General features: G+C 72.1%; 57 protein-coding genes (1 of these 57 only partly in view). 24 read left to right on the top strand and 33 right to left on the bottom strand.

What is annotated here, in order from left to right; genetic code table 11:
- Nucleotides 1-1,011, top strand: the 3' portion of a protein-coding gene (locus tag CHF16_RS33720) for an oxygenase MpaB family protein (RefSeq protein WP_218826970.1). Its footprint begins 348 nt before the window's first position; the window shows 1,011 of its 1,359 coding nt (coding positions 349-1,359); its start codon lies off the left edge, out of view; its stop codon occupies nt 1,009-1,011.
- A 70-nt stretch (nt 1,012-1,081) separates the two neighbouring features.
- Here CHF16_RS33720 and CHF16_RS33715 read toward each other — a convergent pair whose 3' ends face one another.
- Nucleotides 1,082-1,675 carry a TetR/AcrR family transcriptional regulator gene (locus CHF16_RS33715; protein ID WP_089330233.1) on the bottom strand — a complete coding sequence of 198 codons (594 nt, stop codon included), beginning with the start codon at nt 1,673-1,675 and terminating at the stop codon, nt 1,082-1,084.
- Nucleotides 1,676-1,798: 123 nt separating this feature from the next.
- Between CHF16_RS33715 and CHF16_RS33710 the strand changes: the two genes are divergently transcribed.
- The gene (locus CHF16_RS33710; protein ID WP_089330232.1) at nt 1,799-3,409 is read left to right on the top strand and encodes a TlrC/CarA/OleB/SrmB family ABC-F type ribosomal protection protein; all 1,611 of its coding nucleotides are present in this window, start codon (nt 1,799-1,801) and stop codon (nt 3,407-3,409) included.
- Between the two features lie 11 nt (nt 3,410-3,420).
- Here the strand turns inward: CHF16_RS33710 and CHF16_RS33705 are convergent, their stop codons facing one another.
- Together CHF16_RS33705 and CHF16_RS33700 are read right to left on the bottom strand one after the other, a co-directional pair.
- The gene (locus CHF16_RS33705) at nt 3,421-3,849 is read right to left on the bottom strand and encodes a DUF6223 family protein (protein WP_089330223.1); all 429 of its coding nucleotides are present in this window, start codon (nt 3,847-3,849) and stop codon (nt 3,421-3,423) included.
- Nucleotides 3,850-4,028: 179 nt separating this feature from the next.
- Entirely contained in the window at nt 4,029-5,108 is a 1,080-nt protein-coding gene (locus CHF16_RS33700) for an alpha/beta hydrolase (protein WP_089330222.1), read from the bottom strand.
- A gap of 178 nt (nt 5,109-5,286) precedes the next feature.
- On the opposite strand from CHF16_RS33700, the gene CHF16_RS33695 reads away from it, so the two are divergent.
- Nucleotides 5,287-5,721, top strand: coding sequence for a YybH family protein (locus CHF16_RS33695; RefSeq protein WP_089330221.1), 435 nt, complete (start codon nt 5,287-5,289; stop codon nt 5,719-5,721).
- Between the two features lie 38 nt (nt 5,722-5,759).
- On the opposite strand, the gene CHF16_RS33690 is transcribed toward CHF16_RS33695, so the two are convergent.
- Nucleotides 5,760-6,656: a LysR substrate-binding domain-containing protein gene (locus CHF16_RS33690; protein ID WP_089330220.1), complete on the bottom strand. Its 897-nt coding sequence runs from the start codon at nt 6,654-6,656 to the stop codon at nt 5,760-5,762.
- A gap of 71 nt (nt 6,657-6,727) precedes the next feature.
- Between CHF16_RS33690 and CHF16_RS33685 the strand changes: the two genes are divergently transcribed.
- From CHF16_RS33685 to CHF16_RS33655, 6 genes are all read left to right on the top strand, one after another.
- The gene (locus tag CHF16_RS33685; RefSeq protein WP_089330219.1) at nt 6,728-7,909 is read left to right on the top strand and encodes a thiolase family protein; all 1,182 of its coding nucleotides are present in this window, start codon (nt 6,728-6,730) and stop codon (nt 7,907-7,909) included.
- Entirely contained in the window at nt 7,906-8,601 is a 696-nt protein-coding gene (locus CHF16_RS33680; protein ID WP_089330218.1) for a 3-oxoacid CoA-transferase subunit A, read from the top strand. The genes CHF16_RS33685 and CHF16_RS33680 overlap by 4 nt, the downstream gene beginning before the upstream one ends.
- Nucleotide 8,602: 1 nt before the next feature.
- On the top strand, nt 8,603-9,244 hold the full coding sequence (locus tag CHF16_RS33675; protein WP_089330217.1) for a 3-oxoacid CoA-transferase subunit B: 642 nt from the start codon (nt 8,603-8,605) through the stop codon (nt 9,242-9,244).
- A 421-nt stretch (nt 9,245-9,665) separates the two neighbouring features.
- Nucleotides 9,666-10,514, top strand: coding sequence for a peptidoglycan-binding domain-containing protein (locus CHF16_RS33665; protein ID WP_089330215.1), 849 nt, complete (start codon nt 9,666-9,668; stop codon nt 10,512-10,514).
- A 156-nt stretch (nt 10,515-10,670) separates the two neighbouring features.
- Entirely contained in the window at nt 10,671-11,558 is an 888-nt protein-coding gene (locus CHF16_RS33660; RefSeq protein WP_089330214.1) for a peptidase inhibitor family I36 protein, read from the top strand.
- A 63-nt stretch (nt 11,559-11,621) separates the two neighbouring features.
- Nucleotides 11,622-12,572, top strand: a complete 951-nt coding sequence (locus tag CHF16_RS33655; RefSeq protein ID WP_143228219.1) for a SpoIID/LytB domain-containing protein — start codon at nt 11,622-11,624, stop codon at nt 12,570-12,572.
- Between the two features lie 58 nt (nt 12,573-12,630).
- On the opposite strand, the gene CHF16_RS33650 is transcribed toward CHF16_RS33655, so the two are convergent.
- The 3 genes from CHF16_RS33650 to CHF16_RS33640 form a co-directional block, all read right to left on the bottom strand.
- On the bottom strand, nt 12,631-13,704 hold the full coding sequence (locus tag CHF16_RS33650) for an NBR1-Ig-like domain-containing protein (protein ID WP_245869693.1): 1,074 nt from the start codon (nt 13,702-13,704) through the stop codon (nt 12,631-12,633).
- A 101-nt stretch (nt 13,705-13,805) separates the two neighbouring features.
- Nucleotides 13,806-14,693 (bottom strand): TIGR03619 family F420-dependent LLM class oxidoreductase, encoded by an 888-nt coding sequence (locus CHF16_RS33645; RefSeq protein ID WP_245869689.1) that lies wholly within the window; start codon nt 14,691-14,693, stop codon nt 13,806-13,808.
- Entirely contained in the window at nt 14,690-15,220 is a 531-nt protein-coding gene (locus tag CHF16_RS33640) for a nuclear transport factor 2 family protein (RefSeq protein WP_089330210.1), read from the bottom strand. Before CHF16_RS33640 ends, CHF16_RS33645 begins: the two co-directional genes overlap by 4 nt.
- Nucleotides 15,221-15,423: 203 nt before the next feature.
- Here CHF16_RS33640 and CHF16_RS33635 point away from each other — a divergent pair, with 203 nt between their 5' ends.
- Entirely contained in the window at nt 15,424-15,843 is a 420-nt protein-coding gene (locus CHF16_RS33635) for a YciI family protein (protein ID WP_089330209.1), read from the top strand.
- 16 nt (nt 15,844-15,859) lie between these two features.
- Nucleotides 15,860-17,185 carry an RNA polymerase sigma factor gene (locus CHF16_RS33630; RefSeq protein WP_089330208.1) on the top strand — a complete coding sequence of 442 codons (1,326 nt, stop codon included), beginning with the start codon at nt 15,860-15,862 and terminating at the stop codon, nt 17,183-17,185.
- Between the two features lie 62 nt (nt 17,186-17,247).
- Here the strand turns inward: CHF16_RS33630 and CHF16_RS33625 are convergent, their stop codons facing one another.
- Complete coding sequence (locus tag CHF16_RS33625; RefSeq protein ID WP_089330207.1) at nt 17,248-18,006, bottom strand: DUF6928 family protein; 759 nt, start codon at nt 18,004-18,006, stop codon at nt 17,248-17,250.
- A gap of 181 nt (nt 18,007-18,187) precedes the next feature.
- On the opposite strand from CHF16_RS33625, the gene CHF16_RS41665 reads away from it, so the two are divergent.
- Complete coding sequence (locus CHF16_RS41665; protein WP_245869688.1) at nt 18,188-19,012, top strand: B12-binding domain-containing radical SAM protein; 825 nt, start codon at nt 18,188-18,190, stop codon at nt 19,010-19,012.
- The gene (locus tag CHF16_RS41660; protein ID WP_245869687.1) at nt 18,922-19,572 is read left to right on the top strand and encodes a radical SAM protein; all 651 of its coding nucleotides are present in this window, start codon (nt 18,922-18,924) and stop codon (nt 19,570-19,572) included. Before CHF16_RS41665 ends, CHF16_RS41660 begins: the two co-directional genes overlap by 91 nt.
- Nucleotides 19,573-19,643: 71 nt before the next feature.
- Here the strand turns inward: CHF16_RS41660 and CHF16_RS33615 are convergent, their stop codons facing one another.
- A complete protein-coding gene (locus tag CHF16_RS33615) occupies nt 19,644-20,309 on the bottom strand; it encodes a TetR/AcrR family transcriptional regulator (RefSeq protein ID WP_089330206.1) in 666 nt (221 codons plus the stop codon).
- A gap of 198 nt (nt 20,310-20,507) precedes the next feature.
- On the opposite strand from CHF16_RS33615, the gene CHF16_RS33610 reads away from it, so the two are divergent.
- Nucleotides 20,508-21,749 (top strand): oxygenase MpaB family protein, encoded by a 1,242-nt coding sequence (locus CHF16_RS33610; RefSeq protein ID WP_089330205.1) that lies wholly within the window; start codon nt 20,508-20,510, stop codon nt 21,747-21,749.
- Between the two features lie 215 nt (nt 21,750-21,964).
- Nucleotides 21,965-24,109 carry an N-acetylmuramoyl-L-alanine amidase gene (locus CHF16_RS33605; protein ID WP_089330204.1) on the top strand — a complete coding sequence of 715 codons (2,145 nt, stop codon included), beginning with the start codon at nt 21,965-21,967 and terminating at the stop codon, nt 24,107-24,109.
- A 29-nt stretch (nt 24,110-24,138) separates the two neighbouring features.
- On the opposite strand, the gene CHF16_RS33600 is transcribed toward CHF16_RS33605, so the two are convergent.
- Nucleotides 24,139-24,885, bottom strand: coding sequence for a nucleotidyltransferase domain-containing protein (locus tag CHF16_RS33600; protein WP_089330203.1), 747 nt, complete (start codon nt 24,883-24,885; stop codon nt 24,139-24,141).
- A 102-nt stretch (nt 24,886-24,987) separates the two neighbouring features.
- The gene (locus CHF16_RS33595) at nt 24,988-25,410 is read right to left on the bottom strand and encodes an ATP-binding protein (protein ID WP_143228218.1); all 423 of its coding nucleotides are present in this window, start codon (nt 25,408-25,410) and stop codon (nt 24,988-24,990) included.
- A 98-nt stretch (nt 25,411-25,508) separates the two neighbouring features.
- Between CHF16_RS33595 and CHF16_RS33590 the strand changes: the two genes are divergently transcribed.
- From CHF16_RS33590 to CHF16_RS33580, 3 genes are all read left to right on the top strand, one after another.
- Nucleotides 25,509-26,324 (top strand): helix-turn-helix domain-containing protein, encoded by an 816-nt coding sequence (locus CHF16_RS33590; RefSeq protein WP_089330201.1) that lies wholly within the window; start codon nt 25,509-25,511, stop codon nt 26,322-26,324.
- A complete protein-coding gene (locus CHF16_RS33585; RefSeq protein ID WP_089330200.1) occupies nt 26,321-26,509 on the top strand; it encodes a DUF397 domain-containing protein in 189 nt (62 codons plus the stop codon). The genes CHF16_RS33590 and CHF16_RS33585 overlap by 4 nt, the downstream gene beginning before the upstream one ends.
- A gap of 205 nt (nt 26,510-26,714) precedes the next feature.
- Nucleotides 26,715-27,326, top strand: a complete 612-nt coding sequence (locus CHF16_RS33580; protein WP_089330231.1) for a hypothetical protein — start codon at nt 26,715-26,717, stop codon at nt 27,324-27,326.
- Between the two features lie 152 nt (nt 27,327-27,478).
- Here the strand turns inward: CHF16_RS33580 and CHF16_RS33575 are convergent, their stop codons facing one another.
- From CHF16_RS33575 to CHF16_RS33565, 3 genes are all read right to left on the bottom strand, one after another.
- Nucleotides 27,479-27,817, bottom strand: coding sequence for a HEAT repeat domain-containing protein (locus tag CHF16_RS33575; RefSeq protein ID WP_218826969.1), 339 nt, complete (start codon nt 27,815-27,817; stop codon nt 27,479-27,481).
- A gap of 78 nt (nt 27,818-27,895) precedes the next feature.
- Complete coding sequence (locus tag CHF16_RS33570; protein WP_089330199.1) at nt 27,896-28,546, bottom strand: lytic polysaccharide monooxygenase auxiliary activity family 9 protein; 651 nt, start codon at nt 28,544-28,546, stop codon at nt 27,896-27,898.
- Nucleotides 28,547-28,650: 104 nt separating this feature from the next.
- A complete protein-coding gene (locus CHF16_RS33565) occupies nt 28,651-29,103 on the bottom strand; it encodes a MarR family winged helix-turn-helix transcriptional regulator (protein ID WP_245869683.1) in 453 nt (150 codons plus the stop codon).
- 51 nt (nt 29,104-29,154) lie between these two features.
- On the opposite strand from CHF16_RS33565, the gene CHF16_RS33560 reads away from it, so the two are divergent.
- The 3 genes from CHF16_RS33560 to CHF16_RS33550 all read left to right on the top strand — a co-directional run bounded on the left by CHF16_RS33560 (nt 29,155) and on the right by CHF16_RS33550 (nt 32,767).
- Nucleotides 29,155-30,273, top strand: coding sequence for an ABC transporter substrate-binding protein (locus CHF16_RS33560; RefSeq protein ID WP_089330197.1), 1,119 nt, complete (start codon nt 29,155-29,157; stop codon nt 30,271-30,273).
- An 89-nt stretch (nt 30,274-30,362) separates the two neighbouring features.
- A complete protein-coding gene (locus CHF16_RS33555) occupies nt 30,363-31,760 on the top strand; it encodes an APC family permease (RefSeq protein WP_089330196.1) in 1,398 nt (465 codons plus the stop codon).
- Nucleotides 31,757-32,767 (top strand): acetamidase/formamidase family protein, encoded by a 1,011-nt coding sequence (locus CHF16_RS33550; RefSeq protein ID WP_089330195.1) that lies wholly within the window; start codon nt 31,757-31,759, stop codon nt 32,765-32,767. Before CHF16_RS33555 ends, CHF16_RS33550 begins: the two co-directional genes overlap by 4 nt.
- 71 nt (nt 32,768-32,838) lie before the next feature.
- Here CHF16_RS33550 and CHF16_RS33545 read toward each other — a convergent pair whose 3' ends face one another.
- The 12 genes from CHF16_RS33545 to CHF16_RS33490 form a co-directional block, all read right to left on the bottom strand.
- Nucleotides 32,839-33,507 (bottom strand): response regulator, encoded by a 669-nt coding sequence (locus tag CHF16_RS33545; protein ID WP_089330194.1) that lies wholly within the window; start codon nt 33,505-33,507, stop codon nt 32,839-32,841.
- Between the two features lie 22 nt (nt 33,508-33,529).
- Entirely contained in the window at nt 33,530-34,693 is a 1,164-nt protein-coding gene (locus tag CHF16_RS33540; RefSeq protein WP_089330193.1) for a sensor histidine kinase, read from the bottom strand.
- 14 nt (nt 34,694-34,707) lie between these two features.
- Nucleotides 34,708-35,448 (bottom strand): ABC transporter permease, encoded by a 741-nt coding sequence (locus tag CHF16_RS33535; protein ID WP_089330192.1) that lies wholly within the window; start codon nt 35,446-35,448, stop codon nt 34,708-34,710.
- Nucleotide 35,449: 1 nt separating this feature from the next.
- Entirely contained in the window at nt 35,450-36,355 is a 906-nt protein-coding gene (locus CHF16_RS33530; protein WP_179271828.1) for an ABC transporter ATP-binding protein, read from the bottom strand.
- 137 nt (nt 36,356-36,492) lie between these two features.
- Entirely contained in the window at nt 36,493-37,515 is a 1,023-nt protein-coding gene (locus CHF16_RS33525) for a tellurite resistance/C4-dicarboxylate transporter family protein (RefSeq protein ID WP_089330190.1), read from the bottom strand.
- A gap of 37 nt (nt 37,516-37,552) precedes the next feature.
- Nucleotides 37,553-38,308 carry a respiratory nitrate reductase subunit gamma gene (narI, locus tag CHF16_RS33520; protein ID WP_245869681.1) on the bottom strand — a complete coding sequence of 252 codons (756 nt, stop codon included), beginning with the start codon at nt 38,306-38,308 and terminating at the stop codon, nt 37,553-37,555.
- Nucleotides 38,305-38,937 (bottom strand): nitrate reductase molybdenum cofactor assembly chaperone, encoded by a 633-nt coding sequence (gene narJ, locus CHF16_RS33515; RefSeq protein ID WP_245869679.1) that lies wholly within the window; start codon nt 38,935-38,937, stop codon nt 38,305-38,307. The genes narI and narJ overlap by 4 nt, the downstream gene beginning before the upstream one ends.
- Nucleotides 38,934-40,622 carry a nitrate reductase subunit beta gene (narH, locus tag CHF16_RS33510; protein ID WP_089330188.1) on the bottom strand — a complete coding sequence of 563 codons (1,689 nt, stop codon included), beginning with the start codon at nt 40,620-40,622 and terminating at the stop codon, nt 38,934-38,936. The genes narJ and narH overlap by 4 nt, the downstream gene beginning before the upstream one ends.
- Nucleotides 40,622-44,326: a nitrate reductase subunit alpha gene (locus tag CHF16_RS33505; RefSeq protein ID WP_425427532.1), complete on the bottom strand. Its 3,705-nt coding sequence runs from the start codon at nt 44,324-44,326 to the stop codon at nt 40,622-40,624. Before CHF16_RS33505 ends, narH begins: the two co-directional genes overlap by 1 nt.
- Before the next feature lie 170 nt (nt 44,327-44,496).
- Complete coding sequence (locus CHF16_RS33500) at nt 44,497-46,566, bottom strand: MMPL family transporter (RefSeq protein WP_218826968.1); 2,070 nt, start codon at nt 46,564-46,566, stop codon at nt 44,497-44,499.
- Nucleotides 46,567-46,632: 66 nt separating this feature from the next.
- Nucleotides 46,633-47,064, bottom strand: a complete 432-nt coding sequence (locus CHF16_RS33495) for a hypothetical protein (RefSeq protein WP_089330186.1) — start codon at nt 47,062-47,064, stop codon at nt 46,633-46,635.
- Nucleotides 47,065-47,282: 218 nt separating this feature from the next.
- The gene (locus CHF16_RS33490; RefSeq protein WP_089330185.1) at nt 47,283-48,494 is read right to left on the bottom strand and encodes a hypothetical protein; all 1,212 of its coding nucleotides are present in this window, start codon (nt 48,492-48,494) and stop codon (nt 47,283-47,285) included.
- Between the two features lie 206 nt (nt 48,495-48,700).
- Here CHF16_RS33490 and CHF16_RS33485 point away from each other — a divergent pair, with 206 nt between their 5' ends.
- Nucleotides 48,701-49,270, top strand: coding sequence for a hemerythrin domain-containing protein (locus tag CHF16_RS33485; RefSeq protein ID WP_089330184.1), 570 nt, complete (start codon nt 48,701-48,703; stop codon nt 49,268-49,270).
- Nucleotides 49,271-49,279: 9 nt separating this feature from the next.
- Here CHF16_RS33485 and dacB read toward each other — a convergent pair whose 3' ends face one another.
- Together dacB and CHF16_RS40615 are read right to left on the bottom strand one after the other, a co-directional pair.
- Entirely contained in the window at nt 49,280-50,833 is a 1,554-nt protein-coding gene (dacB, locus tag CHF16_RS33480) for a D-alanyl-D-alanine carboxypeptidase/D-alanyl-D-alanine endopeptidase (protein ID WP_089330183.1), read from the bottom strand.
- 40 nt (nt 50,834-50,873) lie between these two features.
- On the bottom strand, nt 50,874-51,353 hold the full coding sequence (locus CHF16_RS40615; protein WP_179271827.1) for a MarR family winged helix-turn-helix transcriptional regulator: 480 nt from the start codon (nt 51,351-51,353) through the stop codon (nt 50,874-50,876).
- Nucleotides 51,354-51,441: 88 nt separating this feature from the next.
- Here CHF16_RS40615 and CHF16_RS33470 point away from each other — a divergent pair, with 88 nt between their 5' ends.
- Nucleotides 51,442-52,494 (top strand): amidohydrolase family protein, encoded by a 1,053-nt coding sequence (locus CHF16_RS33470; RefSeq protein WP_089330181.1) that lies wholly within the window; start codon nt 51,442-51,444, stop codon nt 52,492-52,494.
- On the opposite strand, the gene CHF16_RS33465 is transcribed toward CHF16_RS33470, so the two are convergent.
- Nucleotides 52,465-52,932, bottom strand: a complete 468-nt coding sequence (locus CHF16_RS33465) for a nitroreductase/quinone reductase family protein (protein ID WP_089330180.1) — start codon at nt 52,930-52,932, stop codon at nt 52,465-52,467. The genes CHF16_RS33470 and CHF16_RS33465 overlap by 30 nt on opposite strands.
- Nucleotides 52,929-53,375, bottom strand: a complete 447-nt coding sequence (locus CHF16_RS33460; RefSeq protein ID WP_089330179.1) for a DUF6069 family protein — start codon at nt 53,373-53,375, stop codon at nt 52,929-52,931. The genes CHF16_RS33465 and CHF16_RS33460 overlap by 4 nt, the downstream gene beginning before the upstream one ends.
- A gap of 121 nt (nt 53,376-53,496) precedes the next feature.
- Between CHF16_RS33460 and CHF16_RS33455 the strand changes: the two genes are divergently transcribed.
- Nucleotides 53,497-53,973, top strand: coding sequence for a MarR family winged helix-turn-helix transcriptional regulator (locus CHF16_RS33455; RefSeq protein ID WP_089330178.1), 477 nt, complete (start codon nt 53,497-53,499; stop codon nt 53,971-53,973).
- Between the two features lie 101 nt (nt 53,974-54,074).
- Here CHF16_RS33455 and CHF16_RS42235 read toward each other — a convergent pair whose 3' ends face one another.
- The 3 genes from CHF16_RS42235 to CHF16_RS33445 form a co-directional block, all read right to left on the bottom strand.
- Complete coding sequence (locus CHF16_RS42235) at nt 54,075-54,188, bottom strand: zinc-binding dehydrogenase (RefSeq protein WP_425427533.1); 114 nt, start codon at nt 54,186-54,188, stop codon at nt 54,075-54,077.
- Nucleotides 54,185-54,484: an MDR/zinc-dependent alcohol dehydrogenase-like family protein gene (locus tag CHF16_RS33450; protein ID WP_218826967.1), complete on the bottom strand. Its 300-nt coding sequence runs from the start codon at nt 54,482-54,484 to the stop codon at nt 54,185-54,187. The genes CHF16_RS42235 and CHF16_RS33450 overlap by 4 nt, the downstream gene beginning before the upstream one ends.
- A gap of 154 nt (nt 54,485-54,638) precedes the next feature.
- Nucleotides 54,639-55,154 (bottom strand): phospholipase D-like domain-containing protein, encoded by a 516-nt coding sequence (locus tag CHF16_RS33445; RefSeq protein ID WP_218826966.1) that lies wholly within the window; start codon nt 55,152-55,154, stop codon nt 54,639-54,641.
- Nucleotides 55,155-55,245: the final 91 nt, after the last annotated feature.

Raw genomic sequence — 55,245 nt, 5'->3', positions numbered from 1 at the left:
GTTGAGCTGTTCCGCCACCTGGACGAGCCGCCGGAATGGTTCGACGCCGCCACCTGGGAGCGAGGGCGGCGCCTGTGGATCAACGCGTCCCTCGCCGGGAAGTTCACCATGATGCTCAGCGACGCCATGGGGACCTTCGTCGGCGCCGAGGTCTCCGCGGCGACCGGGCAGACCCGCCGGTTCCTCGCCGACTTCCGGCGGCGGGAGCTGGAGACGGTCGCCTGGTTCTACGGCGTCACCCGTCCGGGCGGCGCCGACCGCCACTCGCCGGTGTTCAAGAGCATCGTCCGGGTGAGGCTGATGCACGCGCAGGCCCGGCTGGCGCTGCGCCGGATCTGGGGCGACGAGCACTTCGCCCGGCACGGGAACCCCATCTCGAACGCGATGACGATGGGCGCGGCGGTGACGTTCGGGCTGCTGCCGCCCCTGTTCGACCACGCCCACGGACGCCGCATCAGCGCGTCCGACCTGGACAGCGTCATGTTGTACTGGGCCTACATCGCCCACGTGATGGGCGTCGCCGACGAGCTGATCCCGCGCAACGCCGTCGACGGGCTGCAGATGGCGCACCACATGATCCTCACGGCGGGCGGTCCCACCGAATGGACCGACCTCACGATCAAGACGGCCTGTGACCACGCGCTCAGCCGCAACCCGATGATCCGGCGGCTGCAGATCCACGCGGCCACCCCGATGCTCGGCTTCGTCTCCGCCCTGACCGGAGAGTCGCTCGTCCGCGCGCTGCTGCGGGCGTCGCCGCTGGCGGACGTGAGGCTCCAGCCCTGGCAGACCATCGGCGAACGCCTCGCCCACCTGAACGTCGCCCTGCGCAGGGTCGGCGACCGCATCCCCGGCGCCGAGCAACGGATGAACCGGCGAGCACGCCAAGGGGACGCCTGGCAGCGGAGCGGCCTGGCACTGGTGACCAGGCTCGCGGCCCGCTCAGGGGTATCCGACACCCCTTACGACCATCACGACACCAGCGTGGAGCGCGGCCTGCGCAGGGCTTAGGCGGTCTGCGGTGGCGGGCGGTCTGCGGTGGAGGGCGGCCAGCAGTTCACCCAGGCCATCTGACGGGCGCTCAGGGAGCGAACGCGCGGAGGGCGGTCTCCACGAGCGCGTCGGCGTACTCGGGGGTGAGCGGGCCCGACCGGTGCAGCCAGCGCTTGAACAGCGGGGCGTACAGCACTTCGAGCATCAGGTCGAGGTCGGCGTCCGGACGCAACTGGCCCGCCCGCTGGGCGCTGCGCAGGCGCTCCTTCTTGGCCTCGTCGATGGGCCCGGCGAGCTTCTCGCGGTACAGGGCGGCGAGGGCGGGGTCGTCGGCGATCTGCGCGTTGAGCGCCCTGAGCGGCGCCTCGAACGCCGGGTCGGCGAACTCGGCCGCGGTCGCCCGCATGACGGTCTTGAGGTCGGCTTCGAGGTCGCCGGTGTCGGGCAGCCGCACGCCGTCCGCGCCCTCGCTGAGCGCGAGGAACGCGTCGAAGATCACCGCGCCCTTCGACGGCCACCAGCGGTAGATGGTCTGCTTGCCGACCCCGGCGCGCGCGGCGATGGCCTCGATCGACGTCCGGGCGTAGCCGACCTCGGTGACCAGCTCGCGGGCGGCGTCGAGGACGGCCCTGCGGGAGCGCTCGCTGCGCCGGGCGGGGTTGGGTCTCGCGGTGGCGGGCACGGCGGGGAGCCTACCAGCAGACGAGACGAGACGGTCCGTCTTGACAAGAGCCACCCCGCCCCTTATCGTCGAGCAAACGAGACGAACCGTCTCGTCTCGAAGACGAACGGAAGGTGGCGCCCTCTGCGCACCCAAGCCCAACTGACCCTCGACCAGGTCACCAAGCGCTACGGCACGCGCGTCGTCCTCGACCGGGTGTCGCTCAGCGTCAAGCCCGGCGAGCGGCTCGGCGTCATCGGCGACAACGGGTCGGGCAAGTCGACGCTGCTCAAGCTGATGGCGGGCGTGGAGCGTCCCGACAACGGCGAGCTGGTCATCGCCGCACCCGGCGGTACCGGGTACCTGCCGCAGTCGCTCGCGCTGCCGTCCGAAGCCACGGTCGCCGACGCCGTCGACCTCGCACTGGCCGACCTGCGCGAGCTGGAGGCGCGGATGCGGACGGCCGAACGCGGCCTCGCCGACGACACCACCGGGCTGGACGCCTACGCGGACGCGATGGCGGAGTTCGAGGCGCGCGGCGGCTACGAGGCCGACACCCGCGTGGAGGTGGCGCTGCACGGGCTCGGCCTGCCGGGGCTCGACCGGGACCGGAGGCTCGGCACGCTCTCCGGCGGCGAGCGGTCCAGGCTCGCCCTGGCCGGCGCGCTCGCGTCCGCCCCGGAACTGCTGCTGCTCGACGAGCCGACCAACGACCTGGACGACCGGGCCACGGCCTGGCTGGAGCAGCGGCTCCGCGCCCACCGGGGCACGGTCGTGGTGATCACGCACGACCGGATGTTCCTGGACCGGGTGACCACCGCCATCGTCGAGGTGGCGGACGGGCGGGTGCGCCGCTACGGCGACGGATACACCGGTTACCTCACCGCCAAGGCCGCCGAGCGCGCCGCGCAGGCGCGGGCCCACGAGGAATGGCGGACGGAACTGGACCGTCACGCCACCCTGGTCACCGCCAACGCCGGCCGCCTGGCCGCGATCCCCCGGAAGATGGCCAAGGCGGGCATGGGCACCGGGGCCTGGCGGGCGCGCTCGCGCACGCACGGGGCGGCGGGCCGCATCCGGCAGTCGCAGGAGCGGCTGCGCAGGCTCATCGACCATCCGGCCCCGCCGCCGCCCGAGCCGCTGCGCTTCACCGCCGTCCCCGCCACGGCGGGCGTCGCCCCGGGGGACGAGGTGGCGGCACTCAACGGCGTCGAAGTGACGGGACGGCTCCGCCTGGAGTCACTGACCGTCCGCGCCGGTGAACGGCTGCTCGTCACCGGCCCCAACGGGGCGGGCAAGACGACGCTGATGCGGGTGCTCGCCGGGGAACTGCGGCCGGACGCGGGCGAGGTGCGGCGGACCGGCCGGGTCGGGTTCTTCCGCCAGGACACCCCCCACCTCGACGGGCGGTCGGCCCACCTGACCGTCCTGCGGGCCTATGCGCTCGGGCGTCCCGGAAGCCCGGGCGAGCACGCCGACGCCCTGCTCGCCCTGGGCCTGTTCCAGCCGTCCGACCTGGGGCTGCGCCTGCGCGAGCTGTCCTACGGCCAGCGGCGCCGGATCGAGCTGGCGCGGCTGGTGAGCGAGCCCGTCGACCTGCTCCTGCTCGACGAGCCGACCAACCATCTGTCACCGATGCTGGCCGAGCAGTTGGAGGAGGCACTGGCCTTCTACGAGGGGGCACTGGTCGTGGTCACGCACGACCGGAGGCTGCGGGCATCGTTCAACGGGTCCCGCCTCGAACTGCCCGAGTAGCGGACGGCCGGCTACGACCGCGCGGCGGCACGGCGCGAGCGGGCCAGCCCGGCACCGCCGAGGCAGGCGGCGACCGCGCCGACGCCGAGCGCCACAACGCCTCCGCCCAGCCCGTTGCCGGTGCCGAGCCCCCCGTCCGCCGCCGCCACGACCACCCCGCCGAGGACCATCCCGACCACTCCGGCGGCCAGGGCGGCCGCGGCACCGCGCCGCATGCGCGGCCGGGCCAGCGCCAGCCCGCCGACGACCGCACCGGCCAGCCCCAGCAGGGCCGCCACCATGGCTCCGACGCGTCCGGCGCTCAACTCGTAAGCGTCGGCGGCGACCGGGACCTCGCCGCCCGCCGCCGCCGGCGCGGCGAGCACCACCATTCCCAGCAGGGCGGTACCGGTCACCGCGAGCGAACGCCGGGCCGCTGCCTGGGCTCCTGAAGCACGCATGTCCGTCTCCTCTTTCGTGCGCGTTGCGACGGTTCCAACACCCCCGATCATGTCGCCGGAAAAGGCGCCGATCGTCCGCCGGAAGCAGTCACTTCGCACTGCCGCCGATGCGGCACCCGACTGCTGCGAACGCGGCAGAAGCCCCGGAAGTACCACGTCCGCAGCAGTCGAGCACCGGGTCACTTCGTCGCGCGGACCGTCACGACACGCTCGGCAAAGGCGTCGATGGCATTGATGACCGCATGGAAGCGCAGCGAGTCGAAGAGGTCGAAGGCGTGCTGCCCGCCGGGGAGTTCGGCGTAGACGACCGGCTGCCCGGAGACGGCGCGCAGCCGTTCGGCGAAGAGCCGGGCGTCCTCCACCGAGGTGACGGTGTCGTGGTCGCCGTGGACGATGAGGAACGGCGGCGCGTCCGACCGGACGCGGTCGATCGGCGAAGCCTGGGGGTCGGTGTAGTAGGGGCCGTAGTACCCGCCCAGGCCGATGACCGCCGCCACGGACGTGTCGGGGCCGTCGGCGGTGAACGCGGCCATCGCGGACAGGTGGGCACCGGCCGAACTGCCCGCGAGGAAGATCCGGTCGGGGTCGGCGCCGTAGGAGCGCCCGTACTCGCGGACCCACGCGATCACCCTCTTGGCGTCCGCCAGGTGGTCATCGAAGTTCGCCTCGGGAAGGAGCCGGTAGTTGGCGCTGATGCACACCCAGCCTTGCCCGGCCAGGTGACGCAGCAGGGGAAGCGCCTGGCTGTTCTTACGTCCACCCTTGTAGCCGCCCCCGTGCAGGTGAATCAGGACAGGCGCCCCAGTGGGCAGTGAACGGTGACGGTAAAGGTCGAGCAGGTTGCGCTTGCCCTCCGGGCCATACGAGATGTTGGCGACGCGTTCCACGGCGCGGTGACGGCGCAGCAACGGACTGAGCAGGACACGTCCGTACGACGGAAGGCGACCCGAGACGGGCACGGCGCCCATGGCCTCCTGGACGGCCGGCAGCGCCCGGCGTCCACACCAGGCCACCACCCCGAGGCCAGCCACGGTCACGACCAGCGCACCCACGACAACGGGCGAGGTCAGGTCTCCTTGGACGAAGCAGATGACCGTGGCGACCAGCACCCAGGCCAACGCCGCGATGGGCAGTTCGTTAGCGGCCACCCCGAGAAAGAAGGCGACCGTGGCCAGCGGCCGGGGCCGGCGCGGCGCGGCCAGCGCGAACCAGGTGGGCACGGCGACGAGGGCCAGACTGGTCAGGTATCCGTAAGGCATGCCGCACAGCCTGGCTTCCCCGGCCCGGTCGACGCATCGGGCGCACGGCCCCACCCGCCCCCACGCCGGTCGAGGCCACCCCCGACTTTGGTAGGGGCGCCAAGGGGATGTCACATCCCGCGCGGGCACCTCGTCAAGAGATCAGACCCGCGACAAGCGCACGAAGGGACGGGCGACAATGGCTGCGCGATCGGACGAAGCCGCCCTCAGGCAGCACATCGACAAGATCATCGAAGGTCTCCGGGCCAAGGACCCCGACGCCCTGGAGAAGCTCTACGCCCCCGGCGTCGTCTCCTTCGACATCGAACCGCCGCTCCAGCACGTGGGCGCGGCGGCGAAGATGAAGAACTGGCTGAACGCGTTCGCCGTCTTCAAGGACCTCGACTACGAGGTCCGCGACCTGGCCCTCACCGTCGGCGACACCGTCGCCTTCGGCCACGGCTTCGGCCGCCTCAGCGGCACCCTGCGAGACGGCACCGCGACGCCCGGCATGTGGGTCCGCGTCACCTACTGCTTCCAGAAGATCAACGGCACCTGGCTGATAGCCCACGACCAGGTCTCCGTCCCCCTCGACATACCGACCGGCAAGGGCATCACCACCCTCGCCCCCTGACACCCACCGATCAATCTGCTCTCGACGAAGCAGCAGTGTCAGTGGGCTGGGGTGTGGACTATTTGTTGGATCACGCTTACGGCGCGGGCCAGGTGGGGTTCTGTGCGGTCGGTGCGGTGTGCGATCGCCAGGTCCACGTGGACGGTGGGGCGCACCAGTGGGCGGAAGGTGACGCCGTCCAGGGCGAGGACGTTCACCGGCTCCGGGACGACGGCCGCGCCCAGGCCGCCCGCGACGAGGGTGACCAGGGTGGACGTCTCGCCCACCTCGTGGCGGATCCGGGGTTCCACGCCCGCGTCGCGGAGGAGGCCGAGCACGACGTCGTACATCACCGAGCGGCGGTCGGCGGAGTGCACGATGAGGTCGGTGTCCGCGAGGTCGGACACCGCGACACGCCGCAGCGTGGACAGCGGGTGGTCGTCGGGGACGGCGACGACGAGCCGGTCCCGGCGCAGCGGGAGGACGGTCAGCGTCAGGTCCGCGATCGGGGGCCGGAGCAGCGCCACGTCGATCTCGCCGGACCGCAGCGCCGCGGCCTGGTCGGGGACGAGCATCTCGCCGCGGAAGGAGAAGTCGACGCCGGGCAGTTCCCGGCGGAGGCCGCGGGACAGCGCGGGCAGCAGGCTGTACGTCGCCGAGCCCACGCAGCCGAGCGCCAGGTGGCCGACCGCACCCGCGGCGACCCTGCGGGCCTCGTGCGCGGCTTCGTCCACCTCGCCGAGGATCCGCTTCGCCCGCGCGAGGTAGGCGCGGCCCGCGTCGGTGAGGTCGACCCTGCGCGTGGTGCGGTGCAGCAGGTCCACGCCGAGTTCGCTCTCCAGCCTGCGGATCGCCTGCGACAGCGGCGGCTGGGCCATGGTGAGCCGTTCGGCGGCGCGGCCGAAGTGGAGTTCCTCGGCGACGGCGACGAAGTACCGCAGGTGGCGAAGATCCATATAGTCTGCGTCTTAATGGGTGCGGATATTGATACTTCACTGTATCAAGGGTGGTCATTAGCCTCGATGGCATGAGCTCCTATCTCTACTCGGCCGTCCGGACGCCGTTCGGGCGGTTCAACGGCGCGCTCGCGGGCGTCCGGCCGGACGACCTCGCGGCCGGTGTGCTCACCGCGCTGCTGGACCGCGCTCCCCGGCTGGACCCGGCCGCGGTCGGCGAGGTCGTCTGGGGCAACGCCAACGGCGCGGGCGAGGAGAACCGCAACGTCGGCCGGATGGCCGCGCTGCTCACCGGGCTGCCGACCAGCGTGCCGGGCACGACCGTGAACCGGCTGTGCGGCTCCAGCCTCGACGCCGCGATGATCGCGTCCCGGACGATCGAGTCCGGTGACGCGGACGTGGTCGTCGCGGGCGGCGTCGAGTCGATGACCCGGGCGCCGTGGGTGCTGCCGAAGCCCGCGAAGGGCTTCCCGCCCGGCGACCTCACCGCGGTCTCGACCACGCTCGGCTGGCGGCTGGTGAACCCGCGCATGCCGCGCGAGTGGACGGTCTCGCTCGGCGAGGCCAACGAGGGGCTCCGCGAGCGGTACGGCGTCGGCCGGGAGCGGCAGGACGCGTTCGCGCTGCGCTCGCACCGGCTCGCGGCGGCGGCCTGGGACGAGGGCTTCTACGACGACCTCGTCGTCCCGGCGGGCGATCTGAAGCGGGACGAGGGCATCCGCGCCGACTCCTCCCTGGAGAAGCTCGCCGGGCTCAAGCCGAGCTTCCGCGCCGACGGCACCATCACCGCGGGCAACGCCTCGCCGCTGAGCGACGGCGCGGCGGCGCTGCTGCTCGGCTCCGCGGGCGCGGCCGACCGGATCGGCCTCGACCCGATCGCGCGGGTCGCGGGGCGCGGCGCGTTCGCGCTCGACCCGCAGGACTTCGGCTACGCCCCGGTCGAGGCGGCGAACCGGGCGCTCGCCCGCGCCGGGATCGGCTGGGAGCGGGTCGGCGCGGTGGAGCTGAACGAGGCGTTCGCCGTCCAGTCGCTGATCTGCGTCGACGCGTGGGGCGTCGACCCGGAGATCGTCAACACGCGGGGCGGCGCCATCGCGATCGGCCACCCGCTCGGGGCCAGCGGCGCCCGCGTCCTCGGCACGCTCGCGAAGGTGCTGCGGGAGCGCCGCGAGCGGTGGGGCGTCGCCGCCATCTGCATCGGCGTCGGGCAGGGCCTGGCCGTCGTCCTGGAGAACACGGAGGTCGCGGCGTGAGCCGGACGGAGCTCCTGGAGAGCGTCGACGAGGCGGTGCGCGGCGTCGCGGACGGCAGCACGGTGCTCGTCGGCGGGTTCGGCTTCGCCGGCATGCCGTTCGACCTCATCGACGGGCTGATCCGGCAGGGCGCGACGGACCTCACCATCGTGTCCAACAACGCCGGGAACGGGGACGTCGGGCTCGCCGCGCTGCTCAAGGCGGGCCGCGTCCGGAAGGTGATCTGCTCGTTCCCCCGGCAGAGCGACTCGTACGTCTTCGACGAGCTGTACCGGGCCGGGAGGATCGACCTGGAGATCGTGCCGCAGGGCAACCTCGCCGAGCGGATGCGCGCGGCGGGCGCGGGCATCGGCGCCTTCTACTGCCCGACCGGCGTCGGCACCCCGCTCGCCGAGGGCAGGGAGACCCGGACGATCGACGGCCGCGAGTACGTCCTGGAGTACCCGATCAAGGGCGATGTGGCGCTGATCAGCGCGCACCGCGCCGACGGGATGGGCAACCTCGTCTACCGCAAGACCGCCCGCAACTTCGGCCCCGTCATGGCGACGGCCGCCACCACCACGATCGCGCAGGTCGGCGGGATCGTCGCCACGGGCGAGCTCGACCCCGAGGCGGTCGTCACGCCCGGCATCTACGTCGACCGCGTCGTGCGGGTCGACGACCGGCACTACACCGTCCAGGGAGCGCGCTGACATGTCCTCCACCACGGGGGCGCTGTCCCCCGACGAACTGGCCGCGGTCGTCGCGCGCGACATCCCGGCGGGGTCCTACGTCAACCTCGGCATCGGACGCCCGACCAAGGTCGCCGACCATCTGCCCCCCGGCTCCGGCATCGTCCTGCACACCGAGAACGGCATGCTCAACATGGGCCCCGCCGCGACCGGCGAGCAGATCGACCCGGACCTCACGAACGCCGGGAAGGTCCCGGTGACCGAGCTGCCCGGGGCGTCCTACTTCCACCACGCCGACTCGTTCGCCATGATGCGCGGCGGCCACCTCGACGTGTGCGTGCTCGGCGCGTTCCAGGTGTCGGCGACCGGCGACCTCGCGAACTGGCACACCGGCGCCCCGGACGCCATCCCCGCGGTCGGCGGCGCGATGGACCTCGCGATCGGCGCCAAGCAGGTGTTCGTGATGATGACGCTCTTCGACAAGCAGGGCCGGTCGAAGCTGGTGCCCGCCTGCACCTACCCGCTGACCGGCGTCGGCTGCGTCAGCCGGGTCTACACGGACGTCGCCGTCATCGACGTGGGGCCGGACGGGGCGGCGGTCCGCGAGACCTTCGGCATCGCGCTCGACGAGCTGCGCGACCGCCTGCCCGTCCCCCTCCGGTAGGTCGGCCGGTCGTGAGCGCGTCCGCCGAGGACGGCGGGAGCGGCCTGAACATCGGTTCGTCGGACGGGACGAGGGCGGCCGGCCCGTAGAGCCAGTCCACGAACGAGTAGTCGCGGGTGTCGCGGTCTCGCAGCAGGACGTTGCGCTGCCGCCGCGGCACCCGTCGAGGTGCCGGGCGGCGTGCTGGTCGTACCAGCAATGGTGCGACCCGCCCGCCGCAACGAAGCGAGTTTCTGACTGGCAGAAACCGAACGGGCGGCCCGTCCGAGAACCATCGAACGCCCCCGCGGGGCTGTCAGATCGCGCGTACGCCCTGTACGGAGTGCCCGCCGAACAACCTGACAACAACGATCTTCTTGTGAACGAGCCCGGTGATCGGTGACGGTGGTTCCGCTCCCAGCCTCCGCTACCAGGAGACCAGATGAAGCTGCCTTCGTACACCGCCGCCTTCCTGGCGGCCGCCGCGCTCCTCACCACCATGACCGTCTCGGAGACGTCGGCGGCGGAACCGGCCCGGGCCGCCCCCGAGCTGCCGAGCGTGAACATGGAGGCCACGGTCAAGGCCGCGCAGATCGACCCGCGGCGGGCCGACGACACGCTGACGCCCGGCGCGAAGGCGAGCGTCCTCCTCGTCGAGCGGGCCCTGCAAGACCGGAACCTCCTCGACGAGCAGTGGGTGGACGGCTACTTCGGCACCACCACGGTCGCCGCCTACGCCAAGTTCCAGAAGTCGCTCGGCTACACCGGCCTGGACGCGAACGGCCTCCCCGGCAAGACGTCCCTCGCCAAGCTCGGCGACGGCCGCTTCACGGTCACCAAGACCCTCGCGCCGGGCGCCCGGGTGTCCTTCCGCGGCGGGGTCGTCAACGCCCGGACGCGGGACATGCTGCTCGAGGCGGAGGGGCTGCTCGGCCGCAAGCTCGCCCTGGACCAGGGCTCCTACAACCCCGGCGGCGACCCGACCTCCGCCGGCACCCATGACGGCGGCGGCGTCGTGGACATCTCGGTGAAGGGGATGAGCGCCGCCACCCGCACCTCGGTCGCCCGCGCGCTGCGCCGCGTCGGGTTCGCGGCCTGGGTGCGCAACCCCCAGCAGGGCGACTGGCCGTGGCACATCCACGCCGCCGCCATCAGCGACACCGACCTGTCCTCCCAGGCCCAGCACCAGACCGGTGACTACTACCTCGGCCTCAACGGGCTCGCCAACCGCGGCCCGGACGACGGCCCGAAGGTCACCATCCGCACCTGGGAGGAGTACCAGCGCGGCTGACCTCTCACGAGGCGACGCGAACCGGAACGGCCACGGGAACCCAACAGCCGACGCGAACCCGACGGCCACCGCGAACCGAACAACCACGCGAACCGAACAGGCAACGCGAACCGAACAGGCAACGCGAAACAGCAGGTGAAAGGAAAGGGAAAGGCCATGAGCACACGGAACAAGGTCCTCGCGCTCACGACCGCCGCGCTGGCGGTCGGCGGTGCGGCGGCGGCCCTGGCGGCGCCCGCCTCGGCCGCGGCGCGCAACGGCGTCTGCGAGAGCGGCGAGTTCTGCTACTACTACAACAGCAACAACGCCGGGTCGGTCTCCGACTTCACCGGCTCCGTCGCCGACTACGGCACCACCCAGCCGTCCTGCTACGACTTCAAGGGAGCGGGCAACGGCAAGGGCCTCTGCATCAAGAACGAGGCCGCCTCGGTCTGGAACCGCAGCACCAAGACCGTCCGCGTCTACTACAACAGCAACTACGGCGGCGCCTACCAGGACTTCAAGGCCGGAGCCAAGGGCAACCTCAACTCCACCCTGAAGAACAACAACGCCTCCCACCAGTTCTCGCCGTCGTCGCGCACGAACATGTCGTACGCGCTCTACAAGGCCAGCGGCGGCCGCATCACCTGCGGCTTCGACGGCTACACCACCACGCCCGGACGGCACGAGGGCATCGACATCGCCCGCGGCATCGGCTCGGACGTCCGCGCCCTGGTCGCCGGCCAGGTCATCTACATCGCGCGCGGCGCCAACGGCAGCGGCGGGCTCTCCACGATCTCCATCTACAACGCGTCGCTGAACAAGACGGTGATCTACCTGCACTCCGCGCCGCGGTCGTCGCTGGCCGTGGGCCAGTCGATCAGCAAGGGCCAGGTCATCGCCGACGAGGCGTGGCGCGGGGTGTCGTCCAGCTCGGGCGCGCACACCCACGTCGAGATGCGGCTCGGCCGCCAGACGCACGCCGCCAAGAGCGTCAACGACCCCACCCTCGACAACCCGAACCCGACCTCCTTCTGGCAGGCCCGGGGCTACAACGTCCGCTAGCCGGAGCGCGGCCCGCACCGGCCGCACCTCTCACCAGGTCCTTCACCAGAAGGGGAAGCGAACGTGTTAAGACGAAGGGCGCGGGCGATGGTCCCGCGGGTCGTCGCGGCGGCGGCCGTGGCGGCGGTCGGCGGGGCCGTGCTGCTCCCGGCGGCGCCCGCCTCGGCGGCGAGCCGGAACGGCGTCTGCGAGAGCGGCGAGTTCTGCTACTACTACAACAGCAACAGCGCCGGGTCGGTCTCCGACTTCACCGGCTCCGTCGCCGACTACGGCACCACCCAGCCGTCCTGCTACGACTTCAAGGGAGCGGGCAACGGCAAGGGCCTCTGCATCAAGAACGAGGCCGCCTCGGTCTGGAACCGCAGCACCAAGACCGTCCGCGTCTACTACAACAGCAACTACGGCGGCGCCTACCAGGACTTCAAGGCCGGAGCCAAGGGCAACCTCAACTCCACCCTGAAGAACCAGAACGCGTCCCACAAGTTCCTGAGCTCCACGACGCCGCCGACCGGATGCAAGACGGACGGCACGGACAGCAAGCTGCCCACGACGATCCTGGTGTACCGGGTGTCGCTCAACCGGGTGGACCGGGTCTCGTTCAAGACGTACGTCAAGAACGTCCTGCCCAACGAGTGGGTGCCGAGCTGGCCGCAGGAGTCCCTGAAGGCGGGGGCGATGGCCGTCAAGAGCTACGGCTGGTACTGGGCGCTGCACTCGACGCGCAAGACGTCGGGCGGCCAGTGCTTCGACGTCTACGACACCACGTCGAGCCAGGTCTACAAGCCCGGCTCCGCCACGGCCGCGACCAGCGCCGCGGTGGACGCGACGTGGGGCACCAGGATGACCCGTAGCGGGAAGATCCTGCAGGCCCACTACTGCTCCACGACGACGGCGTGCGGCGCCTGGGTCACCGGAGACTGGATGTCGCAGTACGGCTCGCGTGACAAGGCCAACGCGGGCTGGGGCTACGCCCGGATCCTGAAGGCCTACTACAGCGGGATCACCCTGTCCTGATCCCGTGAACGCTCCCGTACCGGTTCCCCGCCGCGCCCGCCGCGGCGGGGAACCACCGTCATTCGACGATGATCTGGAAGTTGACGGGCCGGCTCCCGGGGAAGGCGACCTTCCCCGACGCGTCCACCATCTTGAACCGCACGTAGCACAGGCCGGGCTTGCGCGGCGTGGTGATGTCGGCCCGGATGTCGACCATCGTGCCCGGCCGGGTGTCCTTGATCGGCACGTCGGAGATGGTCTGGCACTGGTCGGCCCGCTGCGGGACGTCGAGGCGCCGCAGCGAGTACCCCTGCCACGGCACCTTCCCGGCGTTCTTGAGCCGCCACACCTTCGCGACGGTCCGCCCGGTGCCGACGCGCGTGCAGTCGGGCAGCGTGATGTCCGCGATGAACACGGCCACGTCGCCCTTGTGGACGGGCGGGGCCGGCGGCGGGTTGGTCGCGTGCACCGGGCAGTCGGCCGGGGACAGCGCGGCCTCGGACGCCCCGGCGCCCGGTTTCAGCCCGTCCCCGCCCGGCCTGGAGCCGTCCCGGTCGGCCGCGAGCACGACGACGACCACGGTCCCGACGCCGGCGGCCACCGCCGCCAGCGTGACCGCGACCGGGCGGGCCAGCCGGAACCGGCCCTTGGGAGCTGCCGGCGGGACGCCGTCCGCGGCCCCGCCGGACGGCGGCTCGGGCGCCGGCGCCGTGACCGCACCGGACGGGCCGGACGACTCAGACGAATCGGACGGCTCAGGCGGGACCTCGGCCGGCGGTAGGGGCGGGTCGACCGCGATGTGCACGGCATGCCGCTCCGGGCCGCTCGCGGGAGCCGCGGCTCCCCCGGACGGACGTGCCGCGGACGTGCCCGCGACGGCCTCGGGCCGCCCGGCCCGCGCCGAGCCGACGATCCGGTTCGCCCGCTCCCAGCGGTCGCGGAAGTCGGCCGGGTCCGCGCCGCACGCCTTGACGAACTCGGCGGTGGTGCCCCAGCTCGGGAGCCTGTTGCCCTTCGCGGCCTCGTACAGCGTGGTGTGCGAGATCGCCCCGGAGCGGCCCGACATCTCACGGAAAGGCGGGTTACCGGCCGATTTCCGCAGTTCTCGCAGGGCCGCCGCAAATTCCTCGACCGCCGCCGCCTGTGCACGCATGTCGTCCACGCGGTGAAGCTAACAGCGTCCGCCGGTCGGCTCAATGTTCCTGCGCGCCCCCTACGCCGCTCCCCATGTCGTAGCCGCGCCGCCTCCGCGCCTCATTCCCCGGCGTCGAGGCCGGCGGCCTCCGCGAACGCCTCCAGCTGCTCCAGGTAGTGGGCGAGGGACTCGTGCCGGACCGTCAGGTTGATGTGGGTCGCGCCCGCCTTCTCCGCCGTGGCGATGATCTCGTCCACCCGCCCCGGTTCGGTGAGCGGGTCGAGGCGCTCGCCCGGGGTGAGCAGGACGTCGAAACCGTCCGGCAGGTCGTGCCGGTCGAGCATCTGCCGCATCAGCTCGGGGGTGGGCCCGCGGAACGACTGCGGCGCCGGCGCCCAGCCGTCGCCGAGCGTGACCGCGCGGCGCAGGGCGCGGTCGCTGTGCCCGCCGATCCACATCGGCACCCGCTCCTGCACGGCGTGCGGATCGACCACCATGTCCTGGAACGAGTAGTACGGGCCCTCGTAGGACACCACCCGGCCGGCCAGCGCCGCGCGCAGCGCGCGGAGGGCGTCGTCGGCCCGCGGCCCCCGGTCCTCGAAGGGGACGCCGAGCAGGTCGAACTCCTCCTTCAGGTTCCCGACCCCGAACCCGAGGACGAGCCGCCCGCCGCTGAGGTGGTCGAGCGTCCCGTACCGCTTGGCGATCTCCAGCGGGTGGTAGAAGGGCAGCACCAGCACGTACGGCAGGAACCGGAGCCGGCGCGTCCGGCCGGCCAGGAACGCGAACGTCGCCAGCGGGTCGTAGAAGCGCTCCCCGCGGTGCAGGCCGGGCGGCACGGCCACATGGTCCCCGCAGGTCATGAACGCGTAGCCGAGCCGGTCGGCGGCCTCCGCCACCCGCACGAGCTCGGCGGTGCCCGCCGCCGCCTCCCACGCCGGGCGGTTGCCCGCCAGCGCCACGATCGGGGAGCTGATCCCCACCTTCACGCGTCCGCCTGCCTTCACGCGCCTGCCTCCCTGCCGCGCAGCCTCCGCTGCAACCGGATCAACGGATCGTCCCCGTCCCTGCTGCCGGACGGCCCCGCGCCCTCCTTGGGCATCAGCCGCCCGGCGTCCGACCTGGTCCACTCCCGGACGGCCCACCGCTCCGCGATCGCCCACCGGCCGTCCCGCCACGCCATGTGGTCGACGAACCGGACGCCGCTGGTGAAATTGGCCCGCGGATCATCGGCGGGCTCGCCCCAGTGGACCGACGTCCCGTAGGTCTCGCTGATGGCGGTGTCGCCGAGCAGCTCGACGAGGTGGTTGGCGACGATGTGCATCGTCCCGCCGCGCCGGGCGCGCAGCTTCGGCTCGACCCAGGCGAGGTACTCGTCCAGGGTGCCGTCGAAGCCGGTGTGGTGGTCGACGGCGTCCGGATGGTACGCCGACCGGACGAGCGCGAAGTCCAGCCGGTCGATGCCGCGGCAGTACCGCAGGACGACGTCGTGGATCTCCTGGCGGTCGGACCATTCGCTGCGCTGGGCGTCCATATCCTGCGAGTGTGCGGTACGCGGACCTGGGCGATCCCACCTCGTCCCGCTGGGCAGGACGCCCCGGAGCCCCGCCCCGGAGACTCCGGAAAAAAACTTTGGGGCGTGTGTTGATCCGCGCTGTCTCCACTCGACCTATGGGTGAAAGGGTCCCCCGGAGGGGCCCTGGACGAGACATCCGGACGAGACGGAGAGGCAGAACGATGAAGTACATGCTGATCATGCGCGCGACCGACGAGGGCTTCGCGCAGATGGGCGACGTCGACTTCGACGAGATGCTCGCGACCATCGGCCGCTTCAACCAGGAGATGATCGAGGCCGGGGTGCTGCTCGCGGCCGAGGGCCTCGACGACGCCGCGGAGGGCGTCGTGGTCGACTACTCGGCCGAGCCGCCCGTCGTCACCGACGGCCCGTACGGCGAGACCAAGGAGCTGTTCGGCGGCTTCTACATCCTCAACGTGGCCTCCAAGGAGGAGGCGATCGAGTGGGCGAAGCGGTCCCCGATGGCCGGCCCGGGGTTCAAGACCGAGATCCGCCGGGTCACCACGATCGACGAGTTCCCGCAGGACAACGAGTGGATCAAGAAGGAGCGGACGTGGCGCGAGGCCACCGGCCAGCTCTGACCGGGGACGACGGACGATGACCGAGCCCACAGGGCCGACGGAGCCCACCGGACCACGCGAGCCGGGCGGGGCGGCCGGCCGGGAGGCCGTCGCCGCCGTGTGGCGGGCCGAGTCCGCGCGGATCGTCGGCGCGCTGGCCCGCTACACCGGCGACTTCGCCCTCGCCGAGGACCTCGCCCAGGAGGCCCTCGCCGAGGCGCTGGTGAACTGGCCGCGCGACGGCGTGCCCCGCCGGCCCGCGGGCTGGCTGCTCACCGTGGCCAGGCGCCGCGCGATCGACGCGTTCCGCCGCCGGTCCGCCCTCGACGAGCGGTACGCCGCCCTCGCCCGCGACCTGGGCGAGGGCGGCGCCGCCACCGGGGGCGCGCCCGCGGACCACGACGACGGGGACGTCCTGTGGGACCCGGACCGCATCGACGACGACGTCCTGGCGCTGATGTTCGTCTCCTGCCATCCGGTGCTGTCCCGGGAGGCGCGGGTGGCGCTCACGCTCCGCGTGATCGGCGGTCTGACCAGCGACGAGATCGCCACGGCGTTCCTCGTCCCGACCGCCACCGTGCAGGCCCGGATCACCCGGGCGAAGAAGACGCTCGGGGCGGCCCGGGTGCCGTTCGAGGTGCCGCCCGCCCGGCAGCGGCGCGACCGGCTCGGCTCGGTGCTGAACGTCATCTACCTGATCTTCACCGAGGGGTCCACGGCCAGCTCCGGCGGCGCCGTGGTCCGCACCGACCTCGCGGACGAGGCGCGCCGCCTCGCCCGGGTGCTCGGGCGGCTGATGCCGGACGAGCCGGAGGTCCACGGGCTGCTGGCGCTGCTGGAGCTGACGGCGGCGCGCTTCCCCGCCCGGATCGGCCCGGACGGCGAGGCCGTCCTCCTCGAAGACCAGGACCGCACCCTCTGGGACCGCGACGCCATCGCCCGGGGCCGGGCGGCCCTGGCCCGCGCCGGGCGGATCGGCCGCGGCCTCGGCGCCTACGGGCTGCAGGCGGCGATCGCCGAATGCCACGCCGCGGCCCCGTCGGTCGCGGAGACGGACTGGGAGCGGATCGTCCTGCTCTACGAGGCGCTCGGGCGGCTCGCCCCGTCCCCGGTGGTCGAGCTGAACCGGGCCGTGGCGGTGTCCATGGCGCAGGGGCCGCGGGCCGCGGTGCCGATCGTGGACGACCTGGTGGCCGCGGGTAAGCTCGCCGACTCGCACCTGCTGCCGACCGTCCGCGGCGAACTGCTCGTCCGCATGGGACGCGGCGCCGAGGCCCGCGCCGAGCTGGAACGGGCGATCGAGCTGTGCGCCAGCGAGCGGCAGCGGGCCCACCTGGAGCGCAAGCTCACCGCCCTCGGCTGACTCCACCCGGCTGACCGCCGTCCCGTCGCCGGGGGCAGGTGACGGGACGGACGGGCGGCGGGTCAGAGGTCGTCGAAGCTGATCTCCCGCATCGTCCCGTCCGGGCCGGGCGTGAAGATCCGGGGCTCGCCCATGTTCGCGATCGCCTCGGCGTAGGCGGCCTCGCGCTCAGCCTGCTCGCGCCCGGTCGGGTCGGTCACCCGGAACCCGTGCATGTGGACGTCTCCCGGCTCCAGGTCGGTGGCCTCCGGGTAGCCCTCGACGATGAAGCCGAACAGGGCGCGCAGGGCGTCCTCACCCATCTCCAGGGGGTGGAAGGGCAGCGGGTACGGCTCGCCGTCCGACATGACCGGGTCCGGGTCGACGGGCCGCTCGCCCGCCCAGTACGGCCGCTCGAACTCCAGCGGTTCGCCGATGTTCTCCAGGATGCCGCTGTCCGGGGAGAGGCTGAGGGAGCGCACCAGCGTCCCGTCCTCCCAGATGGCGAACGCCAGCCAGTCGACGACCGAGTGCATCGCGTGCAGGACGATCCGGCGCCCCGCGCCGAGCTTGAGCAGGTGCTCGGGCAGCGCCGACGGGTAGTCGCCGGCGACCCTGCGGTCGATGACCACCTCGGCTCCGGGGAACTCGGCGGCGTAGGTGACGTCGTCGGGCGGGTAGGTGAAGTCGAGGGTGGCGTCCTCGTACGCCTCGACCGCGTACCCGGGGTGGACGCGGCGGACCAGCTCCTCGGCGGCGGCGCGGTCCGAGTGCCGCGCCCGCGCGAGCACCGGCCGTATGTCGCCGTCCGAGAAACCCAGCAGCGCCGTCTTCGCTCCCATGCCACTCCTCACCCGCCCGCGGAGCAGGGGCACCCGCCCCCGCACGTGCCGGGGACTCTAGAAGACGGCGCCGACAATCCCCGCCGCGATCACACACCGCGGTCCCGTACCGGCACGGCATCTCCACACGATCGGCACGGCTTCACCGCCACCGGATCCGCGCGGCGGCGTCCAATGGGGCATGCGCGTCACAATGATCCTGCCGGCCCTGACCGAGGCGACCTCGCCGTTCTTCCGACCGATCAAGTACTCGCTGTTCCCGCCGCTCGGCCTGGCCACGCTCGCCGGGTACCTCGACCCGGACGACGAGGTGACGGTGACCGACGAGCACGTGCAGAAGGTCGACCTCTCCGACGAGCCGGACCTGGTGGTGATCCAGGTCTACATCACCTCGGCGCGGCGCGCCTACGAGCTCGCCGACCACTACCGCGCCCGGGGCGCGCACGTCTGCCTCGGCGGGCTGCACGTCACCTCGCTGCCGGACGAGGCCGCCCGGCACGCCGACACGATCTTCCTCGGTCCGGGCGAGGACACCTGGCCGCGGTTCCTCGCCGACTTCCGCGCCGGGCGCCCGGCGCCCCGGTACGCCTCGTCCGAGCGGACGCTCGCGGGGCTGCCGCCGGTCCGCCGCGACCTGATCGCCCGCGAGCGGTACCTGGTGCCGAACTCGATCGTGGTGTCGCGCGGCTGCCCGCACGTGTGCGACTTCTGCTACAAGGAGGCGTTCTTCGAGGGCGGCAAGTCGTTCTACACGCAGACCGTGGACGCGGCGCTCGCGGAGATCGACCGGCTTCCCGGCCGGCACCTGTACTTCCTGGACGACCACCTGTTGGCAACGCCCGGTTCGCGACCGCGCTGTTCGACGGGATGCGCGGGATGGGGCGGCTCTGGCAGGCGGCAGGGACGGTGCAGGCGGTGCTGCGCCCCGGGCTGCTGGAGAAGGCCGCCGAGTCCGGGCTGCGCAGCCTGTTCGTCGGCTTCGAGACCGTCAACGCCGGGAACCTGACCGAGCAGCGCAAATGGCAGAACATCGACCGCGACTACGGCGCGGTCGTCCGGCGGCTGCACGACAGCGGCGTGATGGTGAACGGCAGTTTCGTGTTCGGGATGGACGAGGACGACCCCGCCGTCTTCGACCGCACGGTGGAATGGGCGATCGGTCAGGGAATCGAGACGGCCACCTTCCACATTCTGACGCCCTATCCGGGGACGCGGCTTTATGACCGCATGGCGTCCGCCGGCCGGCTCCTGCATTCCGACTGGGACAGGTACGACACCCGGACGGTCGTCTTCCGGCCCGCCAGGATGACCGCGCGGGAGCTGGAGGACGGCTACTGGCGCGCCTACCGCGACTTCTACCGCTGGGGGTCGATCCTGCGCGGCGCCGCGACGAAGCCGACGCTGCGCGGCAAGGCCCGGCACGCCGCCTACGCGGCCGGGTGGAAGAAGTTCGAGCCCGTCTGGGACCTGGTGATCCGGGCGAAGCGGGCGGGCCGCGCGCTGCCGCTGCTGGAGGCGACGCTCGCCGGGTTCGGCGCGCGCCCCTCCCGGCGGGCGGCCGCCTAGGCAGCGGCCGCACAGGCAGTGGCCGCACAGACAGTGGCCCCCCAGGCAGTGGCCGCGCAAGCAGTGGCCGCCTACGCATCGGCGGGCCGGGGCGGCGGCTCCAGCATCGGGACGAGGAACCGCCGGGCCAGCGCCGCGAGCTGCTCGTCGTCGTCGAGGTCGACCAGGCGGCTCGGGATGGCCAGGAAGGACGCGGTGATCCGGACCATCATCTCGGCGACGTGGTCGATGTCCAGGCCCTGCGCCACGGTCCCGGCGAGCTGCTCGCGGCGGAGCTGGCCCGCGACGAACTCCCGCACGGTGGCGACCGTCCGCCCGCCGTCGCTGATCATGGTCGGCACGACGAGGTCCGGCTCGGCGGCGATCAGGCCGCCGATCAGCGGGTTGCGCCGGATGGCGCGCAGCGAGCTGACGAACCCGAGCACGACCCGGTCGGCCGCGGTCTCGGCCTGCTCGATGTCGATGAGGAACTGGTCGAAGTAGCGGCGGAACTCGCGCCGCACCACCTGCTCGACCAGCGCGTCCTTCGTCACGAAGCGCCGGTAGACGGTGATGCGGGAGACGCCCGCGCGGCGGGCCACGTCCTCCATGGTGGACCGCTGGACGCCCATCCGGGAGAACTGCTCGTAGGCCGCGTCGAGAACCCGGGCGCGGGTCTCGTCCATCTCGTCGACCTGTTCGACCGCGTCGGTGTAGGCGCGTTCGATGAGCGATTCCCGTTCGTCCGACGGCGTCATGAGAGAGGACAACACAGAATCCACACGATCTCCTCCAGAGATGATCCGATTCTGCCCCAATTCCCGCCTTCCGTCACGGTGGGTCTTGTGGCGGCCGACACAGTTGTGTTCTCATTGGGCCTGTCGCGATGATACACAGAGACGGGTCATGTTTCAGCGTATCCTCGCGGCGCTCTCACCCCGAGGAGGAGCGAAGGCATGGAGACTCCCACCAGACGCCATGTGTTGCTGGCGGGCGGGACGCTGGGCGCGCTCGGCGCATTGAGCGTCGCGTCCCCCGCGCAGGCGGCGCCACTGTGGACGTGGTCGCCGAAGGGATCGGTCGCGGGCGCCGGCAAGGGCGCCGACCCGCGGTGGGTATGGGACCCCGAGAGCGACGAGCTGGTCGCCGCGCTGCAGAAGGCCGGCAAGGTTCCCGAGGTCAACAAGCTGCTGAAGAAGTGGACCAAGAACGACCAGGCCCTGCCGTCGGGCCTGCCCTCCGACCTGGTGGACTTCATCGAGCGCGCCAGGCGGCTCCCGTCCTGGACGGACCAGGGCAAGCTCGCGAAGGCGTTCGAGTTCAACGAGAAGCGCGGCCTGTACCTCGGCGTCACCTACGGTTTCGCCAGCGGGATGATGAGCACGGCCATCCCGAAGGAGGCCCGCGCGGTCTACTACTCCAAGGGCGGCGCGGACATGCGCGACCGCATCACCAAGACCGCCAAGCTCGGCTACGACATCGGCACCCAGAACGCCTTCGCGCCCAGCGGCGAGATGATCGTGACCTGTGTCAAGACCCGGCTGGCCCACTCCGGCGTCCGGTACCTGCTCCCCCAGTCGCCGTACTGGAACAAGGTCGCCGACGAGGAGATCCCGATCAGCCAGGCCGACATGATGGTCACCTGGCACAGCCTGCCGACCACGGTCATGAAGCAGCTCGTCAAGTGGAAGGTCCCGATCCCGGCCGACGAGTCGGCGGCCTTCCTGCACTCGTGGCAGGTCACCGCGCACATGCTCGGCATCCTGGACGAGTACATCCCCTCGTCGTGGGACGAGGCCGACTCGCAGGCCGCGCAGGTCCTCGACCCGATCCTCGCGCCCACCCCCGAGGGCATCAAGCTCGCCGACATGCTCCTCAACCTGGCGTCGTTCATCGACCTCGGCATCCTGTCGAAGCCGATCCTCGGCGCGCTCACCCGCTACGTGCTCGGTGACGAGATCGCCGGCTGGCTGAAGATCCCGCGGGAGCCGATCTGGGACCCGATCTTCAAGAACCTCTGGCCGGCGTTCGTCGCCGTCCGCGAGGGCCTCCTGGACATCACCGACGCTCCCAAGGAGCTGCGGACGGTCTACTGGGCCTTCGACGAGATCATCCGCCAGGCGGTGCTGTTCGTGCTGTCGGGCGCGGACTACCCGATCAGCATCCAGATCCCCACGACCAACAACCCGAACTACTGACCGGCCGCCGTGCCGGCCGGAGCGCCACCGGCCGGCCACGGCACCGGACGCCCGGGCCCGGAATCCGCCGATTCCGGGCCCGGGCGCGTCCGCGTCCGGCCACCGGCGCGTCCATTGCCCAGACAAATCCCGATATGTGTGACACTTACCGCCGTCGCAGCGCTCTCTGATCATGGCGCGGCGCTCAGCCCGGGCCCGGTCGTGAACGGAGAAGCATGCTCAAGCGGACGATCATCGGCGTGTCGGCGGCCGCCGTGGCGGTGGCCGGCACGGTGACCTGGACGGTCACCGCCAACTCCACCGCGGAGCCGGCCGCGGCGAAGGCGGCCGCGGCGAAGGGGCCGGGCGCCGGGCGCGTCCATGCCCGCGGCCTCAAGGACATGGCGGGCGCCGCCAACGCCCGCAGCAAGCGGACGGCGGGGCTGCCCGCCGCGACGACGGAGCCGTTCAGCCTGGTCGGCGTCACCTGGGACCGGCCGCGCGAGGAGCTGCGCGGGACGGTCCGGGTCCGCACCCGGAACGCCGCCACCGGCACGTGGTCGGGCTGGCACGTGCTGGAGCCGGAACTCGCCGACGCCCCCGACCGGGGCCAGGACGGGCGCGGCGGCACGAACGGGCTGTGGGTCGGCCCGTCCAACGGCGTCGAGGTGCGCGTCGCCGGGCAGGGCCGCGCGCTCCCCGAGGGCCTGCGCGTCGACCTGATCGACCCGGGCGCCCGGACGGCGCCGTCCCCGGGAGCGCCCACGCCGCGCGCCGCCGGCCCGGACGGCGGGACGGGCACGGGCATGAAGCTGGTCGCGGCCACCACGCCCCTCAACGCACCGGCCGCCGCACCCGTCACCGCGCCGAAGCCGGCGATCGTGGCGCGCGCCGGGTGGGGCGCGGACGAGTCCATCGTCCGGAACCCGCCGACCTACGACACGTCGGTCAAGGCGGTGTTCGTCCACCACACCGACACGGGCAACGGCTACTCCTGCGCCGAGTCGGCCTCGGTGATCCGGTCGGTGTTCCTGTACCACGTGCAGAGCCAGGGCTGGGACGACATCGGCTACAACTTCCTGGTCGACAAGTGCGGCACGGTCTTCGAGGGACGGGCCGGGGGCGTCGACCGTCCCGTGCACGGCGCGCACACCTACGGGTTCAACACCGACACCACCGGGATCGCCGTCCTCGGCACCTACACGGCCGCCGACGACCCCACCACGCCCGGCACCGCACCGGCCCAGGCCGCCCTGGACGGCGTCGCGAAGACCGCCGCGTGGAAGCTGGGGCTGACCGGTGTCGACCCGACCGCGAAGACGACCCTGACCTCGGCCGCCCCGGACGGGACGGGCGGCAAGTACCCCTACGGGCAGAAGGTCGAGTTCAACACGATCTCCGGTCACCGCGACGGGTTCGCCACCGCGTGCCCCGGCGCGCAGCTCTACGCCAAGCTCCCGGCGATCCGGACGGCCGCGAAGCAGGCCACGGTCCCGGCCCTGACCGCCACCGTGTCCGGGGCCAAGGCCGCCGGAGGCCGCTACTACACCAAGAGCACGGCCACCCTGAACTGGACGCCGGCCGAGGGCGCCGCCTACACCGTCAGCGTGGACGGCGCCACGGTCGCGAAGCCCGCCGCCGGAGCCTCCTCCGCGACGGTCACGCTCGCACCGGGCACGCACAGCGTCCAATTGCACGCCGCCTTCGCCGACGGCACCGCCTCCGCCTCACCGGTCTTCACGGTCGTCGCGGACACGACCCGGCCGGTCGTCTCGTCCCTGGCGCTGGCGCTGCGCAAGTCGACGGTGAACGGCACCGCGATCCCCGTCACGCTGTCCTGGAAGGCCACCGACAACGCGCTGCTCAGCTCGCTGAAGGCCACGTCGCCGTCCGCGAAGACGTTCTCGACGACCACGACGAGCTGGGCGGCGGGCGCGAAGCCGCTGGCGACGCAGTCGTGGTCGCTCACCGCCGGGGACGCCGCGGGCAACACCGGCACCGCCGCCCTCAGCCGCTACGCGGGCTACTACAACGAGGGCGCCTCGCGCCGCACCGGCACGTGGAAGACCACGACCACCAAGTCCTACCTGGGCGCGCGCGGCCTCTACAGCAGCTCCAAGGGCGCCAGCGCGAGCTGGACGTTCACCGGCCGCACCGCGGGCCTGATCTTCAAGCGGGCGTCCAACCTCGGCGCCGTGTACGTCTACGTGGACGGCGCCAAGGTCGCCACGGTGGACACCCGCTCGTCGTCCACCCTCTACCGGCAGCTCACGTGGACGCGCACGTGGAGCGCCAGCGGCAAGCACACCATCAAGATCGTCGTCGCGGGCACGTCGGGACGGCCCACGGTCGGCATCGACGGCCTGGTGTACCTCCGCTGAGTCCTTAAGCCGAGCCGTCATCACCCCGATCAACCCGCGGACTCGAACAGGCTCTCCGCGTCGTTGATCGCCTGCTCCAGCGCGCCGGGCTCCGATCGGAGCCCGGCCAGGATCGTGTCGACCCGGCGCAGCCCGGCCCGCTCCAGGAGCCGCTTCTCGTTGGTGACCCATTCGCCGCGCGCCGCCAGCACCGCATGGCCGGTCTGCATGGCGGCCGTGGCGATGGCCCCGGCGACCTCGGTGGCCTGACCACGGCGAACGTAGTTGTACGCGTACTGGAGCGTCATGGCCGCCCGCCCCCGCCACATCGGCGGCGCCGCCGCGCGCAGCGCGTCGGGATACTCCGGCCTCGGCGGGGCCTCGCCGCGCAGCACCCGGTTGACGGCGAGTTCGGCGACCACCAGGTAGCTCGGGATGCCCGCGAGGTGGAACATCAGCGGCTCCCAGTGGAAGCGGCCCTGCCTCGCCTCGTCGAGTTCGTGCTCGACCACGTCGAGGTCGCGGTAGTGGACGTCGACGCGGCGGCCGTCGATCGTGAGCCAGGCGCCGCCGTTGAAGACGCCGCCCCACTCACCGATCTCCGAGACCTCGCCCGGCCAGCCGGCGGCGCGCAGGTCGTCCGGGTCGAAATGCGTCCGGTAGTAGAGGGCGAGGTCCCAGTCGCTCTCGGGCGTGTGCGTGCCCTGGGCACGCGAGCCGCCGAGGGTGACGGCCCGCACGCCCGGAAGCTCCGCCAGGCGGTCGGCGACGTGGCCGAGGAACAGTTCGTCGGTCATGGGGATCCGCGTCGGTCACCACTTCACGCCGCCGACGCTACCAAAGCCGCCCGAGACCATGTCGACGTTGACCTCTGACCACGCTCACGCCACCGGGATGCGCTATGGACACATTCGCGCCCAGACCCATTTGCCACCGGCAGGATCACCGATCACCCCGCACTTGGCGGACAGAGCCTGGACGATGTGGAGGCCCCAGCCGCCGTTGTCGTCGAACGCCTCCGCGGACAAGTCGAGGTCTTCGAGGGTGAGTACGGTCATCGGCTTGGTCCGGGGCAGTTCGCGGGCCGCGTCCCGGACGGCGATGATGACGCCGTATGCGTCGCGGCTGACCTGGAGGCGGATCTCCTCGCGCGGCGTCTGCCGGGCCGCGTTGGTGACGAGCTCCGAGGCGATGAGCAGCGCACTATCGAGAATGTGGAAATAATCCCATTTACGAATGCGCGTATCCACGAAGGTACGCGCGAGTCCCACTGCGGCCGGCGTGCCCATAAGGGGCATCATCGACGTTTCGGTCGCAGTCATCATTCCACCCTTGCCCGAGTTTCCATTTCCTGCGACAAGAGTCGCCGCACAGCCCTAGGGTTTCGCTGTAGACAGGCGATTTGGAAATAGGAGCAACGATGCCGATCGTGCGCGACCCCCTCGACCCCAAGATCTCCATGTGGCACTTCCTGGCCTTCTGCATGCGCTTCTTCAGGGAGAAGATGGGGCTGTCACTCACGCAGTGCGGGGAGATCATCGGAGTGGCTCGATCCACTGTTTCCAACCTGGAAGCAGGCCGTCGGCGCCCGCAGGACGATCAAATGCGCCTCCTCGACAGGGCCTACGGAACCGGAGTGCTCTTCCAGGTCCTGCTCTGGTTCGCCCGAATGGCACATGACCCGGACTGGGCCCGCCAGATCGACAAGTACGAAGAGGACGCCGTCTCGATCAAGACCTACCACGGCCAGATCGTCCCGCTCGCACTGCAGACGGACGACTACACGTGGGCCTACGTCAAGGCGAGCAGGTTCAAGGATCTGGACGCTGAGATGGCCGTCCGTACCGCGAAGAAAAGGGCCTACTGGGAGAAGGGAGACTCGCTTCTCACCTGGACAGTGATCGATGAAGCCGTCCTCGCCCGACCAGTGGGCGGCGGCGAGGCCATGAAAAAGCAGTTGGAACACCTGCTGCAACTGGCTGAGCTACCCCATGTGAGTCTGCGCGTGATCCCCTTCTCATCGGGGGAGCACATGGGCGTTGACGGGGCGATGCAGATCATCGGCCTTGAGGACCGAGATGTCGCGTACTCCACCGCGCAGAACGGCGGCCGCCTGATCGAGGGGCCTCGCGAGGTTCGGGAGTTGTCCGTTATGTTCGATCGTGTCGGCGTGAAGGCTGCCTCAGAGGAAGCTTCCCGCGAGATCATCAAGCGGTACCTGGAGAGCTACGAATGAACGTGAAGTGGCGCACAAGTTCGTACACCGGCGGAGCGAACGACACTCAATGCGTTGAGCTGGGACGACTCGCTCCCGGCACCATGATCGCCGTCCGGGACAGCAAAGACCCGGACGGAGGCCACCTCACCCTCACCGCCGCGCAGTTCACCGGCCTGATCAAGCAGGTCAAGCAGCACGCATGAGGGTGCGGTAGCGGAAGAGGGAACTCGACCAGCGGGTGGCGAGCGCGGCGCCTTCCGGTGAGCCGCCGGACGCCTTCGTGCGCCGGTCGTACCTCTGGGGGAGGGCATCCGCCCGTGCGGGGGATCTCCGCGGACGGCCCCCGATCGGAGCATGGGGATCGGCCGGACCGCTCCGGCCCGGCCGTCGACCGAACGGAGTCCCTCCATGCACAGAATGATCAAGATCGCCGCCGTGATCGGGGTCGCCCTCGCCGTCACGGCCGCGCCGGTCGCCGCGGAGGCGACCTACCCGGCGGCGAAGGCCGGGGCGGCGCGCGTGTCCGGGACCGCGCAGATCCGCCTCACGTACTGGCCCGACCAGGACGTCCGGACCTTCACCTTCGACGCCCGCGCCGTCCCCTACTCGAAGCCCATGCCGGGCGCTCCCGACGGGCTGCCGACCGACGCCCGCGGAACCGTGAAGATCTCCCACCACTCCCCCGGCGAGGGATGGACCGTGACGTCGGAGGCCAGGGTCGACTGCCTGCTGACCAGCCCCGGCAACGCCACCCTCACCGCGGTCGTCACCAGGGCCGACGAGCCGATCAAGGACCAGATCGGCAAGCGGCTCGGCTTCAGCGTCCACGACGGCGGCCCCGGCGGCCGGCACGACCGCATGGGGTTCTCCTGGTCGGTGGTCAACGGCGTCGAGAACGGAGAGGGCGGCTGGGAGGAGGGCAAGGTCGGCACCTGCATGGGCCCCGCGGCCTTCGCCCCCGTCACCAAGGGCGGCTACAGCGTCCGCCACGCCGACCTCCTGCCGGCCCCCAACAGCTGACCAGCCCCACATATCCACACCGGTTCGGTGCCCGAAGGCTGGAAGGCGGCCCAGTCTCGGATTGCTCCGGCGGCTTCGCCAGTGACGTCAGAGGCGTCACTGGCGTCGGCCCGCAGTCACCTTGGTGTCCGGCCCCAGTTGGCTGACTCGCGCTAGACGACCCAACCGTCCTCCTGCGCCTGCTGGAGAACCTGCTCGGCCTCGCGGCTGTCGAGCATCTCCAGTCCGCGAACGGCCCAGAACTGGAGCGACTCGTCCGGGCTCTCCAGCTGGTCGCGGAACACCTCCAGCGCCTTGGCCGACCGCGCCTCGGCCACGAGCTCCAGCAGCCAGCAGCGCAGCCCCGGGTCGCCCTCGGCCGCGAACTCGGCGATCAGCTCGTCGACATAGGCGTCCGCATGCTCGCGCAGGAAGTCGAACGCGTCCTCGCGCATCCGCGCGTCCGCGCCCCGCATCCGCTCCATCGCCAGTTCGAACCGCCGCCGCGACATGCCCCGATGCTACGACCCCCCACCGACAGCAGGCGCCCGCCGGCGGCCCGGTGGCCGTCCGGCGGGCGGGGAGACGGGTCAGTTGAAGTTGACGTCGCTGCAGATGTAGTAGGACTGGTCCATGTGGGACGCCTGCCAGATCGTGTAGACGATGTGGCGGCCGGTGCGGCCGGGGGCGGTCACGTTGTCGATCACGTAGTTGTTGGCGGCGGCGTAGCTGCCCGTCTGGCGGACGAGTTCCAGGTCGCTCCAGCGCAGCGGCTGGGTGAGGGCGTCGTAGCCCTGGCGGGTGACGTAGACGAGGAAGTAGTCGGCGCCGTGGCTGGCCTGGTCGTACAGGTTGATGGAGAAGGTAGTGCCGATGTCGGTGGTCTTCCACGGGCCGACGGCGTCCATGGAGCGGTAGCGGGCGCCTTCGGTCTGGCCGCCGCTGCACAGCTGGCCGTCGGGGATGGCGCCCTGGAAGTCGCCGCCGACATTGTTGCGGTAGAGGCCGTTCCAGTTCCACATGGCGTTGGGGTTGTCCTGCCATGCCTGCCAGCACATCGGGTCTTCCTGCTGCATGGCGGGGTTCTGGAAGTCGTCGCCCCAGCGGTCCCAGCAGCCGTAGTTGCGGGAGGCGGGGTCGATCACCGAGCCGTGGGCGGACGCCGTGCCGGCCCACAGGGTCGGCAGGAGCGCGGCTCCGAGGAGCAGGGTGAGGGCACGGCATATCCGGTCGCGTCGCATCGCGCGTTCTCCGTTCCGGTGGCGGGGGTGGCCGGACTGGAAGCGCTTCCGGTGGGCAGGCTAACCCGCGGTGCGACGGCGCGTCATGCGCGGCGTGAAAGCTTTCACGGGGCGGGGCGGCGGAGGTCCGTCCACAGGCCGGCGAGCAGGGTGGAGAGGGTCCGGACGGTCTCCGCGTCGGCGAGGGAGCGTTCGTGGGCCTCGGCGAGGGCCTCCAGGCGGGCCAGCTTGGCGCGGCCCAGGTCGGAGACGTGCACCGAGACGCGGCGGCGGTCGCGGGCGGAGTGGGAGCGGTAGAGGTAGGCCGAGTCGACCAGGCCGTCGACGAGGCGGGTCAGGGTCGGGTGCGGGATCTCGACGACGGCCGCGAGCTCGCCCATGGAGACGTCGTCGGCTCCGGCGAGGGCGCGCAGCACCCGCCACTGCTCGACGGTCGTGCCCTCCTCCTCCAGGACGGCGCCGAGGTCTCGGGTGAGGGCGCGCTGGGCGCGTGTGAGGAGGTCGACGAGGTCGGTGCGCGCGTCCTGCCGTTCGACCGTGTCCCGCCGTTCGGTCACGTGCGTCTCCCCTGTTCCGGCCGTCCGTCCACAGAGCATACTTGCCGGGTCATGAGCGATTCGGTGCTGCGGGACGCCACGGAGCTGCTGGTCACCGGGCCGGACGCCGGGGTGCTGCGGCTCGGGCTGCTGCTGCCGCTGTCCGGGCCGCTCGGGCTGACCGGGCCGTCCGGGCTGAGCGCGGCGCGGCTGGCGGCGATCGAGGTCAACGCGGCGGGGCGGGGCGTGGAACTGGTGCCGGTGGACGCCGGGCGCCGGCCGGAGGCGGTGGCGGCCGAGGCGCGGTTCCTCGCCGGGGCGGGGCTCGTCCAGGCGTTCGTGGGCTTCCATACGAGCGACGTGCACCGGGCCCTGGAGGCGGCGCTCGCCGGGGTGGTGCCGTACATCTTCACGCCGCCGCACGAGGGCGGGCCGCGGGGTGCGGGCGTGGTGCTGCTCGGCGACTCGCCGGAGCGGCAGCTCGGGCCCGCGGTGCGGCGGCTGAGCGAGCGGCGGGGCCTGCGGCGGTGGGCGCTGGTGGGCAACGACTACATCTGGCCGCGGTCGGTGCACCGGGTGGCGGCGCGGCTGGTGCGCTCGCTCGGCGCCGAGGTGGTGCTGGACCGGCTCGTCCCGTTCCCGCTGGCGTCCGGGGACGATCCGGAGGCCGCGTTCGAGGAGCTGGTGGACGCGCTGGAGCGGGCGGGCGCGCAGGCGATCCTGCTCAGCCTGGTCGGCCGGGACCTCGCGGTGTTCAACCGGGTGTTCGCGGCGGCGCGCCCGGCGTCCCGGGTGGTGCGGCTGTCGGGGGCGCTGGAGGAGAACGTGCTGCTCGCGGCGGGCGGGGACGACACCGGGGAGCTGTACTCGGCGATGCGGTCGTTCGCCGGGCAGGGCGACGACCGGCGGATCGCGCTGGCCGAGCGGTACCGGGCGGCGTTCGGGGAGGCGGCGCCCGTCCTCGACACCTACGCGGAGGGCTGCTACGACGGCGTGCACCTGGCGGCGGCGCTCGCGGCGGCGGGGCTGCTGACGGCGCGGGACGGGCGGTCCGGCGCGGTCCGGCTGCTCGGCGGCGGCGACCGGGCGGCGCGGCTCGCGTGGTCGGCGGCGCCGCTCGGCCCGCCGCCCGCGGCGACCTACCTGGCCAGGGCGGACGGCCTGGACCTCAGCGTGATCGCCCGACTGTGATTCTTTTCGTTTGAAATCTTTTCATCTGAAAGGAAAGGCTCTAGGGTCGCTCACGGCGCGGGGCGGGTCCCCCGCGCGGAGGAGGGGCCATGAGCACCGAGCAGGCGAAGCTCGAACAGTACGGCTACACGCAGGAGCTGAAGCGCTCGCTCGGCTTCCGCGACCTGGTGGTCTACGGGCTGATCTTCATGGTGCCGATCGCGCCGTTCGGCATCTTCGGCAGCGTCTTCGAGGGCGCGGGCGGCATGGTCGCGCTGGCGTACGCGGTCGGCATGCTGGCCATGCTGTTCACCGCCGCGTCGTACGCGCAGATGTCGCGGGCGTTCCCGATGGCGGGGTCCGTCTACACCTACGCCGGGCGCGGGATCGCGGCGCCCGTCGGGTTCCTGGCCGGCTGGATGATCCTGCTCGACTACGTGCTGGTGCCGGGCCTGCTGTACCTGATCGCGAGCGTGGCGATGAACTCGCTGGTGCCCGGCGTCCCGGTGTGGCTGTGGCTCGCCGGGTTCGTCGTCCTCAACACGGTCGTCAACTTCTTCGGCATCGAGATGACCGCGCGGATCAACCGGATCATGCTGCTCGCCGAGCTGGCCATCCTGGCGATCTTCCTGGTCGTGGGCGTGGTGGCGCTGGCGCAGGGCAAGGGGCACGGCGGCGGCGGGTTCACCCCGATCTACAACGGCGACACGTTCTCGTGGGGGCTGGTGTTCGGCGCGGTGTCCATCGCCGTGCTGAGCTTCCTCGGCTTCGACGGCATCTCGACGCTGGCGGAGGAGAACCGCGAGTCCGCGCGCGCCATCGGCCGCTCGATGGTCGCGGCGCTGGTGCTGGTCGGGCTGCTGTTCATCGTCCAGACGTGGGTGGCGTCGCTGCTCGTCCCCGACCCGGACGCGCTGGTGAAGGACGGCGACCCGGACGGGACCGCGTTCTACGACGCCGCGCGGGTCGCGGGCGGCGCGTGGCTGGCCAAGCTCACGGCGCTGGCCACCGCGATCGCGTGGGGCTTCGCGAACTCGCTGGTGGCGCAGGCGGCGACGTCCCGGCTGCTGTACGCGATGGCGCGCGACCGGCAGCTCCCCCGCTTCCTCGCCAGGGTGCACCCGACGCGGCGCGTCCCGGTGAACGCGACGCTGCTGGTCGCGGCGGTGTCGCTGGCGCTCGGCCTCTACATGGCGGAGCGGGACGACGGCATCACGCTGCTCAGCTCGCTGGTCAACTTCGGTGCGATGACGGCGTTCCTGACGCTGCACGTGTCGGTCGTCGTGCACTACGTCGTCCGCTCGGGCAGCCGGGACTGGTGGCGGCACCTGGTCGCGCCCGCGATCGGTTTCCTGATCCTTGGTTATGTGGTCGTCAACGCGAAGGTCGCGGCGCAGAAGCTGGCGTTCCTGTGGCTGGCGATCGGGGTGGCCGTACTGGTCGCGCTGCTCGTCCGGCACCGGCGCCCGGCCCTGGCCGGCATCGAAGAGGAGGAGGACGGAAAGTGACGCTCAACGTGGTCGCGCTGGACGGCGCGGAGCCCGCCTACGCGTTCGGCGGGCGGGAGGCGGCCCTCACGGTCGCCCCGGGAACCGTGGTGGAACTGACCACCGAGGACTGCTTCGGCGGCGCGGTCAAAGGTGTGGACGACCTGCCGAGCCAGGTGTGCACGTTCCCCTACCTGAACCCGGTGACCGGCCCGATCGCGGTCGAGGGCGCCGAGCCCGGCGACGCGGTCGCGGTGCACTTCATCGACATCCGCCCCGCCCGCGACTGGGCGGTCTCCACCACGTTCCCGCACTTCGGGGCGCTGACCACGACGCACGCGACGGCGATGCTGCACCCGGCGCTGGAGGAGCGGGTCTGGGTCTACGAGGTCGACGCCGCCCGCGGCGTGTGCCGCTTCCGCGCCCGGCGCGGCGACTTCGAGGTGGAGCTGCCCCTCGACCCGATGCACGGCACGGTGGGCGTCGCGCCCGCCGCCGATGAGGTGATCATGAGCATCACGCCGGGCGCGCACGGCGGCAACATGGACACCCCGGAGATGCGGGCGGGCACGACCGCCTACTTCCCCGTCAACGTGCCGGGCGCGCTCATCTCCCTCGGCGACGGCCACTGCCGGCAGGGCGAGGGCGAGGTGTGCGGGACGGCCGTCGAGGCGGCGATGAACACCGTCGTGGCCGTCGACCTGATCAAGGGCGCCGCGCCGGCCTGGCCCCGGCTGGAGGACGACCTCCACCTGATGTCGACCGGCTCGGCGCGCCCGCTGGAGGACGCCTTCCGGATCAGCCAGCACGACCTGGTCACCTGGACGTCCGCCCTCCTCGGCCTGGAGGAGCTGGACGCTTACCAGCTCGTCAGCCAGGCGGGCCTCGCCCCGGCCGGCAACGTCGTCGACACGAACTACACGATGCTCGCCAAGCTCCCCAAGGCCGTCCTGCCGGGGGTCTCCGCCTACGACGGCGCCCACGATCGCCTGCGCGAGACCGCGCGCCGCTACCTCTCCGAGCGCTGACGAGCCCTCCTGGCCCTGCTGGGCCTGGACGAGCCCTGCTGGCCCTGGACGAGCCCCGACCGCTCACGGGGCTAGGGCAGCAGGTGCCGTTCGTAGGCGGTGGCCACGGCCGCGGCCCGGTCGTTGACGTCCAGCTTGGCGTAGATGTGCGTGAGGTGGGTCTTGACCGTGGCCTCGCTGATGAACAGCTCGGCGGCGATCTCCCGGTTGCCGGTGCCGCGCGCCACGAGCCGCAGCACCTCCAGCTCGCGGGCGCTCAGCGAGCCGCCGCCGCGCGGGTCGCGCACCCGCGAGACCAGCCGAGCCGCGATGGCCGGGGACAGCACGGTCCGGCCCTCGGCGGCGGCGCGGACGGCGTCGAACAGCTCGTCGCGCGGGGCGTCCTTCAGCAGGTAGCCGGTCGCGCCCGCCTCGATCGCCGGGATCGTGTCGGTGTCGGTGTCGTAGGTGGTGAGGACGAGCACCTTGCAGGGCAGCCCGCGCCGGGTGAGCTCGGAGATGGCCTCGACGCCGCCTCCACCGGGCATCCGCAGGTCCATGAGGACGACGTCCGGCCGGTGCTCGGCGGCGAGCGCCACGGCCTCGCGGCCGTCGGCGGCCTCGGCGAGCACCTCGAATCCGGGGTCGGCGGTGAACATGCCGCGCAGGCCGTCCCGGACGACCGGGTGGTCATCGACGATCAGCAGCGTGATCCGGGCGGAGCGCTCACCGCTGTCATCGGGCACGGTGGTGTCAGGCACAGTGTCACCAGGCACGGTGTCATCAGGCATGGCGGATCAACGGTACGCGGGCGGACACGGCCGTGCCCCGGCCCGGTTCGGACTCGACCTCCAGGGTGCCGGCGACGCGCTCGGCCCGCTCGCGCATGGCGGTCAGGCCGAAGCCGCCGGACGGGCGGGCGGCGACGGCGAAGCCCCGGCCGTCGTCGCGGACGTCCAGGGTCACCTCGTCGTCCATGTAGGAGAGGGTCACGCCGACGCGCTCGGCGTGCGCGTGGCGGTCGGCGTTGGCGAGGGCCTCCTGGGCGATGCGCAGCAGCGCGGCCTCCAGCTCGTCGTGCAGCGGCTCGACCGTCCCGGTGACGGTGAACCGGGCCCGGCCCTCGGCGACCTTCTTCAGCGCCTCGGGCAGCGTGCCGTGCTCCAGGTCGGCGGGCGCGAGGTCCTGCACGGACCGGCGGGCCTCGCGCAGGCTCGCGCGGGCGAGGTCGGTGGCGCGGCGGACGTGCTCGCTGTCCTCGGCGGCCTGGAGCTGGGTGATGATGCCCGCGAGGCCCTGCGCGATGGTGTCGTGGATCTCGGCGGCGAGGCGGCGGCGCTCGTCGCTGACGCCGGCCTCGCGGGCCTGGACGAGGAGCTGGGCCTGGAGCCCGGCGTTCTCGGCGAGGGCCTGCTCCAGCCGGGCGTTGGTCCGTTCGAGTTCGGCGATCGTCTCCTCCTGGACGCGGCCGCGCTCGGCCTCCCGGTCGGCGAGGGCGCCGAAGATGGCGACGAGGCCGGAGTTCAGCACGAGGAGCCCGGCGAATCCGGCCGCCTGGCCGAGGCCGTCCGGCGGCAGCCCGCCCGACTGCGCGCCCGCCATGGTGACCGCCGTGACGGACGCGCCGGCCATGGCCCAGCGCCGGCTCAGGAAGTGCTGGGCGTCGAAGTACCCGAGCACGGCGTAGACGGAGTAGAACGGGTTCAGCCAGGACAGGGCGAAGGCGAGGGCGGTCCGCGTCCAGTAGTAGACGGGCCCCGGGATCTTCCGCCCGGCGTACAGGATCTGGAGCGCCAGCGCGGTGACCAGGAGGGCCACGGCCGCCCGCTCCTCCGCCACCGACATGACCAGGTCGCGGATGAGCAGGGCCAGGAGGGTCGCGAGCAGCAGCAGGGCGAACGGCCCCCAGCGATAGAACCGCTCCCATTGCTCCTGGATTGTCGCCATTGCCCCAGTTTCCCCTACTCCCAGCGGAACCAGCGAACGGCGGCGGCGATCAGGACGGCGGCCCACCCCGCGGTGACGCCCAGGTGCGCCCAGTCCGGCCAGCCGCCCTCGGCGGCCTGGTGGAGGGCCTGCGACGCGGCCCCGAACGGGAAGTACTCCACGACGCGCCGCAGCAGCTCGGGCATGGCCTGGACCGGCACCCACACCCCCGCGAGGAACATCGCCGGGAAGAACACGATCGAGCCGACGACGGTCGTCGCCTTGCTGGTCGGCGTGACCGCCGTGACCGCCGCGCCCAGCCCGAGCGCGCTGAGGGCGCCGAGCAGCAGCGCCAGCAGGTAGCCGGGCGCCTGGCCGGGCAGCGAGACGCCGAAGGCGATCCGGCCGACGGCGATGACCAGCAGCGCCGACCCCAGCGCGGCGCCGAAGTGCAGGACGATCTGCGCGGCCAGCAGCGACCCCGGCCGCACCGGCGTGGTCGACATGCGCCGCAGGATGCCGCGCTCCCGGTAGCCGGACAGGACGGGCGGCAGCGCCTGGATCCCCGCCATGATCAGCGCGAGCAGCACGTTGACCGGCACGTACAGGTCGATGACCCGGTCGCCGCCGAGGGAGGGGTCGGGGTCCCGGAACGACGGGATCAGCCCGAGGATCGTCAGCAGCACGGTCGGGAAGGCGACGATCCAGAACAGGGTGAACGGCTCGCGGGAGAAGAGCCGGGCTTCGGCCTTGAGGACGGCGGTGGACGCGGACACGTCAGTTCTCCTGCTCTGCGGTGAGTTCGAGGAAGGCGTCGTCCAGCGTGGAATCGGTGATCCGCAGCTGGTGGGCGGTGATCTGGCGGCGGGCGAGCAGCGAGACGACCGCGTTGACGGTCGCGTCGGTGCCGTGCACGGTGACCCGGCCGTCCCGCAGCTCGAATGCCGTGGCCTCGGGCAGGCCGGTCAGCTCGCCGTCGTCGAGGGGACGGGACGGGGTGAAGGAGAGCACGGTGCCGCCGGCGCTGCGCCGGATCAGCCCGGCGGGGGTGTCGAGCGCCGCGACGCGGCCCTCCTTGAACACCGCGATCCGGTCGCAGAGGCGCTGCGCCTCCTCCATGAAGTGGGTGACGAGCAGGACGGTGACGCCGGAGCCCCGGACGTCCTCGATCAGCTGCCAGGTGTCGCGGCGGGCACGCGGGTCCAGGCCGGTGGTCAGCTCGTCCAGGACGACGATCCGGGGCCGGCCGATGAGGGCGAGCGCGATGAACAGGCGCTGCTTCTGGCCGCCGGACAGCTTCCCGAAGCGGGTGGTGAGCTTGCCGGTGATGCCGAGGCGCTCGGCGAGTTCGCGCCAGTCCGCCGGGTCCGGGTAGAAGGCGCTGTAGAGCTCCAGCGCCTCCCGCACGGTCAGCTTCTCCTGGAGTTCGCTCTCCTGGAGCTGGACGCCGAGGATCCGGGTCAGCTCCGCGCGCTCGGTGCGCGGGTCGAGCCCGGCGACGCGGACGGTGCCCCCGTCGGGCTCGCGCAGCCCCTCCAGGCACTCGACGGTCGTCGTCTTCCCCGCGCCGTTGGGGCCGAGGATCCCGAAGATCTCCCCCTCTTCGACGGCGAACGTGACGCCGTCCACCACGGGACGGCCGCCATAGACCTTGCGCAGGCCGCTGACTTCGATGATCGGCATGTTCCGAGCATCGCGGCGGGCGGTGCCCGCGCACATCGCCCGGCCCGCTCGTCCCGCCATCAACCGATCGGCTGATGCCGTGCTACGACTCTTTCCGGGCGCTACGACTCTTCCGGGCGCTACGGCTCTTCCGGGCGCTACGACTCGGCGGCCGCCGGCCGGGGCCAGACCAGCGTCCGGCCCAGGTGGACGAGCATCGCCGCGAAGACGAGCGCCCACGCCGCGAGCGCCACCCACATCTCGTGCCGGCCGATCCACTCGACCGCGGGGAGGCGGTCGGCGACGCCGAGGTACTGGCCCGCGACGCCGTACATGCCGAGCGGGAACACGATGCTCCACAGCGTCGCCTCGTACCGCAGCGGGACGCGGTGGACGGCGTGCCGCCACACCCCGGCCGCGACCAGCGGGACGATCAGCCAGCTGCCGAACGCCCAGAAGACGACGCACGTCCCGGCGATGAGGCCGCGGGTGGCGTTCACCATCGGCGCGTCCGCCATCTCCACGATCCGGGCCCCGGCCACCACGGTGATCGCGGTGGCGCCCATGGCGACCCAGTAGGGCGGGGTCAGGTCGGTCGGGCGCAGCGGGTACACCAGCATCCGCGCGGCGACGAACACGCCGGCGGCGGCGTACAGGATCACGCCGACCGACCAGGAGCAGACGGCGATGAGCGCGAGCCCGGACCGCATGGAGCTCGCCGGTTCGAGCGCCGCGGCGAGCACCGCGACGGACTGGCTGGCCACCACCCAGATGAACCAGGTGCCATTGGCGCCCGCGATGACGGGACGGTCCTCGCGGCCGAGCACCGCCGTCCACGGCACGACGTAGCCGAGCACGATCCAGCCGATGCCGCCGACGGCGAGCAGCCCGAACGCGATGCCGTGCTCGCCCGCCCCGGCGATGCGGGTGCCGAGGACGTCGGTGCCCGCGACGAACGTGAAGAACCCGAAGCCGCGGGCGGGGTCGGTGAAGTCGGCGCGCAACCGGTCGCGGAACGCGACGGCCCGCCAGGCGGTCGCCGCGACGAGCACCGCGTAGCCGGCGACCGCCAGCCACAGCAGCGCGAGGGAGAGCGTCTCCAGCCCGTTCGCGTGGACCCCGATCGAGACGATCCCGGTCCCCATCACCAGCGCGAAGTACCCCGGATTGAGGGTCGCCACCGCCTGTCCCAGCGCCGCTCGGCGCGCACCTCCCACATCAGTAAGGTACGCCGATCTTGCGCCACTTCCGGCCGCCGGTCCCCGGTTCGGGCGGCGGGGCGGCGCGGCGCTCCCGGTAGACGACGTAGGGCCGCCACAGGTACCACACCGGGATGCTCCACGCGTGGACGAGCCGGCTGAACGGCCACACCGCGAAGATCATCCAGGCGGCGGTGGCGTGCACCTGGTACATGATCGGCGCGGCGGCGATCGCGCGGTGGTCCGGGGAGCCCGCGAACAGGCTGCGGAACCACGGGGACACCGTGTCGCGGTAGTCGTAGCCGCCGCCGAACTGCTGCACGCCGAGCGTCAGGTAGATGCCGAGCACGCTGATGATGCCGAGCAGGACCAGCGCCACGTAGTCGACGGCGCTGGTCGTCGCCCGGACGCGCGGCACCCCCATCCGCCGGAAGATCAGGATGCCCGCGCCGATCAGGACGCCGATCGCCGCGACCGACCCGGCGATGCCGGAGAACAGCGTGTAGGCGCGCTCGGGGATGCCGAGCCACTCGGTGACCGACTTCGGGATGAGGATGCCGATGACGTGCCCCGCGATGGCGGCGAACGTGGCGTAGTGGAACAGCGGCGCGCCCCATTTGAGCAGGCGGCGCTCCTGGAGCTGGGTGGAGCGGGACGTCCAGCCGAACTGGTCGTAGCGCCACCGCCAGATGTGCCCCACCACGAACACGATCATGGCCGCGTAGGGCAGGATCACCCACCACCACAGGTCGCCGCTGGTCATCGGTCCGGTCATCGCCGAGCCCCCGCTCCGGTTCCGTCCAGGTACTGCGGCGGGGCGAACGGCGCGAGCCCCACCCGCTCCTCGGGGGGACCCTTCTCCCGCATCCGGCGGACGAGCGCGAGGTCGCGGCGGCCGGGGTGCGGCAGCCGCGCGCACACCGCCTCGACGAGGCCGGCGTAGGGGGTGCCCGCGTCGTGCAGGGCGGTGCGGAGCAGTTCGAGGTCGGCGCGGTGCCGGCGGAGCAGCCGCTCGCCGTCCGGGGCGAGCGCGGCGAAGTCGAGGACGAGCGGCAGGTAGTCGGGCAGCTCGTCCTCGCACGGCGCGAACCCCGCGACCCGGTACGCCGTCTTGATCGACAGCAGCGCCATCCCGCGCTCTCGGGTGTCGCCGTGCCGGGCGTAGGTGAGGTAGAGCGCGCAGCGGCGCCGCAGGTCGAACGTCTCGACGTAGTGCTGCGCGACCTCGGTCGGCTCGGTGGCGCGCAGCCAGCGGAGGAACCGCGCGAACGCCTCGCGGGACGCCTTCGGCCGGGTCCCGGCCGCGGCGGCGTCGAGCCGGTCGAGCCCTTCGAACAGCGCCACCGTCGGGTACTGGAGCAGGACGGAGGCGAGCTTGTACACCTGGCCCGCCGCGCCGCTCACGGGGTCTCGCCTTCGGGGAAGGGGTGCGGGGCTTCGGGGAACAGCTGCGGGCCTTCGGGGTGCGGGCCTTCCGGGAAGAGGTGCGGGGCGTCGCCGCGCCCGTCCCAGCCGAGCAGGTTGAAGTGCGTCCTGCCGTCGCCGCCCCGGAACGTGCCCGCGCCGCCGCGCACCTCACCCGGATGGAAGCTCTCGACACTCTCGGGCGGCCCGTGCCCGCCCATGCCGGGGCCGCCGTCCCCGTCCAGGCTGCAGAAGAGCTGCTCGTGCTGGGCCATGAGCCGTCCGGCGTCCTCGGCGTGGGCCTTCGGGATGACGTAGCGGTCCTCGTACTTGGCGATGGCGAGGAGGCGGTACAGGTCGTCCAGCTCCTCCGGGGTGGACCCGACGGACGCGGGCAGGTCCTCCGCCAGGTCGAGCCCGAGCTGCCCGGCGCGCTGCACGGCGCGGACGGCGGCGAGCTTGCGCAGCACGCCGCGGACGCTCTCCGTCTCCCCCGCCGTGAACAGGTTGGCGAGGTACTCGACGGGGATGCGCAGCTCGTCGATGGTGGCGAACACGCGGTCGGGGTCGGCGTCGCCGTACCCGGCGGAGTGGGCGACGTCGGCGACCGGGGACAGCGGCGGGATGTACCAGACCATCGGCATCGTCCGGTACTCCGGATGCAGCGGCAGCGCCACCCGGTGCCGGACGGCCAGCGAGTACACCGGGGAGCGGCGCGCGGCGTCGATCCAGTCGGCGGGGATGCCCGCCTCGGCCGCCGCCCGCCGCACCTCCGGGTCGTCCGGGTCGAGGAACAGCGACAGCTGCGCCTCGTACAGATCCTGCTCGTCCGGTGTCGCCGCGGCCTCGGTGACCCTGTCGGCGTCATAGAGGAACAGCCCGAGGTAGCGGAGCCGCCCGACGCAGGTCTCGGCGCAGATGGTGGGCTGCCCGCCCTCGATGCGCGGGAAGCACAGCGTGCACTTCTCCGCCTTGCCGGTGCGGTGGTTGAAGTAGACCTTCTTGTACGGGCAGCCGGACACGCAGAACCGCCAGCCGCGGCACCGGTCCTGGTCGACGAGGACGATGCCGTCCTCCGCCCGCTTGTACATCGCGCCGGACGGGCAGGACGCGACGCAGGACGGGTTGAGGCAGTGCTCGCAGATGCGCGGCAGGTAGAACATGAAGACCCGCTCGAACTCCATCCTGACCCGGTCCTCGATGCCGGCGAGGTCGGGGTCGGCGAGGGCGTGCTCGGGGGCGCCCGCGAGGTCGTCGTCCCAGTTGCTTCCCCAGCGGGGCGACATGTCGCGGCCGGTGAGCGCGGAGATGGAGTGCGCGCTCGGGTTCTGCGTGCCGAGCGGGGCGTCGATCACGGTCTGGTAGTCGTAGGTCCACGGGTCGCCGTAGTCGTCGATCGTCGGCAGGTCCGGGTTGTAGAAGATGGACAGCAGCCTGCGCAGCCGCCCGCCCGCCTTGAGCTGGAGCCGCCCCTTGCCGTCGAGCGCCCAGCCGCCCTTCCACTGATGCTGGTCCTCGTACCGGCGCGGGTAGCCGAGGCCGGGCTTGGTCTCGACGTTGTTGAAGTACACGTACTCGGTGCCGGGACGGTTGGTCCAGGTCTGCTTGCAGGTGACCGAGCAGGTGTGGCAGCCGATGCACTTGTCGAGGTTCATCACCATCGCGACCTGCGCCATGGGACGCATCAGAACCGCACCTCCTGGGACCGCCTGCGGATCACGGCGACCTCGTCGCGCTGGCTGCCGGTCGGGCCGTAGTAGTTGAACCCGTAGCTGAACTGGCCGTAGCCGCCGATCAGGTGCGTCGGTTTCACCACGAGCCGGGTGAGGGAGTTGTCGGAGCCGCCGTGCCAGCCGGAGATCTCCGACTTCGGCGTCATCAGGTGCCGGTCCATCGCGTGGTACATGAAGGCGGTGCCGCGCGGCATCCGGTGCGTGACGACGGCCCGGCAGGCGACGACGCCGTTGCGGTTGTACGCCTCGATCCAGTCGTTGTCGCGCACGCCGATCGCCGCGGCGTCGGCGGGGCTCATCCAGATGACCGGCCCGCCCCGGAACAGCCGCAGCATGTGCAGGTTGTCCTGGTACTCGGAGTGGATCGACCATTTGGAGTGCGGCGTGAGGTACCGGACGGTGACCTCGGGCCGCCCCTCCTCGCGCATCCCCAGCTCGCCGGCGTAGTGGCGCGCGTAGGTCAGCGGCGGCCGGTACGCCGGGAGCGCCTCGCCGTACTCGTGGATCCAGTCGTGGTCGAGGAAGAAGTGCATCCGCCCGGTCAGCGTGTGCCAGGGCTTCTTGCGCTCGACGTTGACGGTGAACGGCGAGTACCGGCGCCCGCCCGACTCGATGCCGGACCATTCGGGGCTGGCGAAGACCGGGCGCGGCTGCACCACCGTGTCGCTGAAGGAGATGCGCTCCCCGGCGCGCTCCTCGCCGAGGTCGGCGAAGGCGACGCCCGTCCGCTTCTCCAGGTCGCGCCAGCCCTGCATGGCGATGTGCCCGTTCGTGGTGCCGGACAGCGCGAGGATCGCCTCGGCCATGTGCAGGTCCTGCGCCAGGGAGGGACGCCCGTCGCCCGCGCCGCCGCGCACGACCCCGTTGGTCTCGCGCAGGTAGGCGACCGCCTCGGACGGCACCACCGAGACGCCCTTGGTGGACGTGCCGAGCGTCTCGACCAGCGGGCCGAGCGCGGCCATCTTCTCGGCGACCGCCGCGTAGTCGCGTTCGATCGTCACGAGGCGCGGCATGGTCACGCCGGGCACGGGCTCGCATTCGCCCGTCCTCCAGTCGAGGACGCGGCCGCCGGGCTGCGCGGTCTCGTCCGGGCTGTCGTGCATCAGCGGCACCGGGACCACGTCGGTGCGGGTGCCGAGGTGGTCGGCGGCGAGCCGGGAGAACTCCTCGGCGATGAGCCGGAACGCGTCGAAGTCGGTGCGCGACTCCCACGGCGGCGCGATCGCCGGGTTGAACGAGTGCACGAACGGGTGCATGTCGGTGCTGGACAGGTCGTGCTTCTCGTACCAGGTCGCCGCCGGGAGGACGACGTCCGCGTACGTGCACGAACTCGTCATCCGGAAGTCGATCGTGGTGAGCAGGTCGAGCTTGCCGCGCGGCGCCTCGTCCCGCCAGGCCACCTCGGCGGGACGCAGTTCGGGCGGCGACTCCGCGGCCCGGACGGCGTCGTCCGTGCCGAGCAGGTGCCGCATGAAGTACTCCATGCCCTTGCCGGACGAGCCGAGGACGTTCGCCCGCCAGATCGTCATCACGCGGGGCCAGTTCCGCGGCGCGTCCGGGTCCTCGCAGGCGAACCGCAGCCGTCCCGCCTTCAGCTCGCCGACGACATGATCCGCGACGGGACGTCCCGCCGCCGCGGCCTCGTCGGCGAGGTCGAGCGGGTTGCGGTCGAACCCCGGATGCGACGGCGTCCACCCCAGCCGGGACGCCTGCGCCACGCAGTCGGCGAACGTCCGGCCCTGGAACAGGCCCCGGCTGAGCGGCCCGGCCATCTCCCCCGGCCCGAACGTCTCGTACCGCCACTGGTCGGTGTGCAGGTAGAAGAACGACGTGCCCGTCATGTGCCGGGTCGGGCGCTGCCAGTCCAGCGCGAACGCCGCCTGCTGCCATCCGGTCAGCGGCCGCACCTTCTCCTGCCCGACGTAGTGGGCCCAGCCGCCGCCGTTCACGCCCTGGCAGCCGCACAGCATCGTCAGCGTGAAGAACGCCCGGTAGATCTGGTCGGAGTGGTACCAGTGGTTCGTCCCGCCGCCCATGCAGATCATCGACCGGCCGCGCGACAGCTCGGCGTTGCGCGCGAACTCCCGCGCCACCCGCTCGGCCGCCGCGGCCGGAACGGACGTGATCCGCTCCTGCCACGCGGGCGTGTACGGGTGGGCGGCGTCGCCGTACCCGTCCGGCCACTCGCCGGGAAGCCCGTCGCGCGGGACCGCGTACTGCGCCATCAGCAAATCGAACACCGTCGTCACCAGCCGCCCGCCGACCCGCGCGACCGGGACCCCGCGCCGCATGACCGAGCCGCCCTCGGTCTCCCCGATGTCGAAGCGGGGCAGATCGACCGGCCGTGCGTCCTCGTGCCGCCCGTACAGGGTGAGTACCGGGTCGACGTCGCCCAGCTCAAGGTTCCAGCGGCCCTGCCCCGACTCGGTGTAGCGGAATCCCAGGGTCCCGTTCGGGGCGACCGGCTCGCCTGTCCTCGCGTCGAGCAGCACGGGTTTGTGCGCGGCGCCCTCGCCGGTGTCCCCCAGCTCGCCGGCCGTGAGGAACCTGCCGGGACGGACGGCGTCCCCGTGCTCTTCGAGCGTCACCAGGAACGGCAGGTCGGTGTAGGTCTTCACGTACTCGGTGAAGTACGGCACCTGCCGGTCGCGGAAGAACTCGGTGAGCACCACATGGCCCATCGCCATCGCGAGCGCGCCGTCCGTGCCGGGCGCCGCCGCGAGCCAGTCGTCCGCGAACTTGGTGTGGTCGGAGAAGTCCGGGGAGACGACCACGACCTTCTGCCCCCGGTACCGGGCCTCGGTCATGAAGTGCGCATCCGGCGTCCGGGTGATCGGCAGGTTCGTGCCCCAGATCACCAGGTAGGACGCGTTCCACCAGTCGCCCGACTCGGGCACGTCGGTCTGGTCCCCGTACACCTGCGGCGACGCGATCGGCAGGTCGGCGTACCAGTCGTAGAACGACAGCACCGTCCCGCCGATCATGGACAGGAACCGGGTGCCCGCCGCGTACGACACCATCGACATCGCGGGGATCGGCGAGAACCCCACCACCCGGTCCGGGCCGTACTCCTTGACGGTGTGCACGTGGGCGGCGGCGATCAGCTCGGTGACCTCCGGCCACGACGACCGCACGAAACCGCCCTTGCCCCGCGCCCCCTTGTAGGCGGCCGTCCGGTCCGGGTCGCCGGTGATCTCCGCCCAGGCGGCCACGGGGTCGCCCGTCCGGCGGCGCGCCTCCCGCCACAGCGCGAGCAGTGGCCCGCGCACGTACGGGTACCGCACCCGCGACGGCGAGTAGGTGTACCAGGAGAACGACGCCCCGCGCGGGCAGCCGCGCGGCTCGTACTCCGGCGAGTCGGGCCCCACCGACGGGTAGTCGGTCTCCTGCGTCTCCCAGGTGATGAGGCCGTCCTTGACGTACACCTTCCACGAGCACGACCCCGTGCAGTTCACGCCGTGCGTGGACCGGACCTCCTTGTCGTGCCGCCACCGCTCCCGGTAGAACTCCTCGGCACCGCGCCCGCCCGCGCGGTGCACCTCCCGGTAGTCCCCGGACGGCTTCCCCGGCACGAAGAACTGCGCGCCCCGCAGCAGCCCCTCGACGGGCTCGCCCATGGGCAGCAGGGGTGCGAGCAACCTGCGGTCCGATGCCATGCCGACCACCTCGCCTCGCGGCCCCCGGGATTGCGTACGCGATCAAGCGCCTACCCGAGCCCGTGCCCTCCCCAACCGCCCGGCCGTCCCCTATACCGAACCTGGGGCCGAACATGAACAACCGCCCCGCGGCCCGGCGTCCCGCCGGGTTCCGGCGTCGCCGCCGCGTTTCAGCGTTCCGGCCGCCACCGGTACAGGGCGCCCGGCCACCACGCGTACGGGCCCGCGTCGCGGACGAGCGCCGGCACCAGGAGCGAGCGGACGACGAGCGTGTCCATCAGCACGCCGAACGCGACGATGAACGCGATCTGCACGAGGAACGCCAGCGGGATCACGACGAGGGCGGCGAAGGTGGCGGCGAGGACCACGCCCGCCGAGGTGATGACGCCGCCGGTCGCGGTGAGGCCGCGCAGGACGCCTTCGCGCGGCCCGTGCTTCAGCGACTCCTCGCGCGCGCGGGTCATCAGGAAGATGTTGTAGTCGACGCCGAGGGCGACGAGGAACACGAACCCGTAGAGCGGCACGGACGGATCGGTGGCGGTGAAGCCGAGCAGGTGCTGGAAGACCAGCGCGGCGATGCCGAGGGTCGCCAGGTAGTTGAGCGCGACGGTAGCGACCAGCAGCAGCGGCATCGCGATGGAGCGCAGCAGCATCACCAGGATCACCACGATGATGCCGAGGACGACCGGCAGGATGACGGTGCGGTCGCGTTCGGCGGCGGCGAGGGTGTCGGCCTGCTGCGCGGTGTAGCCGCCGACGAGGGCGTCGGCGCCGGGCACCGCGTGCAGGCCGTCCCGCAGGCGTTCGACGGTGGCGCGGGCGGCGGCGCTGTCGGCGGCGGCGGAGAGCGTGACGTCGACGAGGGCGCGGCCGTCCACGACTTGCGGCGCCCCGCCCTCCGTGCGCGGGACGACGTTCGAGACGCCCTGCGTGCGGCTCGCCGTGCCGGCGACCTGCTCCAGCGCCCCGGCATTGGTGAGGACGATCGCCGGGTTGCCCGACCCGCCCGGGTAGTGCTCGTTGAGGACGTCCTGCGCCGTGACCGACGACGCCTCCCCGACGAACGTCTCGCTCAGCGGCACGCCCTCCGTGCGCAGCGTCGGCATGAAGCCGGCGAAGGCGATCAGGACGAGCAGGGAGGCGGCCCACACGCGGCGCGGGTGGCGGGCCAGCAGCCGCGCGATCCGCTCCCACACCGGGTGCCCGTTGCCCCGGGCGCGGTCGGGGTGCGGGCGGGCGGGCCAGTAGACCGACCGGCCCAGCAGGACGAGCACGGCGGGCAGGAAGGTGAGCGCGCTGAGCAGCGCGCAGCCGATGCCGATGGCGCCGACCGGCCCCAGCGCCCGGTTGTTCGACAGGTCGCTGAGCAGCAGGGCGATGAGGCCGAGGGCCACGGTGCCGGCGCTCGCGGCGATGGCTCCGGCGGAGCGGCGCCACGCGGCCAGCAGCGCGTCCACCCGGTCGAGGCCGCGGGCGAGCTCCTCGCGGAACCGGGCCGACAGCAGCAGCGCGTAGTCGGTGCAGGCGCCGATGACGAGGATCGACAGGATGCCCTGCACCTGGCCGTCCACCGTCACCGTGCCGCGTTTCGCCAGGTAGTAGACGATCCCGCAGGCCAGCCCGAGCGCGAACACCGAACCGAAGATGATCACGAAGGGCAGCAGCACGCTGCGGTACACCAGCAGGAGGATCAGCAGGACGACGATGACCGCCACGCCGATCAGCAGGGTGTCGACGCCGGAGAACGCGTCGGCGAGGTCGGCCTGGGTGGCGGCGGGCCCGCCGACGAAGGCGCGCGTCCCCGGAACCTTCGCGGCCGCGCCGCGGATGCCGTCGATGGTGTCGACGCTCTTCTCACCGACGTCGGACGACACCTGGACGACGCCGGTCAGCGCCGCCCCGTCCTTCGACGGCACCACGGGCGAGGGCGTGCCGGTGACGAACGGGACGCCGCGCAGCGACCCCAGCGCCTGCTGCGCCGCCGCGCGCTGCTCGGGCGACACCCTGCCGCCCTCGGCCGTCCACACCACGATGGCCGGGATGGTCCGGTCGTTCTCGAACGCGGCCTCCTCGTCCAGCACCCGCGTCGACTCGGCGCTCTGCGGCAGGAACGACGACTGCTCGTTGGTGGCGACGTCACCGAGCTTGCCCGCGTACGGGCCGAGCGTCCCGCCGATGACGAGCCAGACCAGGAGCAGCACCACGGGCAGGGCCCAGCGGGCGGCGCGCGATGCGGACATGATCGCGTGTGTTCCCCGCAGGGCCCGGCGAAACATCCTTCCGCCGTCCCCGGGCGGGCGCGCCGGTCAGGCGCCGCCCGCCGGGGCGGGGACGGTCGGCCACACGAAGGCGTGCGTGTACCAGGCGGGGGAACCGCCGCGGCCGAGCCGCCTGCCGTAGGTGATCGCGATCGCGGCGAGGTGCGACCCGGGCCCGTCACGCCCCGGCCGCTCGTCGGCCGAGTCGTGGATCTCGCCCAGCAGCAGCCGCGCCGGCTGGTGCAGCTCCAGCCGCAGGACGAGCGGCCCGCGGCAGCGGGTCGCCGCCCGCGCGACGAGGTCCTGGACGAGCGGCGCCACCCGGTCGCCGAGGCCGGCCGCGGCCGGGCCGAGCCCCCACGACTGGAGCGCGCCGCGGACGATGCCGCGGACGCTGCCCGCCGAGATCCGCCCGCCCGGCAGCTGCCAGCGGCCGATGTGCAGCGGCGGCTCCGGGGTGGGCGCGGGAACGGTGCTCATGTGATTCTCCGATCATGAACATGCTCCAGGCCGGCGACCCTCCCGGCCGATGGGCCTGGGCCGGAACACGGTCGTTGCGACTTGTGCCCCGTCTGCCGGCGCTCATGCGCCACAGTATGACCGTTCCAGCGGCCAAGGGCGGTCAGGATCGGGTCAAGGACGGGCGGGGCGGAAGTCGGTCGGGCCGAGATCGGCCCGGCCAGGGTCCGCCGAGCAGGTCAGGGACGCGCGGCGGGCTTGTCGCGGAGCCACTCGACCGGGTGCGGGCCGTCGGTCGCCACCCGGTACTCGTCGCCGAACTTGTCGCGGTGCTCGTCGATGACGCGCTCCTGCGCGCCCCGCTCGGCGTTGATCCGGTCCTGGTACGCCTCGAACCGCTGGTGCGCCTCCTGGACGAACCCGGTACCGAGGGTCGTCCAGTCGATCTGGGTGGCGAGCAGCTCGCGGACGAGCTGCTTGTTCGGCTCGAACGTGACCGGCTCCGGCAGCGCCGGCGCCAGCACCGACTCGGGGTCGCGGCCGTCGTGGCGGCGCATCAGCTCGCACGCGATCCGCAGGTGCTCCAGCTCCATGTTCAGGTGGAGCTCCCAGATGCCCTTGACCCGGGGGTCGGTCTCGGTCTGCATGAACGAGTAGTACATGTAGCACTCGTTGTACTCGTGGTTGACCAGGCGCTCCCACCAGGTCTCGCCCGGGTCGACCAGCGACTCGTAGTGCGTGACGTGCTCCTCCTCCACCAGGCCGATCTCCTGGTAGAGCTGGCGGGCGATCGGCTCCATGTAGAGCGGGCCCATGTTCATGTAGAAGTTCATCGTCTGCTGCTCGGCCGCCATGATGGTCAGCGCGTGCAGCTTGGAGATCGGCGCGGCCGCCTCGCGGTCGTAGGGCTGGCGGACGTTGTCGATCGGGTCGCGGTGCTGCAGGTAGCCGGGCCGGCCCGGCATGACCTCGGTGAGCTGGTCGACGATCTTCTCGGCCTTGCGGTGCTCGATGATCTCGTACAGGTTCGCGTACCGGTACAGGTGGTCGAAGTCCTCCAGCAGCCCGAAGTTGTAGGACTGCTTGAGGTAGGGGTCGGGCTCCATGCGGGCGACCCAGCCGGTCAGGTCGACGGCGACCTGCTCGTAGGACAGCGTCGTCTCCAGGACCGACGCCTGGCCGGGCAGCAGCCAGTTGACGACCTTCTGCTGCTGCGCCTCGATGTAGCGGACGCTCGCCAGCTGCTGCTTGACCTCGATGTCGGGGCAGATCCGGGCGAAGTGGTGGCTGAACATGATCGCCTCCACCTCGATGCCGTTCATCGCGATGATGCGGCACTTGGTGTAGGGATCGGACTCGTCGGGGTCGATCGGGGCGACGTCGAGCTGCGCCCAGTTGCGCAGCTGCTCGTCGAGCGGGATGCCGCGGTGCTCGAGCGGGTTGAAGGCCAAGAGGCTCACCTTCCTGTGCGTGTTGGGGAACGGTCGGCGCTGCGGCCCCTACCCGCACAATCCGGTTCCGCACGGCTCTTCCCGTCCCGGACCAACTTTTTGCCCGTGCTTCGCCCCGGGTCGCTTAGCCTGCGCGGCTCCGGGTACCGCACCGAACCGGCCGCCGTCCGGCGGTCGTCCACCCGGAGTGACCAGGGAAGAGACATATGCAGACCACGCCCGCCAACGCCGAGACCACCGAGGACGTCGTCGACCTGCTGCGCGCCCAGCACGGCCGGATCAGGGACCTGTTCGACGAGGTGATGCACAGCGAGGGGAGCGCGCAGGAGGAGGCGTTCCACCAGCTGGTGCGGCTGCTCGCGATCCATGAGACGGCCGAGGAGATGATCGTCCACCCGGCGGCCCGGAGCATGCCCGGCGGCGACGGGATCGTGGACGACCGGCTCGCCGAGGAGCGCGAGGCCAAGGAACTGCTCGCCGAGCTGGACGGCATGGCGTTCGACGACCCGCGGTTCATGAAGTCGCTCGACAAGCTGCGCATGGACGTGCTCACGCACGCCCGCGCCGAGGAGCGCTACGAGTTCGACCGGCTCAAGGTGCAGTTCTCCCCGGCCCAGCTCAAGGGCTTCGCCGCCGCCGTCCGCGCCGCCGAGGCGACCGCGCCGACGCGCCCGCACCCCGGCACCGAGTCGGCGAAGAAGAACATGCTCGTCGGCCCGCTGGCCGCCATGACGGACCACGTCCGCGACCTGATCCGCGACGCCGGCAAGGGGTGAGGCGGCGGCTCAGCAGCGCCCGGCCCACGAGCATTCGAGCCCCTGCCCCGCACCGGCACCCGCTCCCGCGCCGGTGCTGCCGGTGCCGCGGGCCGCGGGCGCCGGGGTGCCGCCGGCGAGGCGGATCGCGATCCGGTCCTCGACGTCCTTGGGCGCGCCGCCCCGGTAGCCGTTGAGGATGACCGCGAAGACCAGCGGGCGCCCGGCGGGGCCGGTGACGTAGCCCGACAGCGCCGTGGCTCCGGTCAGGGTGCCGGTCTTGGCGTGGACGTTTCCGGCGGCGGGCGTGCCGCGCATGCGCGAGGTCAGGGTGCCGCCGGCCATCCGGTCGGGGTCGCCCGCGACGGGCAGCGCCCGGTACCAGGACGCGAACCAGGGTGCCGTCCGCACCCGTTCGAGCAGGGTGCTCACGTCCCCGGCCGTGGTGCGGTCGCGCCGGGACAGCCCCGACCCGTCCGCCATCTCCAGCCGTTCGGGCGGGACGCCGAGCGAGCGCGCGTACCGCTCGATGGCGGGGAGCCCGGCGTTCCAGCTGCCCTCGCCCGCGGCCGCCCGCCCGATCGCCTTCACCAGGATCTCGGCGATCATGTTGTTGCTCAGCTTGAGGAACGGGACCATCAGCTGCGACAGCGGCATGGACGCGCGGGACGCGAGCACGGTGGCGCCGGCGGGCGTCCTGCCGCGCGCGACGGCGCCCTTCACCTGCACGCCGTGGGCTCGCAGCGCCCGCCGGAACACGTCCGCCGCGTACATCGTGGGCTTCCGGACCGTCCGCAGCTCGGTGAGAGTCGTCGCACCCGCCGGATACGAGCCGCTCACCACGATGGCGTCGCTGCCGACGGCCCGGTCGACCTTCAGCGTGGACGGCGAGCCGGCCCGTCCCGTCACCGCCCTGTTGTCGACCTTGACGGCGCCGGTGGCCGGGCTGAGCCCGACCCGGACCGGCTTGCCCACCGCGCCGGGCCGCACGACCACGTTGACCGAACCGGCGTCGAAGTCGTCGTTCGGCGAGACGGTCAGCGCCGAGATCGGCGCGGCGTAGTAGTACTGGAGGTCGGCGGGGTCCCAGTGGGACGGCGTCCGGACGGCGTCGAACCACGTGTCGTCCGCGACCAGGTCGCCGTCCACCCGCCGGACGCCCTTCGCGGCGACCTGGGCGGCGAGCCGGTCGTAGTCGGCGGCGCGCGTCGTCGGGTCGCCGGTCCCCTTCAGGTACAGGTTCCCCTTGACGGACGAACCGGACACGGCCGTGGCGTGCACGCTCGTCCGGAACCGGTACCCGGTGCCGAGCAGCGACAGCGCCGCGCTGGAGGTGAAGAGCTTCATGTTCGAGGCGGGCATCACCGGCGTCCCGGCACCGCGCGCGTACCGGACCGCGCCGCTGCGGGCGTCGCGCACCACGACGCCGGCGGCGGCGCCGTCGAGCCGCGGGTCCGCGAGGATGGCGTCGAGGTCGGTGCGCAGGTCGCCCGGCGCGGCCGCCCGCGCGGGCACCACGGGCGCGGTGAGGACCACGGCTCCGGCGATGGCGACCGAAGAGAACCGCACAAGGTGACCGAGCATGAGCCGAGCGTAGAGCTCACCGCGCGCCGGTCAAGGACCTTCAGGAGTGTTCGCCGGGGACGGGTTCGGCGAGACGGCGGAGGAGGGCGACGAGCTGGGCGCGCTCGTCCGGCCGGAGCCGGCCGAAGAGCCGCTCGCCGACCTCGGCGCCGACGCGGCGCGCGCTCTCCAGGGCGCGGCGGCCGTCGCCGGTCAGGGTGATCGAGTACGCCCGGCGGTCCTGCGGGGCCCGCTCGCGCCGGACGAACCCGGCGCTCTCCAGGTCGTCGATGTCGCGCACCATCGTGGACTTGTCGATCCCGGTGAGGTCGATGAGGCGCCGCTGGCTGGACGGCCCGTACATGTCCAGGGCGAACAGCATGGTCATCCCGCGGACGTCGATGCCCAGCGGGCGCAGCTCGGCGTTCATCGCGCGGCGGCTCCGGGAGTGCGCGGAGGCGAGCAGCATGCCGAGCCCCACGTGCGGTGCGGCGGGGTCGCCGTCCGCGGCCAGGATCCGTTCGAGCAGGTCGTCGAGCATGGGCCCATGATAGGGGGAATCTGATATCGTCTCACTTGAGACTTTCTCATCAGAGAGTTGTGGGCGGCTCGACCCGGAGGAGAAGCACATGCCCGAACTGACCCGCCGCCGCGCCCTGCAGGTGTCCGGCCTGACCGCCGCCGTGGCCGCCGTCCCGGCCCGCGCGGCCGCCGCCGCCCCGCCCCGCAAGCCGCGCGGCAGGATCGACACCCACCACCACGCCGTCCCGCCGAAGATGCGGGAATGGGCCATCGAGCAGGGCATCCTCCCGCCGGAGGGCGGCCCGTCCTGGGCTCAGTGGACCCTGAAGAGCACGCTCCGGATCATGCGCGCCAACGGCATCGCCGCCGGCGTCGCGTCCGCACCCGTCCCGGCGGAGATCTTCATCAACCGCGCCACCGCCGTCTCGGGCGTCCAGGTGTGCAACGAGTCGCTGGCCGAACTGGCGCACGACCACCCGACGCGGTTCGGCTTCTTCGCCAACGTCGCGATGCTGCACCCTGACCTGGCGATCCAGCAGGCCGCCCACGCGCTGGACGACCTGGGCGCGGACGGGATCCTGCTCAACACCTCCGCCGACGGCCACTACCTCGGCGACCCGATGTTCGAGCCGCTGTTCGCCGAGCTCGACCGCCGCCGCGCCGTCGTCTTCACCCATCCGGTCGCGCCCAAGGGCATCGTCGAGGTGCCCCTGGTCGGCGACTGGCTCGCCGACTTCCTGCTCGACACGACCCGCACCGCGCTGAGCCTCATCGCCGCGGGGACCCTCGACCGCCACCCGAACGTGTCCATCATCCTGTCCCACGGCGGCGGGTTCCTGCCGTACATGGCGGGCCGCGCCGAACGCTCGGGCCGCGAGGACGGCGGGCCGTCCCCGGCGAAGATCCGCGCCGCGCTCCGCCGCTTCTACTACGACACCGCGCTGCCGACCTCCCCGTACGCCACCCCGACCCTGCTCAACGCGGTGGGCACCGGCCAGGTCCTGTTCGGCACCGACTGGCCCGCCAACTCCGCCCGCGAGGTCATCATCAACACCCGGGACTTCGACCGCGACCCGGCCGTGGACCACCGCGCCCACCAGGCCATCACCCGCGACAACGCCCTCCGCCTCCTACCGAGGCTGGCCGCCCGCCTCAAGTGACCGGCCGGGGGCGAGGATCACCAGGGGCAGTTCGCGTGCCGTCCCGGCCTGGTACTCGACGTACTGGGGGAACAGCTCGGCCATGATCTCCCAGAGCCGGGGCCGCTCCTCGGCGGTGGCGGTGCGGGCGGTGGCGGCGAAACGGTCCGCCGCGACCTGCAGCGACACCGCCGGGGTCTCGGTGAGGTTGAGGTACCAGGCCGGGTGGCGGTCCGCGCCGCCGTTCGAGGCGACCAGCAGGTAGCGGTCCCGGTCCCGGCCGTAGATGAGCGCGGTGCGGCGGAGCCTGCCGGACCTGCGGCCCCGCGTGGTGAGCAGCAGCGTCGGCCAGCGCCCGTAGAGGTGCCCTTCGGCGCCGCCGGTTTCGAGGTAGGCGCGGATGTGATCGGCGACCCAGGGGGTCGGGCTGTCGAGGATCCCGTCCTCGGGCGCCGTCATCGCCCGCTCCCCCGATCGGCGCTGCGGGCCGCGGCCGTCCGGTGGAAGACGGGGATCAGCACGGCTCCGACGGCCACGTGGGTGAGGGCGAGCACCGCCTTGCTCCCGCCGGAGGCCTGCACACCGACGAGGGGCAGGAACGACACCGCGAGCACGGCGAGGGCGGCGGCCGTCCAGATACGGGCCGCTAGAGGCGTCACCCGCTCCAGCGCGGCCAGCAGCGCCCAACCGAGCAGCGAGGGGGCCAGGGCGAAGACGCCGATGGCGGCCGCCCCCAGATCCCGCGGCTGCTGTCCGTCCTGCCGGACGACCAGGTCGTGGCCCAGCAGCGGTTCCCCGACCACCCAGATCGCCAGCCCGGCCAGGACCGCACCCGCCACGGCGAGTGCCCGTGCGCGCCGTACGCTCCGGAGGCCGACGCGCCCATTCGCCACGTGCGTCATCCCACCATCTCCTTTAGCTCCTACATAGTTCAGGTTCTTAACCTTCTTTGAGGTCCGGAGCTTAGCAGTTACTTCAGGAGCTGAACAGTTCAGTGTCTTAAGCGGCGGCTATGCTGGCCTTATGAACCCCGACGCCGACGCCGCCGAGACCGGCGGCGACGCGGATGCGGTCGTAGCCGAGCTGAGCGGGCTGGTCTTCGAGGTCACCGGGCGACTGCGGGCGCAGTTCAACTCCGCCGCGGCACAGCTCGATCTTCCCCCGGCCCAGGCGCTCGTCCTGACCAACCTGTCCGGTCCCGCCCCGATGCGCCGCCTGGCCGACTGGCTGTCCTGCGAGCCGTCGAACGTCACCGGCATCGTCGACGGACTGGAACACCGCGGCCTGGTGACCCGCCGCCCCGCCCCGGACGACCGCCGCGTCAAGCACGTGGTGCTCACCGAGGCCGGCGAGCGCAAACGCCGGCAACTGCGTTCCGCCACCCACGCGCTGGCCAGGACCTTCTTCGAACTCCCCGGCCCGGACCAGCGGCACCTCCGCGACCTGCTGGCACGCCTCCTGGCCGCCCCGCCGCCGAGCCCGAACACCGAATCCGACTGAGAGAGCGCCCTACGCTTTCTCCCGGGCAGGTTCAGTCGCCGGTGGAGCCGTCAGGGGACGGCGCGTGGACACGGTCGGCCTGCCAGTCCTGTCGGAGACCGCTAATGCCGGACGCGGACGACGAGCTTCCCCGTCGCGCGGTCGTGCTCCATGTCGTCGTGGGCCTGCCTCACCTGCTCCAAGCCGTCGTAGACGCGGTCGACGGGAAAGCTCAGCCGACCCCCGGCGACCGCATCGAGGATCTCTTGGAAGACCTCGCGGGGCAGGTCCTCGACGTCGCCGAAGTAACCCGCCAGGCGAACGCAGGCCGTGCCGTGCCGTGCACCCGCACCGCGCGCAGGGTGTCGTGCAGGGTCGGCGTCCCGACGAGGTCGAGCGCGGCGTCGACACCGTCCGGATAGAGGTCGCGGACGGCCGCCGCTACCTCGCCGGTGTCGAGCAGGGGATGGTCGACACCGCGCTCCGCCAGGAAGGCGAGGCGGTCGGCCCGCCGGGTGGTGGACAGCACCACCGTCCGATTCCCCTGTCCGGGATCATCCGGACGGAAGGGCGGGCCCGCCTCAGCGGGAAGTGGCGGTCTGATCAGGGTGGCGAGGGGCTCCGCAAGCATGCGTGGACATACGCGGCGCCTCGATCGGCATAAGGAAGTGTTCCCACGCTGCGCGTTACCGAGGAGGCGCAAGTTCCTCGATAGCGCGTCCGTCCTTCCAGAGTTCGGCGGCATGATAGGCGAACCGGTCGAAAAGACCGTCCTCCTGTCGGCGCTGTATGTGAAGCATCGGGGAGTCATGCCCCACGAGGTGCGCCAAGTGGGGAGTCACCAGCATCTCATCATCGAAGATGAAGAGGCTCATGGCTATGTGGTCGTCCCCGTAGCGGGCTTCCACGCCAGGAACGGAAATGATCTTAGAAAGCTCGTCGAGCGTGATCCTGATCCGCGTACCAACGGTGAGCGGCACGGCTTCACGTTCCTCGCGATGCCGCGTGACCTCGCTATCCGGGTCTCCGACCAGGAATCGGATCCGGCAGCCCCGTTCGGCCTTGCGGCGAAGCACGTTCCGGAGGTTGGGTATCTCCAGCCACAGGAAGTAGTTCGTGTAACCGGCGAAGGTCAGTTCCTTGTTCGCCTCGCTTATGAGACGGCGCCAGACCGACTTGGGACAGGCGGATCGATAGGGCAATGCCGTTAAATTAGCCTGACCGTCAGGGTGTTATCCACATATCCACAGGCGTCGCAGGTCCATGTGGAGTTCGTGAAAGCGATTGAAGCCT

Source organism: Actinomadura meyerae (assembly GCF_900188445.1).
Classification (GTDB): Bacteria; Actinomycetota; Actinomycetes; order Streptosporangiales; family Streptosporangiaceae; genus Spirillospora; species Spirillospora meyerae.
This window is presented reverse-complemented; position numbering and strand designations above follow the sequence as displayed.

What these genes read in the sequence shown, in the direction of transcription:
- CHF16_RS33650 (WP_245869693.1), bottom strand. Translation starts at nt 13,704, where the DNA reads ATGCGTGCACAGGCGGCGGCGGTCGAGGAATTTGCGGCGGCCCTGCGA.
- CHF16_RS33660 (WP_089330214.1), top strand. Translation starts at nt 10,671, where the DNA reads ATGAGCACACGGAACAAGGTCCTCGCGCTCACGACCGCCGCGCTGGCG.
- CHF16_RS33470 (WP_089330181.1), top strand. Translation starts at nt 51,442, where the DNA reads ATGCCCGAACTGACCCGCCGCCGCGCCCTGCAGGTGTCCGGCCTGACC.
- CHF16_RS33610 (WP_089330205.1), top strand. Translation starts at nt 20,508, where the DNA reads ATGGAGACTCCCACCAGACGCCATGTGTTGCTGGCGGGCGGGACGCTG.
- CHF16_RS33560 (WP_089330197.1), top strand. Translation starts at nt 29,155, where the DNA reads ATGAGCGATTCGGTGCTGCGGGACGCCACGGAGCTGCTGGTCACCGGG.
- CHF16_RS33540 (WP_089330193.1), bottom strand. Translation starts at nt 34,693, where the DNA reads ATGGCGACAATCCAGGAGCAATGGGAGCGGTTCTATCGCTGGGGGCCG.
- CHF16_RS33585 (WP_089330200.1), top strand. Translation starts at nt 26,321, where the DNA reads ATGAACGTGAAGTGGCGCACAAGTTCGTACACCGGCGGAGCGAACGAC.
- CHF16_RS33485 (WP_089330184.1), top strand. Translation starts at nt 48,701, where the DNA reads ATGCAGACCACGCCCGCCAACGCCGAGACCACCGAGGACGTCGTCGAC.
- CHF16_RS33460 (WP_089330179.1), bottom strand. Translation starts at nt 53,375, where the DNA reads ATGACGCACGTGGCGAATGGGCGCGTCGGCCTCCGGAGCGTACGGCGC.
- CHF16_RS33455 (WP_089330178.1), top strand. Translation starts at nt 53,497, where the DNA reads ATGAACCCCGACGCCGACGCCGCCGAGACCGGCGGCGACGCGGATGCG.
- CHF16_RS33640 (WP_089330210.1), bottom strand. Translation starts at nt 15,220, where the DNA reads ATGGACGCCCAGCGCAGCGAATGGTCCGACCGCCAGGAGATCCACGAC.
- CHF16_RS33700 (WP_089330222.1), bottom strand. Translation starts at nt 5,108, where the DNA reads ATGCCTTACGGATACCTGACCAGTCTGGCCCTCGTCGCCGTGCCCACC.
- CHF16_RS33605 (WP_089330204.1), top strand. Translation starts at nt 21,965, where the DNA reads ATGCTCAAGCGGACGATCATCGGCGTGTCGGCGGCCGCCGTGGCGGTG.
- CHF16_RS33625 (WP_089330207.1), bottom strand. Translation starts at nt 18,006, where the DNA reads ATGGGAGCGAAGACGGCGCTGCTGGGTTTCTCGGACGGCGACATACGG.
- CHF16_RS33690 (WP_089330220.1), bottom strand. Translation starts at nt 6,656, where the DNA reads ATGGATCTTCGCCACCTGCGGTACTTCGTCGCCGTCGCCGAGGAACTC.
- CHF16_RS33705 (WP_089330223.1), bottom strand. Translation starts at nt 3,849, where the DNA reads ATGCGTGCTTCAGGAGCCCAGGCAGCGGCCCGGCGTTCGCTCGCGGTG.
- CHF16_RS33615 (WP_089330206.1), bottom strand. Translation starts at nt 20,309, where the DNA reads ATGACGCCGTCGGACGAACGGGAATCGCTCATCGAACGCGCCTACACC.
- CHF16_RS33570 (WP_089330199.1), bottom strand. Translation starts at nt 28,546, where the DNA reads ATGCGACGCGACCGGATATGCCGTGCCCTCACCCTGCTCCTCGGAGCC.
- CHF16_RS33590 (WP_089330201.1), top strand. Translation starts at nt 25,509, where the DNA reads ATGCCGATCGTGCGCGACCCCCTCGACCCCAAGATCTCCATGTGGCAC.
- CHF16_RS33530 (WP_179271828.1), bottom strand. Translation starts at nt 36,355, where the DNA reads ATGCCGATCATCGAAGTCAGCGGCCTGCGCAAGGTCTATGGCGGCCGT.
- CHF16_RS33575 (WP_218826969.1), bottom strand. Translation starts at nt 27,817, where the DNA reads ATGTCGCGGCGGCGGTTCGAACTGGCGATGGAGCGGATGCGGGGCGCG.
- CHF16_RS33630 (WP_089330208.1), top strand. Translation starts at nt 15,860, where the DNA reads ATGACCGAGCCCACAGGGCCGACGGAGCCCACCGGACCACGCGAGCCG.
- CHF16_RS33595 (WP_143228218.1), bottom strand. Translation starts at nt 25,410, where the DNA reads ATGACTGCGACCGAAACGTCGATGATGCCCCTTATGGGCACGCCGGCC.
- CHF16_RS41665 (WP_245869688.1), top strand. Translation starts at nt 18,188, where the DNA reads ATGCGCGTCACAATGATCCTGCCGGCCCTGACCGAGGCGACCTCGCCG.
- CHF16_RS33495 (WP_089330186.1), bottom strand. Translation starts at nt 47,064, where the DNA reads ATGAGCACCGTTCCCGCGCCCACCCCGGAGCCGCCGCTGCACATCGGC.
- CHF16_RS33600 (WP_089330203.1), bottom strand. Translation starts at nt 24,885, where the DNA reads ATGACCGACGAACTGTTCCTCGGCCACGTCGCCGACCGCCTGGCGGAG.
- CHF16_RS33555 (WP_089330196.1), top strand. Translation starts at nt 30,363, where the DNA reads ATGAGCACCGAGCAGGCGAAGCTCGAACAGTACGGCTACACGCAGGAG.
- CHF16_RS33685 (WP_089330219.1), top strand. Translation starts at nt 6,728, where the DNA reads ATGAGCTCCTATCTCTACTCGGCCGTCCGGACGCCGTTCGGGCGGTTC.
- dacB (WP_089330183.1), bottom strand. Translation starts at nt 50,833, where the DNA reads ATGCTCGGTCACCTTGTGCGGTTCTCTTCGGTCGCCATCGCCGGAGCC.
- narI (WP_245869681.1), bottom strand. Translation starts at nt 38,308, where the DNA reads ATGACCGGACCGATGACCAGCGGCGACCTGTGGTGGTGGGTGATCCTG.
- CHF16_RS33505 (WP_425427532.1), bottom strand. Translation starts at nt 44,326, where the DNA reads ATGGCATCGGACCGCAGGTTGCTCGCACCCCTGCTGCCCATGGGCGAG.
- CHF16_RS33665 (WP_089330215.1), top strand. Translation starts at nt 9,666, where the DNA reads ATGAAGCTGCCTTCGTACACCGCCGCCTTCCTGGCGGCCGCCGCGCTC.
- CHF16_RS33675 (WP_089330217.1), top strand. Translation starts at nt 8,603, where the DNA reads ATGTCCTCCACCACGGGGGCGCTGTCCCCCGACGAACTGGCCGCGGTC.
- narH (WP_089330188.1), bottom strand. Translation starts at nt 40,622, where the DNA reads ATGCGTCCCATGGCGCAGGTCGCGATGGTGATGAACCTCGACAAGTGC.
- CHF16_RS33580 (WP_089330231.1), top strand. Translation starts at nt 26,715, where the DNA reads ATGCACAGAATGATCAAGATCGCCGCCGTGATCGGGGTCGCCCTCGCC.
- CHF16_RS33500 (WP_218826968.1), bottom strand. Translation starts at nt 46,566, where the DNA reads ATGTCCGCATCGCGCGCCGCCCGCTGGGCCCTGCCCGTGGTGCTGCTC.
- CHF16_RS40615 (WP_179271827.1), bottom strand. Translation starts at nt 51,353, where the DNA reads ATGCTCGACGACCTGCTCGAACGGATCCTGGCCGCGGACGGCGACCCC.
- CHF16_RS33635 (WP_089330209.1), top strand. Translation starts at nt 15,424, where the DNA reads ATGAAGTACATGCTGATCATGCGCGCGACCGACGAGGGCTTCGCGCAG.
- CHF16_RS33465 (WP_089330180.1), bottom strand. Translation starts at nt 52,932, where the DNA reads ATGACGGCGCCCGAGGACGGGATCCTCGACAGCCCGACCCCCTGGGTC.
- CHF16_RS33695 (WP_089330221.1), top strand. Translation starts at nt 5,287, where the DNA reads ATGGCTGCGCGATCGGACGAAGCCGCCCTCAGGCAGCACATCGACAAG.